Origin of the sequence: Paenibacillus urinalis (assembly GCF_028747985.1) — a bacterium.
In the GTDB taxonomy this organism is placed as follows: Bacteria; Bacillota; Bacilli; order Paenibacillales; family Paenibacillaceae; genus Paenibacillus; species Paenibacillus urinalis.
In genome coordinates this window covers 1,840,929-1,898,599 of the sequence record NZ_CP118108.1, presented here as the reverse complement: position 1 = coordinate 1,898,599, position 57,671 = coordinate 1,840,929, and the positions used below count along the sequence as shown (strand labels likewise).

Sequence of the window (57,671 nt, the reverse complement as noted above, 5' to 3'; positions counted from 1 at the left end):
GTGTTCCTCTTCATCATACCATGATAGGCCGAAAAGGTGTCGTTCGAATTAGTATTTGAGATAACAATATAACTGAGTTGAGCTTAAATATTTGCTAATGATACTAGGAACTCTTGACATACAATTCAAGAAAACACGTGTTTATGTATAGATCAATGTTAATTTTAATAACATGTAATGAAAAATTTATTCCCATTGCAATTATAAAAGAACACCCATACATTGACAAGAGTATTTTTAAAAGACGATAACCACCGGAATCCCGTGTTGCTCTCGTTGTTCACTGGAAAAGCGTCACGTTTGACTGTATGGTTCTAGATCATGTATCATGTTTATGTAGAGTTATCATGTATCATGTTTATGTAGAGTTATATGGAAAGGTGAGTGTTTTGGGATGGGGATATGAAGCTGTATCGAATCGGTGAATTGTCAAAGGCTGCCGGTGTCAGCGAACGTACAATTGACTACTATACGAAGCTTGGATTAATTACTCCAGAGCAGCGTACTCAGAAAAATTATAGATTATATAATAGTGAAACCTTAAACCGAATTGAACGTATTATCCAGATGAAACTAGAGAAGTATAGTCTCGAAGAGATCAAGACTTCTTTAGATAAGTGGAGTAACGTTTCGGCTAATGAACAAGTAACCAGCAAGCTTACCAGCTTGGAGATTCATGTAGAGCAGCTTGAACGTGAGATGAACGAGCTCAAGCCTCTTCTCGAGGAAATGAAGCCCGCTCAGCAGCGTAAAGTCGTCACTGCTCTTCTTACCAAGAGTGCTGCTTGCATGGAAGCACTAAAAATTATGCTTGAGAGCTCCATGATGTAATTTCATCTTAATAGAAGTATGGGGGTATGGTGTGTATGATGTTTGTATTGCTGATCTTAGCCATCATACTGTCGGTTTGGGCGCAATTCCGCGTTCAAGGGACATTTAAGAAATGGGCTAAAGTAGATAATTCAACCGGTTTGACAGGTTATGATGTAGCCAGACACATGCTGGATACGAACGGTTTGCATGATGTTCCGATTGAACCCGTAAGAGGAGCCTTATCAGATCACTATGATCCAATTCATCGTGTAGTCCGGTTATCTGAGCCAGTATATTATGAGAGAAGCATATCGGCTGTAGCTGTTGCATCTCACGAGGTAGGACACGCAATTCAGCACAAAGAACATTATCCGATGCTGGTCCTTCGTCACCGGATATTCCCGATCGTTAATTTTGCATCCGGTATTGCTCCTTTCCTTCTATTGGCAGGCTTTATCTTCAACGCATTCAACTTGATTGGTCTAGGTATTATATTCTTCTCCGTAACTGTAGCCTTCCAGCTCGTTACTCTGCCAGTCGAATTTAATGCTAGTAACCGGGCTCGGCGCATTATTGTCGAAGAAGGTTATGTACGAAGCGAAGAAGAACGCGGTGTAGGTAAAGTGCTTAACTCCGCAGCTCTCACTTATGTAGCAGCTGCACTGATTTCGTTACTCGAACTCATTCGCTACATCGGTATTTTTACGAGCAATCGCGAATAGAAACGCACAAAGAACCCCGGTCAATTATTTGACCGGGGTTTTGCTGTTGTCTAGACCAAAATAGTCGAGCAAGAACGTTCGAAATGACTGCGCTACTAGCGGAAGCTTCTCATCGCTACGATGAATGAGCCCAATCGTTCGAGTCACTGTTGGACTCTTGATACGAACTCTGGCAGGCTGAAGCGGGTTTGTCTGAAACAAAGCCATCTCCGGCAGCACGCTTACGCCCATTCCCGCCGCGACAAGCCCCCGAATGGTATCGGTCTCTTCACCTTCAAACGCGATTCGAGGTGTAAATCCTGCCTCCAGACACGCATGCCATACGATAGGCCTTAATGAGTAGCCTTTACTGAACAATATAAACTTATCATCTCTCAGTTGATCTAATGTAATTGATTCTTCTGTAGCGAGAGGATGATTCTGAGGTAAAATGGCAAATAATTCTTCAGTCAGTACGATATCCCCTGCAATTTGATCATGCTTCTCTGGAAACGGGGATACAAAAGCCAGATCAACCTCAGCAGATAATACATCTCTAATTAAAGTCGGGAACATCCCTTGCTTGAATTTAAACTTAACGTTAGGATAGCGTTTACGGAACTCTGAAACGATCGTCGGAATCAGATGAATACCCAGGCTGTGCGGGAACCCGATTCGAATCTCGCCTTTTTCCGGATCAAGAAACTCATGAACCTCTCCAACAGCTCGATCCAGGTCTTTCAGAATACCCTCAACTCTTTTGCAAAACAATTGCCCCACAGGGGTTAGCTGTAGATTACGCCCCTTCTGCATGAACAAGTCGATTCCGAGTTCTTCCTCTAGATGATGAATTTGTCTGCTCACTGCGGATTGTGCCACATGCAATTCCTCCGCAGCCTGCGTTACATGCTCTTTCTGCGCAACTTTTAAAAAGTATTGCAACTGTCTAAGTTCCACTCGTTCAATCGCTCCAATCTGCTTAAAACAATCCCAAGTCATTCCATGGAAAGCAGTTCATGTCTTTAATGTATCATGACATCCAGAATGAATCAACGGCGCTTTAACAGTCTGATGATCAGACCATATAGGAAGAAACCGCCGATCAGTCCGCCCAAATGAGCAGCCATATTGATGTTGGCAACACCAAGTGAAAAGATAATACCAAAGCCGAGAATGGTATAAATCGTTTTTCTCGATGCATCATCCATTAGGTTACGTTGAAACAGAACGATATAGAGAAATGCACCGTATACTCCGTAGATGGCTCCTGATGCCCCAATGGACAGGGTGGGATTCGTTAAATTATTATAATAAGCCTGTGAAATGATATTTCCTACCAAACCACTTCCGATATATAGTATTGCATACCGCCAAAAGCCAAGAAGCCGTTCAAGCGGCGGAGCAAATACGAGAAGAGCAAAGCAATTAAACAACAAATGGGAAAAGCCTGAATGAAGGAACATCGAAGCAAATAACCGCCATATCTCTTCATTCCATGGTGGAATATTAGTCAGCGCACCATATTTCATAAGAGTAAGCGCATCATTCGGCCCACCGTCAATTAACAGCACAACATACATAATAATATTCGCTGCAAGTAGTATTGAAGTTATTGGGTAATATCGCAAATACCCTTTCCAGTTCTCATATCGTAAAAAAATCATGGCCTCATCCTTCCATTGTCCTGTGTTGGACATGAGCTTCCTATAAAGATTATAATAGATAGTGTCCAAGATCACCAATCTCAAGGAGGTACATAATAGATGACTCAAGAACGTACAGGTGTAGCAGCTTTTAAAGGCAATCCGATTACACTGATCGGCCCGGAACTTAAGGCTGGTGACCCAGCGCCGGATTTCACTTTAAATCTAAATCTGCTTGAAGAAGCACATTTGTCAGACTATGCAGGCAAGATCAAACTAATCAGCGTAGTCCCTTCTCTTGACACAGGGGTCTGCGATACACAGACTCGTCGTTTTAACGAAGCGGCGGCTGATCTAGGCGACAATGTTGTCGTTCTAACGATTAGTGCTGATCTTCCATTTGCTCAAGCGCGCTGGTGTGGTGCAGCAGGCGTCGATAAGGTCATTACCTTATCTGACTATAAGTCTAAGTCTTTCGGCCAGGCTTATGGCGTACTGATCAAAGAATTCCAGCTCGACATGCGCTCCATATTTGTCATTGATGCAAACGACAAAATAACTTATGTGGAATATTTGTCCGAAATGTCAGAGCACCCTAATTACGAAGCAGCCATTGCAGCGGTTAAAGAACTGCTCTAATTAACGCAGCGGAACTGGATAGCTCAACACAATACATGCAAAAAGCGAGAAAAAGGCGTGCCTTTGTCTCGCTTTTTTGGGTCTTATTCGCCTACAACCTTGTGTTTGCCGATCTTCTTATCTATGATATCGAACAACTGAAGAATAATGCGGTAATTGGACCCCAGATCACCCATCGAACCTCTTGAAGCTGAATAAATATCAATGGCGCTTCGAACAGGTGTGACCTGAATAATGGACACGGTAATATCTAGCGTACGTCCAAACGATGTTCGCTTCTCCATAGTAATCTCCCCAACTGAGGGCACTTCATGAAGAACTTTAAATCCAGGAACCTTCTTCATCAGCGATGATATTTCTTCCCATGCCTTATCCTTAGACAAATTATAATAGCGTGTCTTCATTTTTGGATCCTTGGCGCGGTCACTTGTTCCTTCCATACTGCGAACAATGCCGACTAGTGTTCTTTTGAGTGACAAGACCCTTCCTCCTTTGTATGTAGCCGTACCTATAATCTCTCTTTAGTGTATCATTGTTAACTCCTTAGCAAAAGACATAATCTACCTCTCCCGCTCGGAGACACGTCACTACTTATAACAACAAAAAAGACATCCCCAAATGTACCCTTATGTAGAGTACGTGTGAGATGTCTCTAAAATTCATCCAAAAAGGATACCCGCTAATGCCGTCCGATTATATTGTCTTCTGAACCTGCTGTAGCAGGTGGGTGACCGCAGAAATGGTTATGAAGTCCCCATGTCATATAGACAGGGCAGGTCAGCTGCATTTCGTATTGATCTCCCGAGACATAGTCATTGGTTCAAAACAACGAATAACCGAAACGAACATCGCAGGATGTAGAAACATTATATCGCTATTCTACAAAAAAGTAAATGTATGATCAGCAATTGCTAAAATTCTTGCTAAGGATAAAATCATTTATCCTTCTAAGCAGCTCAGCTATAAACAAGTCTTTGCAATGCTGTTTATTTTGTATTGTCCTGTGGCCTGGAGTCCGTCTCTAACGAATCACTCTCCTGTGACTCGCCTTCTTCCTCACGGCTGGCCTGCAGCTTCTCAGCCTGCTCCTGCATCTTAGTGAACGTAGCATAGAAGTTAAAGAAGGCAAACCATGCGATCAGGCTTCCAATAAAGAAAAAGAACAATGCAGGGTACTGCATGCCGATGTAGCATAATAGTCCGGCACCGAGCAGTGATGAAAACACACGGAACGGCCGAATCAATGTAATCAGTACGGCATTTTTAATGATCATTCCAATGGACATATGATAATGTACTACCATCGAGAAAAAGTTGAACATCGACACACATAGCAGAAGCAGCAGAATCAGCATAATTATTCCGATTAACTGGAGGTTCTGGAATTGGGTCATATAAACCGTATAATCCAAATACATAATGACCACCAGCAGTGTATAGAAAACACCGCCGATCATGCTTTGCTTGTAGTTTTCCTTATATCCTGTAAAAAATGTTCTCATAATTGGTACATCTGTATCACCCATGACCCATTTACGAACTACATTAAACAGCGCAGATGTTGCAGGGAAAAATGTAAACGGTGCCACAATACCCAATGCCCAGTTCATTTGAATGGATTCATTCGTCATTCCTTGACCCATAACAAGAACCTTAATCACCAAAAAGAAGAAAAATGGCGAGGCACACAGTACCCACAATAGGTTCGATGCTGCGAATCTTGTTATCCACTCCGTCAGGCGATATATACCACCCATAGCTCCTTTAAATTCCAAAACACGTCTCCTCCTTAACACATACGCGAGGCTCATTCTCTCGCCTGCATGCATCATCTTAGGTGATAATCTCTCGCTAATTCACATTAACTTAACCTACCTATAACTATACAGCATAACCGTACGCAAAAGCTAGACCAACGCGGAAATCTCGGCTTAAATACACTTCTATTAACAGAAGATCAAGATAACAGCCTATTTTGATAATTCATGGGCAGTCGTCTAATCAATCGGTACAGTTCTACCATAGGATATTGCGTAGTCGATGAGCCACTTCACTTTATAAAGGAGGTGACTGCAATGTCCTATGGATACGGATGCGGAGGTCAGGTTGGTGGTGTTTCTACTGGCTGTGGATACGATGGCTGGTTCTCTCTTGGAACAATTCTCGTATTGTTCATTCTGCTTGTCATCATTTCCAAAACTTTCTTCTGCTAATAATCACAAATAGAAAAAAAGACGAAGCATAAGATGCTTCGTCTTGTCTCTCTATTAATTATTGAAACGAGCTGTCGTCACGACGGGTTGAGGGTCTGCGATTCTCGTTATTGTTGTTGTACGGACGGGATTTGCGATCGCGATCGCGGTCACGGTTGTATCCACCGCTTCCGCCGTCTCTTCCGCCATCTCTACGATTACCGTATCCGCCTTTATTGCCGCTTCCGCTTCCGCTTCCGCCTCTGTTGTATCCACCGCCGCTACGGTTACCATAGCCGCCAGAAGGCTTACGTCCACTGGAACGAACATCTGGCTTACGGCGTTTAGCACGAATTGGATCCTCAGGAGTCAACTCAATGGCTGCATCCTTCTTGTCGCCTGTCAGCAGTTTCAGCGCTGCGGACAAGAGCTGTACGGAATCATATTGCTCCAATAGCTGAATAGCGATACCTTTGTATTCGTTAAGCTCTCCGTCTTGTACAATTTCCAGAAGGCGTTCAGCAGTTACACGTTGCTTCCCTTCAATCGCTTCAGCAAGTGTAGGAAGCGGTTTGCGTGGAATACGATGACGTGTTACACGCTCGATGAAATGCAGGTGGTCAATCTCACGTGGTGTTACAAAGGACCACGCCGCACCTTCTTTACCTGCACGACCTGTACGGCCGATACGGTGTACATAGCTTTCCGGATCCTGCGGAAGGTCAAAGTTAACAACATGAGTCACACCAGATACGTCTAGACCACGTGCTGCAACATCCGTTGCAACGAGTACATCAATACTTCCATCACGGAATTTACGCATTACGGTATCACGCTGATTCTGAGACAGGTCACCATGAAGTCCATCCGCAGAGTAACCACGTTTTTGCAGTGCTTCGGACAATTCATCAACACGGCGTTTCGTACGACCGAATACGATCGCAAGCTCAGGAGATTCCATATCCAGCAAACGGCTGAGTGCATCAAATTTCTGACGTTCAGGTACTTCGATATAAGCTTGATCAATAAGCGGTGCACTTACTTGCTTCGGAATAACAGATACGTGTTCTGGATTGTGCAAAAATTGTTGAGCTAGCTTCTGAATGTTAGGAGGCATCGTTGCAGAGAACAGCATCGTTTGACGATCATCTGGAACTTGCTTCAAGATCGACTGAATGTCTTCCATGAAGCCCATATCCAGCATTTCATCTGCTTCATCAAGCACGACAGTTTGTACATCTTCAAGTTTGATGGTTTTGCGGTTGATATGGTCAAGAAGTCGACCAGGTGTACCGATAATAATTTGAGGCTTCTTCTTCAATGCACGAATCTGACGAACGATATCTTGACCGCCGTATATAGGAAGTGTACGGATACCTTTGAAGCGGGATAGCTTCTCAATCTCTTCTGCCACTTGGATGGCAAGCTCACGAGTTGGCGCCATGATCAGCGCGCGGATCTTCTCATCCGTTTTGGAAATTTTGCTGATAAGCGGGATACCAAAGGCTGCAGTTTTACCTGTACCTGTTTGGGCTTGACCAATCAAGTCGCTGCCAGTGAGTGCAACGGGAATGGATTTGGCTTGAATTGGCGTTGCTTCTTCAAATCCGAGCTCGGTAATTGCCTGCAGAACCTTAGATTCTAGATTAAATTCTGAGAAAGTTGTCAAATTTATTCAAACTCCTTCTATTATGGTGGACATTATCCACTTCATTTCTCTGTATTCTTAAGTAGCGTTAATATATAGGCTGTCCCATCATGCACGATAAAAATGGGATGGCATGATCTCACAATTTCACTATAGAGAGAATAGATTCTCTCCCGAATCGTCTAAACTACATATGATGTTTATTGAAACTTACTGAAAACAAAACATGCTTTTTTCGAAAAAAGGCGATCTACTCAAGAACATCCACAAAATATTATATCACAAAACAATTTACAATTACCAGTAATCAATATAGTATGATACTTCTGAGGTGAAATTGGTGCTAAAATTAACTACAAAATCGCTAATCGTATTTCTAGGCGGCGCTATTATTGCAGCAGGATTCAACCTGTTTCTGCTGCCACATGAGCTGCTTAGCGGAGGAATATCAGGTATATCCATGCTCATCGGATATTTTACTCCGCTTAACTTTAATGTCATGTATTTCGTATTCAACATTCCACTGCTCATTGCAGGGTGGTTCTTGCTGGGCCGCAGATTTATCAGCTTCAGCATTATAAACGTTATTGCTACGACCTGGATGCTGAATGTTCTGCCCGTGACTGCAATTGCTCATGACCAGCTGACTTCTGCTGTGTTCGGAGGTGTACTTATCGGCGCTGGAACAGGACTTGCATTTCGTGCCGGCGGCTCTTCCGGCGGTCTTGATATCGTCGCGTCCATAATTACGAGGTTTCGTGATTTTCCGGTGGGAGCCGTCATTGCCGTCATGAACGGAATGATTATTCTGCTCGCCGGTTATTTGAACAACGACTGGAATATCGCGCTGATCTCGGTGCTCTCCATCTACATTACCGGTAAGGTGCTTGATTTGATTCATATTGGACATGTGAAGGTTACCCTATTTATCGTTACCAATGAGACAAATAAAATGCTTGAACAATTGTTACCAAGACAAAGAGGTGTCACCAAGATTAAGACCCAGGGTGCATTTACGGATCATGAAAAAGACATGCTCATGACGGTTACTACCAAATACGAGCTCGATGAGGTGAAGCAGATCATAAGAGCTACTGATCCCAAGGCTTTTGTCAACATCGTGGAAACGGTAGGAATAATGGGCTCGTTCAGAAGAAATTAGATCATTTGTCAAGTATAATTCTAATTATTTTTGTGATATAATAATGGTGCGTCGTTCCTATTAAGTGCAAGCCTTCTCATGAGGACCTTTTTTATCCGGGTATTTCACAGGCAACTGGCTTTTCCGAGGCAATGAATGATTCTTCTCGAATGATTCTTAGTTAGGGAAAGGGTGATTAATGTGGAAATGGAAAGGGTAAAACTGTCAGAAATCGTCATGAAATGGTATCCGGAAATGCTTCCGACCCTGCGGCAGAACGAACTGAATTCATTCATTGTGCTAAGGGACGGTTTCGGATTACTCGAAGCAGAGGATGCAATGGAAATTATTCAATACAGCATCTGCGAGCATCAAGACGACTCCTATCTTCAATAATCTTTTTAAGTAAAACCACCGCTTCTTCGGCTGCCATCGCTGCCGGGGGAGCGGTTTTTTAATGCTCACCCTCTACCCTTCATAAATAAATCTGTTCAAATCAATCGTTATGTTTTAAAATATTTTTTTGTGCCATCAGTAAAATATAATTCATCGCTTGGAGATCAGCATATGAATCAGACACTTAACAACGCTCAAAAGTGGAAACAATTCTTCGTCATATTGCTTCCGATACTTATCACCCAAATTTCTTTATCAGCCATGACGTTCTTTGACACGAACATGTCCGGACATTTTAGCCCTGTGGATCTGGCCGGCGTAGCCATTGGAAGCAGTCTGTGGATCCCTATTCAAACAGGCCTCAGCGGTATATTAATGGGTATCACCCCGATTGTCTCCCAGCTTGTTGGGAGTGGGGAGAAAAATAAAGTCCGGTACAATGTCATACAAGCGCTGTATCTTGCCGGAGTCCTCGGAATCGTGGTCATTGCCGCTGGCATGATTCTACTGAATCCCATTCTTCAGTTCATGAACTTGGAGCAAAGGGTCGAGGAGGTGGCCTTCTACTATCTGTCTGCCATGGCCTTCGGTATCGTTCCCTTATTCGGGTACTCGGTACTCCGTAATTACATGGATGCTTTGGGACAAACTCGAATTACAATGATGATTACCCTAATCTCCTTACCCGTTAACATTTTGCTAAACTATTTGCTCATCTTTGGAAATTTAGGTCTTCCTCAGTTGGGAGGGATTGGTGCGGGTATTGCCTCGGCAGTCACGTATTGGTTTATTTTTATCATTGCTATCTTTTTTGTCCATCGGGTTGAGCCGTTTGCTCAATATGGCATCTTTCGTGAACGACACAAGATTTCAATTCAAAAGTGGAAAGAATTAACGCAGATTGGAGTACCCATTGGGTTTGCCATCTTTTTTGAAACTTCAATCTTCTCTGCTGTTACACTGCTTATGAGCAGATTTGATACGAATACGATCGCGGCGCATCAGGCTGCCTTGAATTTCGCCTCAACCTTATATATGCTCCCCCTGAGCATCAGCATGGCTTTAACGATACTTGTCGGATATGAAGTCGGGGCACAGCGGGCAAAGGATGCGAGAACATACAGCAATATCGGAATCGGATCAGCTGTATTACTCTCACTCATTACAGCGGTCATTCTAATCGTATTTGGCGAACAAGTGGCTGGGATTTATTCTACCGATCGAACTGTCATTGAACTAATACAGCATTTTCTCGTTTATGCCATCTTCTTTCAAATATCGGATGCCGTGGCGACGCCGGTGCAAGGCGCTTTACGTGGATATAAGGATGTTAATCCTGCATTTTTTATAACACTAGTCGCTTACTGGCTGATCGGACTGCCTGTCGGATATTTGACCGCTACCTATACAGAATTAGGCCCTTACGGTTACTGGATCGGATTAATCACAGGTCTCGCGGTAGGTGCTGCAGCTCTCATGTGGAGACTGATCGCTGTTCAGCGTAAGTTCAGCACACCGTCGAATCATTAAATTTGAATTTTATATCAAAAAAAGCTGACTCGTTGATACCTGTGGAGGTAGTTCGAATCAGCTTTTTTATTGATGTGTTATTGAGAAAGACGAATCGCTAGCTCATACATATCCATATCAATAGAGCTCTTCGTATTGACAACAAGGTCAATATCCGTAAGCGTCAATTGATTATTAATAATACCACAAGCTTTGTCCGATTCTCCCTCAATCAGCTTGCGTACAGCAAAGTCACCTAATTTGCTTGCAAGGTTGCGGTCAAACGGCGTCGGCGTACCACCGCGCTGAATGTGTCCAAGCACCGTAACACGCGGCTCGTAAGATGGGCAGCGAGCCATAATCTCTTTGGCCACATCCTCACCCTTACCCACACCCTCAGCAACGATAATGATACTGTGGCGCTTGCCGTGCTCAAAATTCGATTGCATACGCTGAGCAACCTCATCCATATCGAATGGAACTTCAGGTACTAGGATGGTTTCCGCACCCGAAGCAAGTCCTGCATGCAGCGCAATATCACCGCAATGACGTCCCATAACCTCAACAATGGAGGAGCGTTCATGAGAAGTCATCGTATCACGCAGCTTGTTCACTGCATCTACTACAACGCTGACGGCTGTATCGAAACCAATCGTGTAGTCAGTAAACGAGATATCATTGTCGATCGTACCTGGCAGCCCCATTGTTTTGATACCCAGCTTACTCAGCTTGTTAGCACCTTGATAAGAGCCGTCACCACCGATTACTACGAGACCGTCAATACCGCGCGAGCGCAAAACATCCGCACCCTTCTGCTGCCCTTCAAGCGTCATAAACTCCTTGCAGCGAGCGGATTGAAGAACGGTTCCCCCACGCTGGATGATATCCCCTACACTGCGCAGATCCATCGGGAAAATGTCATTGTTCAGCAGGCCCTGATAACCACGCTGGACACCAAAAACCTCCAAACCGAAATACAGACCGCTGCGAACAACAGCACGAACGGCCGCGTTCATCCCTTGCGAGTCTCCTCCACTTGTCAATACTGCGATTCTTTTGACTGCTGTCATTGATGACTTCCTCCTCTTAATTCTCAATACATATGTTTACGAATCCATTTGGAATTGGCTAGAAAAAAGCGCCTTGTGACAGGGCTGTTCTTCAGCAATCTTTTGGATACGGAACGAACTTCCTGCTGCTCACTGACTTTAGGATCAGATAAGTACAGGGCCAGCAGCCCTTCTATGATCATTCGATGAAAAGAACTTGCAGGGATAACTGAAACATCCTCCTGCGCCTTATCCACGATATAGGCAAAACGCTCCATCATCTCATTCTCACTTTCGTAATAATTACAAAAGTTCAAATCACCGCCCTGCCTGTCTTCTTCCTGATCAATCAAATAATCCAGCATGATGTGCAGTCCCGTCACATGCGGAAAATAAGAAGCATGTATGGAGGAAGCTCCATCATCATCAAGATGCGGGTCTGAAGCAGCAAGGAATAGCATGAATACTCCCAGTGTGGAACCCGTAGCTGCTGCGAATTCATTCCAGTTCAGCTCAGGTGTGCGGTGCTTGTGAAGCTCCCACCATTCAAGCAGCGCTTTCTCGCGAAGCTCGGGATGAATGTGCTTGTACACCTGCAGATCGACATACAGACCGGCTAGGTCCGTTACATACGATTGTGCCTGATCGTAGCCTGGCAGCTTCTTTATGCAGGATTGGCAGGTAAGTACCAGGCTATGCAAATATCCTTCATCTTCCTGTTCCTCACGCAGAGCGTAATAGTTCGACAGCTCTGCTTGAGGATTCACTGCATCAAGCATTGATTTATGTAACAGCCTGAAGTCTCCTTCATCCATGGAAGTGCTCCGATCACATAAGTTGTCCAGGTAGTCACTAATCGTCTGATAAGAAACAATAAGAGGAATGAGCACATTCCGCATCGGCAAGTTAACAGCTGCATAAATGGAGCCGCCCTCACAGTGGAACTGTTTGCTTGCTATGCTGGCAAGCGCCTGGGTTCTAAGCTCCTGGTCAGGAATTTGTTCTGCTCTCGTCTTTATTAGTTTAAGCTCTTTTCTTGCTTCAGGCAGTATATATTTATACACCCGATTCATCAATCCGATGGGCCCCCGTGGAACATTGCGATTATGTTGTTTTTGTTTAATCAAATAACGGTGCCTCCACTATGTTATCTACATATTCATACCTGTTCAAACCACTATTATTATAATATGACATGTGAATTTGTACAAATAAACGATAGGAAAAAGTCCATATTACCATATAAAGCGAATACATTTTTTAGAAACAATAGGTCTCAAAATCCATACCACTCCCTAAGCTATATATGAAAGCGTATAACTTATTCATCAGGAACTCGGCAAAATAAGGTTGTTGCGGTGACTATTTATGATATAATTTCCATATTTCAATGTAAAAAGGAGTTTACACCTCATGTCATCTGATGAACCTCTGTCGTGGAGAAGACTGCTCACTTTCTTCATCCCTCTAGGCATATCTGCCTCTCTTGTGACCATCTCTCATGTCATTATTAACAGCACACTAGCGAGATCCGACCAAGCCGAGGTCGTCATCGCAAGTTATGCACTGGCAGGAAGCCTGCTCGCAGTTACCGAACGGCCCTCTACCCTATTGCGCCAAACATGCTCTGCTCTGGTCAGGGACCGGCTTTCTTTTCAAGCCCTCATTTATGTGACCAAAATCTTTCTTGCAGCTGTGCTGCTGCTCGGCGGAGCCATCGTATACACCCCTATTGGGACATCGATCTTTAAGTACTTGTTCGGTGTGGATGAAACTTTGCTTAAACCGGTTATCCAGGTCTATCAAATTCTTATGTTTGTCAGCATCTTCTCTGTCATACGCAATATCTATCAGGGCGTTATTATTACAAACAACAAGACCAAATGGCTGACGATCGGAATGATAATTCGGCTGGCTGGCATGTATTCATTATCTCTGTACTTTATATGGAGTGATTCCGTAACCAGCGGTACGGTGGGTGCGATTATTTTTGCAGCAGGTATGCTTATCGAAGCCGCAGTCAGCTATCTGGAAGGACGTAAAATAGTACAGCACATGCCGGAACAAATAGAAGAGCATCACATCAAGACGAAGGGGCAGGTATTCTACTTCTATAAGCCGCTGCTCTTATCCAGTCTTGTCGCTATGTTTATAGGCCCTATCATCAATATCATGCTTGGAAAAACCGAAGGCATTGCTCTAGCTATCTCCTCATTCGCTATTGCGGGGAGCATCATGCAGCTCATGCTGAGCTTCTTCACCTATATTCATCAGATCGTACTGAATTTCTACACTGAATATCCTAAGAAAGTAAATCAGTTTGCCCTTACCATGGGATTCATTCCGTTTCTCTTAACATTGACGGTAGCTTACACCCCTCTGGGTCCTTGGTTTCTTGAACATGCAATGAATGTTCACGGAGAACTGCTTGAGGAGAGCTTGCGTACTTTGCAGGCCTTTATTTTGTTCACTCTCATTACACCATTCCTCGATTACAGTAATGGACTCATCCTCCTGCGGGGACAAACCAAGACCATGTTCCGCTCCCAGACAGCCAATGCCATCTGCACAACCATTGTGCTCGTTATCCTCGTCCTTGCTTCTCCAGGATTAAACGGAGTTATAGGCGCTGTCGCTCAATCTACCGGCCTGCTTGCAGAGCTGCTGATCGTATGGATGGTTATACGCAAAACGAATCGCGAGCCCAGCTTACAATCAAAGTCATCATCGAACAAATCCATAGATGCTTAATCACATAGATGTGAAGATTGTGTGAATAAAATCACAGAAATCACCAAAAAAGCACAGTCCCCCAAGTGGGGAACTGTGCTCTCAATTTTCGCTTTCATACAAACTTGTATAAGAAATCCGGTAACCGGAACAATTTCTTACAGTTTGATTACGTTAGCTGCTTGAGGACCACGGTTGCCTTCAGTGATTTCGAATTCTACCGCTTGACCTTCTTCCAAAGTTTTGAAACCGTCACCTTGGATTGCTGAGAAGTGAACGAATACATCGTCTCCGCCTTCTACTTGAATGAAGCCATAACCTTTTTCTGCGTTAAACCATTTAACTGTACCTTTCAAATGAACAACCTCCTAAAAATGCCGCCATCTATGGCGAATATCTACATTATACTTTATTGATTTTTACTTTGCAATTAAACTTTTTCGGTTTCCGTAAAATAATTTGCTTTGGCATCAAGGGTAAGGTATCATTTTACCAAAACCGCAAATTGGAGAAATGCACATGATTAAAAAACATCAAATATACAAAAAAGACAAGTGGAATATGATGACTGTAGAGGTTCAGGGACGTTATCTCGTTCTTCGTGAAATCTCAGATCAATGGGGCGAGGAGACTCATACCTTTATGAGCAGACCCGCACTTATGCAATGGGCTGAGAACCGTTTTCCGAAGGAGAACTATAAAGATAATGAAGAAGAATGGACCGAGATTATGAAAGCCTTCAAAGAGGTGTAACTATAAATGAATGTTGGCATGAGCTATGTCATTTTTATTGTTGCCGCCTTCTTGCTGGGCTTTGTCATTATCACGAAGAGAGACAGCATACCCGATAAGCTGCGACGACCGCTTGCCATCGCGGCCCTGATCATGGTCGTGCTCGCTTTTATCCTGATTCTATACAGCATGGTATCACTCGGGAGCTAAAGATCTGAACCTTAGAATTTCAGTATTAGCCATATACTAATGCTCCCTTTCAAATATTTCAGTATAATGTCGGTCATACTAAGCGTTAGTGCCTTAATTATAAGGAGGATACGCTCTAGTGAATGCGAGAAGAACCATCTCCATTGCTGTCATTGCTGCATGCATCCTGTCTCAGACCGCTTCAGCATATGCACAGACTGACCGACCTGAACTGTCGTTATCGTATAATCATCAAAGGAGGATGAATATGAGTAAAGTGTTAAAACGCAGTGAAGTACCTGTAGAGAACCAGTGGAAACTAAGTGATATTTTCGAGAGTCAAGCTGCCTGGGACAAGGAATATGAAGAAGTCAAAACGCTGGCTCAGCAGGCTGGTGAATATCAAGGTAAGCTGGACAACGAGAACAGCATAAAGTCCTGCTTTGAGCTGGAGGATGACATTTCACTTAAGACTGAGCGCTTGTACGTTTACGCTCATATGCATCATGATGAAGATACAGCCGATCCTACATACCAATCCCTTCTGCAAAAAGCAAAAAAATTAAGCGTTGGGGTCAGTGAGTCCCTATCGTTTGTCGTGCCGGAAATTCTGGCATTGCCTGAGGATAAGCTAGACGCGCTCATTGCCAGTCCAACGCTCAAGCCATTTAAATTCACACTCGTGGAAATGAAACGTGAGAAGGCGCATGTTCTCTCCAAGACAGAGGAAGCACTGCTTGCCCAAGTCGGCAATCTGTCTCAGGCACCGCAAACGATCTTTGGTATGCTGAACAATGCAGATATGAAATTTCCGAAGATCAAGGATGAGAACGGCAACGAAGTGGATCTCACTCACGGCAGCTACATTCAGTTTCTAGAGAGCCCGAATCGGGAAGTCCGGGAGCGTGCATTCAAGGCTGTGTACAACACCTACGCCAAGAACAAGAATACGATTGCCGCTACACTGAATGCGAATGTAAACAAAAACATTTTCTATTCCACAGTACGCAAATACCCTTCCGTCATGGAAATGTCTCTCTATGGGGACAACATTCCGAAGGAAGTGTATACGAACCTGATCGATACCATTCATGAAAGTCTGCCTTTGCTGCATCGTTATATGAATTTGCGCAAAAAGCTGCTGGGTACCGACGATCTCCATATGTATGATCTGTTCGCACCACTGGTAGAGGAATACAAGATGGACATCACATATGATGAAGCCAAGAAGACAGTTAAAGAAAGTCTAAAGCCGCTTGGTGAAGAGTACTTGACTGCGCTTCAGGAAGGCTATGACAATGGCTGGATCGACGTGTACGAGAATGAGAACAAGCGTACAGGTGCATATAGCTGGGGCGCTTACGGCACTCACCCTTACGTGCTGCTGAACCATAAGGATAATCTGAACAGCATGTTCACACTGACACATGAGATGGGTCATGCGCTCCACTCGTATTTCTCAGACAAAGCTCTGAAATACAGAGATGCACAATACACGATCTTCCTTGCAGAGGTCGCTTCTACAACAAACGAGGCCTTGCTCATGGATTATCTGCTTAACAAATCAACAGACCCCAAAGAGAAGCTGTATCTGCTGACCTATTATGCGGATCAATTCCGCACTACGGTGTTCCGCCAAACGATGTTTGCGGAATTTGAGAAGATCATTCATGAGCGGGCAGAACAAGGGGAATCTCTGACTCCTCAGCTGCTGTCTGAAATATACTATGATCTGAACAAAAAGTACCATGGTGAAGGAATGGTTGTGGATCAGGATATTGAGATGGAATGGGCTCGTATTCCTCACTTCTATACCAGCTTCTATGTTTATAAATACGCAACCGGCTTCTCGGCAGCGACCAGCTTTGCGAAGCAGATCCTCGAAGAAGGCGAGCCGGCTGTTGATCGCTATCTTGGCTTCCTGAAGAGCGGCGGCAGTGACTATTCGATCAATATTCTGGAGAAGGCCGGGGTGGATATGTCCTCTCCAGAGCCGATCCGTGAAGCTATGGCTGTGTTCGAAGATGTTATATCGCAAATGGAGCAGCTTACTAAATAAAGCTTCAATTTCAATGATCCCTTGCCAATATCGGCAAGGGATTTGATTATGTAAACATGAAGGAGAGATCTCGGACGATGACGATTCAAATAAATGAGCAATACTCAATGGACTTGTTAAAAAAGCTGCTGGAGACACCTAGTCCAAGCGGCTATACTCACCACATCATGGAGCTAATTGAAGCCGAAGCCAAAAGTCTTGATGCCGCTTATGAACGGAATGCCAAGGGAGGACTCATCATCTCCATGCCAGGCGAAGATAACAGTCGTACCATTGCGCTAAGTGCACATGTAGACACGCTAGGCGCCATGGTCCGCTCGGTCACAAATCACGGCACATTGAAGCTGACTTCAATTGGAGGCTTCATGATGCAATCCATCGAGAATGAATACTGCCAGATCCATACTCGCAGTGGCAAGGTATACACCGGTACGATTATGTCTACACAGCCCTCCGTACACGTGTACAGTGGAGCAAGAGATTTCAAACGTGAAGAGAGCGTAATGGAAGTTCGGATCGATGAGCGGGTCGAGAACAAACAGGATGTTCTTGGGCTCGGTATTGCAGTAGGTGATTTCATCTCGTTTAATCCTCGTGCAGAATTCACTACCAGCGGTTATATCAAATCCCGGCATCTCGATGATAAAGCCAGCATCGCAGCCTTGTTCGCCCTTCTGGAATCGGCACAGCGTGACGGCTGGAAGCCAAGGCATCAGGTCAAGCTGCTGATCAGTAACTACGAAGAAGTCGGACATGGAACGGCTTATATCCCTTCGGATATCGATGAGATGATCGCGGTTGACATGGGTGCCATGGGTGACGATCTAAGCTGTAAGGAGACCGATGTATCCATCTGTGCGAAGGACTCCTCCGGTCCTTATGATTATGAAATGACAACTCGTCTGATCGAGCTGGCTAAGAGTGCCGACATCCCATATGCAGTGGATATTTATCCTCACTATGGTTCCGATGCGTCTGCTGCACTGCGCGGAGGCAACAATATTCGAGCAGCTCTCGTTGGTCCAGGAGTACATGCTTCCCATGCGATGGAGAGAACACACAAACAGGCTGTTCTCAATACGGCCCGATTGCTTGGAGCCTACATTACCAGCTAATTTCGTTAGACCAGCACCTATAGATTGATTTGTAAAAATAAAAGGACTCGCCGATAGACCTGTCTTGGGTCTATAACGGCGAGTCCTTCTTCATATAACTAAACGGCTCATCACCAGCAGCTGCCTTCTATTCAGCCTCTTCTACAAAGCTTCTTCGCTCCTGCTGTAACTTATCAAGCTCAAGCTTAAGACTGTCTCTTGTGGACGATAGAGACGACAGGACACGTTCAACCTCCGCCACACCACGGCCAACCTGCTCTTTACCTTCATTAATTTTATTTTGTACCAGCCAATCCGTGAAGAAGCCATCCAGAAAATAATCAGCAAAGCTCAGCATACCGTCAATCTTTAACTGACCTTGAATGGATAGATCTACATCTCTCAGCTCTTCCTGAAACTCACGCAAATGATATTGTGCAGAATGCACATGAGATTCAGCATCATCCACACGACTATGCTTAATATAAGTCGAGATTGCTCCCCCGCCGAGCATATCATAGGTTCCCCAATTTCCTGCGGAACGCAGTGCTTCCTCAGCCTCATGAAGACTATGCAGCACTCTATGTCCTGCCCTCTCTGCTTCATCAACCTCTTTGATCTGGCCCTTCAGCTTAGCTTCGTGCTCTAGCGAGGTTAGAATGAATGGAGAGGAATCCAGCAGGGTATCCTGCTTCTCTCTCATTAGCTGCTCATATTCCCGCTCCCAGTTCTGCCATTCTGACAATGCGGCCAGCTCTTCGTCTACGCCTTTCATTTGCTGACGAATGTCGTTCAAGGCATGAACCGCTTCGTCATACAGACCTTTGCTCTCAAGAAGCTCAGCCTCTTCCTTTTCCAGCCTTTGCTCTTTTTTACCAACGATGCTGTAGAATACAGAAGCAATGGAAGTGCGTGTCAGCGCATCCACATCCTTTTGTTCTTCAGCCAGATGCGTTTTGCGTTCTGCCACCAGCTCTTCTTTTTGCTGCTCAAGTTCTCTCAAATGGTCAAGCCTGGAGTTCCATTTAGACAAGAGCCTTCCCTTTTCCTTCAGAAATGCCAGTCGCTCATTCACTTCCTGATACATAGACTCCTCCTGTTCAATATCCGTCGTTTACTTCTTGCTAAGCTCAATTTGCTCCGCAAGCTCATTAAGATAAGTCCAGCGTTCCATCAAGTATTCAAGATGCTCCTCTGTTTCGGCCTGCTCTTTCATAAGCTCCTGAAGCCTGGAAGCATCACTGAATGCTTCCTCCATCTGTGTAGTAATCCTCTCAAGCTTACTTTCAGTCTCCTCAATTTGGCTGTCAATGAGTTCATATTCACGCTGTTCCTTGAAGCTGAATTTCAGCTTCACTTTAGGAGGCTCTGGTGCAGCTGACGAAGAAGAATCGGGCTTCACTATCTCTTCCTTTTTGCCAATCGGCTTTTGCTGAATTTGTACGTTTTTAGACAGCCACTCGGCATATTCTGAATAGTTCCCTACATGCACGCGCACCTGACCTTCTCCTTCGAAAGCAAGCACTTTGTCTACTGTCCTGTCTAGGAAATAGCGGTCATGGGATACCACAAATACGACGCCTGGAAAATCATCCAGATATCCCTCAAGAACACTTAGTGTTTGGATATCCAGATCATTCGTCGGCTCATCCAAGAGCAGAACGTTAGGCGCAGACATTAACACACGGAGCAGATACAGCCGGCGCTTCTCCCCTCCGGATAATCTTGAAATGTAAGTCCACTGAGCTGCAGGAGGGAATAGAAACCGTTCCAGCATCTGTGCAGCAGTAATCGTCTCCCCTTCCCCGGTTCGGATCACTTCTGCTTCCTCTTTGATGTATTCGATGACCCTCAGATTCTCATCCATCTCCTGATGTTCTTGTGTGAAATAGCCCAGCTTGACGGTAGGCCCAACGATGATCTCACCTGCATCCGGCTGAATTCCACCTGCAATCATATTCAAGAGCGTAGATTTACCGGTTCCGTTCGGTCCCACAATGCCAACACGGTCCCCCGGCACCGCAATATAGCTAAGGTTATCTACGAGTTTTTTGTGCTCTGTACGCTTGGTCAAGCCTTCAATTTCTAGAATTTTCTTGCCGAGCCGGGTTGATGCTACAGACATCTCCAGATGACCTGAACGCTGTACACCCTCTTGATCTTTTAACTGTTCAAACCGGTCGATTCTTGCCTTCTGCTTCGTCGTTCTTGCCTTCGCTCCTCTGCGGATCCATGCCAGCTCATTCCGCAGTAAATTCTGGCGCTTCTGCTCGGAAGCCGCTTCTCTGTCTTCACGCTCTGCTTTGAGCTCAAGAAATCGGGTATAATTTGCTTCATAACGAAACAAACGGCCATAATCCAGCTCCAGCATGACATTGGCCACACGATCCAGGAAGTAACGGTCATGCGTAATCATGAGCAGTGCACCGCGGCGCTTCTGCAAGTACTGCTCGAGCCATACCACTGAATCATTATCAATATGGTTCGTAGGCTCATCCAGAATAAGCAGATCTGAAGGATGGATAAGTGCCGCTGCCAGAGCTACTCTTTTGCGCTGTCCACCAGATAATGAGTCCATTCTCGCATCATACTGCGTAATCCCCAGCTTGGACAGAATGGTCTTCGCCTCACTCTCAAGCTGCCAAGCATCATAGGCTTCCATTTGCTCACTCTGCTTCGTAAGCCGCTGAAGAAGAGCTTCATCGCTTGGCTTGAGCGCGAGCAGCTCCATCGTTTCCATATAATCACGAACGGCCTGCATTTGAGGTGTATCCCCTTGAAACACCTGCTGCAGCACCGTCATGTCTGGATCAAACTCAGGGTTTTGCGCAAGCATTTGAACCCTTACTTGATTACCGATCGCAATATTTCCTTCATCCGGCTGTTCAAGACCCGCAATAACGCGAAGAAAGGTTGATTTACCTGTGCCATTAACGCCTACAATTCCGATCTTGTCCTGATCACTCATTCCGAAGGATGCATCCTTGAAGAGAATTTTCTCTCCATAGCTTTTAGATATATTCTCAACTGTCATTATATTCATATGTTTATGTCCCTACTCTTTTCTATGGATTGAATCAGTCTCATACTACCTATTGATTCGATTATATACAAATTACAACTTGAGCCTGAGGGAACTTATAGTAATAACAATCCCAGCAGGATGGCGATGCCGCCACCGATGAGTGAGCTGAACAGATTAACCAGATCATTACTCATCCAATGAAGTCCCTTGCCCCGTACTGTATTCTGTCCGCAATGATGATGAACTTCCACATCCTTGCCACAGACAGTACAGTGATACATGCGCTGAATGGTCGCTCCCATCAGAGAATCGGCATACGCTCCAATGAAGCCGGATATCGCTCCAATGATTGCAAATGCGATAAATGCAGTCAATGCACCCTCAGCTTCAGAGCTTAATTCCAGAAACAGATAAGCAAATCCGCCAATCATTAAGGCTCCAGCAGCTGCAGCTGCATTCCCCGTTACGGTGACACCACCCGATGACCCCGGAGGAATGACCTTCCATGTTCTTACTGAACGAGGGGGCTTGGAGCTTAAGCTGCCAATCTCCGTTGCCCAGGTATCTGCAGTAACGGTCGCCATAATGCCGATGAAGGCATATATCCAAACCGGATGGGGAAATATGGCGTGCAGCAGAACCAGCACCATACCAAGCCCGCCGTTCGCAAGCACTTGACCTGCATCCCGATTTCCTGTCTTAGCATACGATTGCTCGAGCTCCTGCTTCTCCCGCTTCTTGTACTTGGATAGTACCGTGGACGTTATGAAGAAGAGAAGCAGCGTTCCAAACCACATGAGATCGCCTGCCCCATAATACACGGCACCCATTATAACCGCAGCTATGCTGCCTGATAAAGTGAGCGACTTCTTGTAATATGCAGCACCGGCGATAAGGAATGCACACAGCGTTCCAATAATCCAATCCATCTGCCGTCTCCTGATTCTATAGTTATTTTAAATATAGTATAACATGTGCAGCCAGACAAAAAAGACACGTCATATACAATCCCTTAGTAGGAATAGATAAGCGTGTCCATAACTTTTCACAAGGATAACACAATTAATTGTTAAATCGTTCGATAACGTGCATTAATAACGGACGATTACAGCTCCCTTAGCTTCATTTGCCCAGGTCAATTCCAGTCGATCTCCTGGCTCAACAGGACCGACACCAGCCGGAGTTCCTGTAAATATAATATCTCCCGGCCCTAATCCATAATGCTCGGATACATAATCCACTATGTTTTGAATGGTAAATATCATGTCGCGAATGTTTCCGCGCTGCACTTCTTTCCCATTCTTATTCAGTGTAAATTCGGAATCGGATAAAGACTGAAGAGATTGAAGAGATTCAAATTCGGATATGGGAGCTGAATTTTTAAATCCCTTTGCCGCTGTCCATGGATGACCTTTTTGTTTGATCACAGACTGTACATCACGCAGTGTAAAGTCAATTCCAAAAGCATACGCATCGATGACTTCATCAACATTCATACCAGGAGTATGGTCTGCCCCGATTCTCACGACCAGCTCTGCCTCATAATGGATCTCTCCGCGGCCCTCCGGAAGTGTAAGCTCTTGACCTTCCATCAGAACTACCGCATGAGAGGGCTTCATAAATATCATAGGTTCATCAGGTACTGCATTCCCTAGTTCTTCAGCGTGCAGGCGATAGTTGCGGCCAACACAATAGACATTTCTGATCTGTGAGTTCATCTTCATCGTAATCCTTTCGCACTAATGTCTAATTTAAGCTTTAAACCATTTCATTGCTTTTTTTGCAAAAGCCTTTTGCCATAAATCCGGATTGTTCGTACACATCATAATGTCCTGATCTATTGCTGCCAAGTTACGCATAATTCTGGATGAATCTACGGTCCATGCCATGACATCAATTCCTTTTTTTCTCATGTCATTCATGAGCTGCTTATTCACATGTGGATATCCTATAGAGAGCAGATCGCATCTAAGCTCACTAAGCTGACGTACTAGATCCGGCGGATATGCGTTAATGATGAGTCCTGTTCGAGCAAACCGATGAATTAACTTTACTTTAACAAGGGATCTGCGGTCAAATGAAGTTATCACGTAATCCTCTTCATTCCATCTGCCAAACAGTTCTCTGAGCACGGCTGCAGGCAAGTGAGGATACATATCCCCTGTCGTCTTGAGCTCAATGTTCAGCTTGACCTTCCCCCTTGTCTGCTCCAGCACTTCAGCCAGGGTTGGAATTCGTTCACCCGCGTATTTCTTTGACTTCCAGCTGCCTGCATCTAGCTGTTTAAGCTCGTGCAAGGTCATGTCCTTCACAAACCCTTTGCCATTTGTCGTTCGCTCTAGCCGATAATCATGGATGACAACAGGATAGCCGTCCCGGGATAGCTGAACATCCAGCTCAATCCATTGGACCTGCGGCTGCTCCATTGCAAGCCCAAAGGCAGCCATCGTATTCTCCGGAGCAAGTGAGGAATAACCACGGTGTGCTACACAAGGATTGTTCATCTCCATCTCCTTACACCAATAATTTAATCTGCTGCCGATATGGAGCCATCTGCTCCTACCTTCACGTCAAACGATCTGAGCTCCAGCTCTTTCATAAGAGCAGCCCCTTCCTTATTCTCCATAGGGACCGGCTGCCCCAGCTCGGCATGATAAGGAATAGCCTTCATCGTGCAGTCTCCATTCTTCTGGCAGCTCGCCTGGAATACGGCAGTTCTCCACGTTTCCTCATTTGTGGATCTTGAGAAAATGAAATTGCCTGTACTGTAAGCAATCCATTTCCCCTTATAGGATTCCAGTCCCTGCAATACGTGAGGGTGTCCGCCAATGACCAGGTCTGCACCTGCATCAACAAATTCACGTCCCAGCTGTGTTTGGAGATCGTTTGCCATCGTCTGACGTTCCTCGCCCCAATGAGACATGACAACGACGAGGTCAGCCTCTTTTCTCGCTTGCCCAATCGCCTTAACAGCATCTGTACTATCATATGCATCTGCAACGCCCGGTTTTCCTGATTCAGCTCGCCAGCTTGCTTCAGGAATAACTCTAGTGAAGCCGAGCAATGCAATCCGCATTCCCTTGATCTCATAATAGACCGGGGCATAAGCATTCTTGCGATCCAAGCCAGCACCAACATATTTTATTTGATAATCCCTTAAATACTGGAGCGTATCCTCAAGTCCTGCCTGCCCTTGATCCAATATATGATTGTTCGCGAGATTAACGATGTCCACTCCCGCTTCCGTCATCGCTTCAAGCGCTTTTGGCGAGGATTTGTACACATAGGATTTGCCAAGTGCGGCCTCTCCCCCTGTCGTCACCGGTGTTTCCAGATTGATAAACGTAAGATCGTCGTTCTGAAAAAGAGTGCCTAGATGACGGTATGGATAATCAAAGCCTTCTCTCTCAAGCAATTCCTCGACCTTGCCCGAGAACTGCACATCACCCGCAAAGCTCATAACGACCCGCTCTCCATCCGCAGGTTCAGCGGACTTATCGGCAGAATTACCTTCGCCATTCTTCGGGTCTGGTTGCTCTTCAGCTTCCTCGGAGGCGGAAGAAGTCGTATCCTCTGAAGCTTGGTTCGGATTCTGATCTTCATCTTCCGTTGATGAAGGGTTCGAGTTATCCTCTTCGGATTCAGATGAGTCCCTCTCTCTGTTGTAAACCTCTGCTGTATTCCCTGTCTCATTCGACTCCTGCTCATCCTGGTTCTCTTCACTACTGGATAAGGATACGTCCGGAGCTTCTGCAGGACCTGTCAGACCCCCTACTGAATTAAAATATATGATAATACCTGCGATACATAAAATAAGGACAACGTTCAATGTAACCCACATTTTGCTTCTTCTGCGCTGTTTCTCTTTTTTCGCAGCCGAATGCTTCTCTGATCTTGACGGCAGCATACTCTCTCCTTCTACTTATTCCTGTTCTTAATGACTCAAATAATTCTAATAAAATCCAAATCTATTATACCAGCAAAAGGATATTTCTTGAATCCGGCTTTATACTCAGGCTGACAATAGATCAGCAATAAAAAAAGAGCCTGCATCCGGAGTGGATGCAAGCTCTCAAATCTAGCAGACCTTTTATATAAGCTCCCTACAGCATTATCTAAGAACTCAGTTTATGCCTTGCCAGGACTTAATGACACAGTCGCTCAGTGTCTCCATATACAATGGATCATTGTTAAGTGAATCGATCCGCATTAGACGCATATCGAGCTCCTTGGCGATCGCTTTCGCTTCAATATCCAGGTCGTATAGTACTTCAAGATGATCGGATACAAAACCGACCGGTGCCACCAGAACATCCTCAACCTGTTCCTTGCTCAGCACCTGCAGGGTATCGAGAATATCTGGTCCCAGCCATGGGGTAGCCGTCTGACCAGCACTCTGCCATGTAAACTGCCAGTTCTCTATGCCTGCCTGGTTCGCAACTGCCTTGGAGGTTTCCAGCAGCTGATCCGGGTAAGGATCTCCCATCTCTATGATCTTCTCCGGCAAGCTGTGTGCACTGAACAGAACACGAACTGAATCGCGCTTCGCACCCGCTTCTTCAAATTGATCGAGCTTAGCACTAACGCGTACAGACAATGCTTCAATCAGCTTCGGATGCAGATGATAGGATTCAACAAAGCTCATCTCAATCCCATGCTCTTCTGCCTTCGCTTGGGCTCTTTTGATATAGGATCCGATGCTCATCATGGAGTAGTGAGGGGCAAGAACGATACCAACCGCTCTTTTAATGCCGTCCTTAGCCATTGCATCCACTCCATCTTCAATGAACGGACTTGCATGCTTTAGACCTTGATAACAACGGAATTCTACCCCAGAGGCTCGCTCATCCTGTGCTAACGTCTTCTCAAGGGATTCCACCTGACTGTTCGTATGCTCGCGGAGAGGGAAGACCCCGCCGACGATAGCTTCATATCGTTCCGTAAGTTCACGAAGCTGCTCCTCAGATGGCTTATTTCCTCTTCTAATATGTGTATAATACGCCTCTATATCTTCCATGCTTTGTGGTGTGCCATACGACATGACAAGCACGCCTACTTGGTTGCTCATAGTAATTCCCACCTTGTCTCTGTATGTTTATAAGTGTGCATTCTGAACCTTCAGCGCTTCAGCTGAATATTCATGCACATAATCTGTCAGCTCCTTGAGCTTGTCAATAGAAGCCTCGGGAAATAGACCATGCCCTAGATTAAATATGTATCCAGGCTGCTGAATTCCTTCGTCAATAATACTTTTTGCATACTTCTTAATGACTTCAATAGGTGCTGTAAGTACGTATGGATCGAGATTCCCTTGAACAGCGAACTTATTCCCCAGTCTTCTTCGACCTTCATTAATGGACACTCTCCAATCCAAGCCCACTACATTCGCCTTGATGTCTGAAAGTGTAGGAAGCAGCTCGCCCGAGCTGACGCCTGGAAAATAAATTTTCGGAACGTCCAGATCAGATAATTCGTCGAAGATACGCGTAATGATTGGCAGCACGTAAATTTGGAAATCAGCTGGAGATAAGGCCCCCACCCAGCTGTCAAATACCTGAAATGCTTTACCGCCATTCTGAATCTGATGCCTTACATAAGTAATAACCATATCACCGAGCTTATCCATCAATTGAAACCAGACTGCTGGTTCGCTGTACATCATTTCTTTGGTTCGAATGTACCCCTTTGAAGGGCGGCCTTCGATCAGATAGCTGGCAATGGTAAATGGCGCGCCGGCAAAGGTGATGAGAGGAACCTTAAGCTCTTTATCCAGAATACGTATCGTCTCCATAATGTGCGACAAATCCTGCTCAACATGAATTGGACGAAGCTTCTCTACATCTGCTGAAGAACGGATCGGGTTGTGAATAACAGGACCTACATCCTTCACAATATCAAAATCAATCCCGATGGAAGCGACCGGATTCATAATATCTGAATATAGAATCGCCGCGTCTACACCCAATTTACGTACAGGCATGAGGGTGACTTCGGCAGCAAGCTCCGGCTGCTTGCAAATCTCAAGTAAAGTGTACTTCTCTTTGACCTTGCGGTATTCGGGATCGTAACGCCCTGCTTGTCTCATATACCATACGGGGAGCTGATCTACAGGCTGCTTATACCCTGCTCTAATAAACCTATCGTTATATGCCATTTCTTGGCCTCCAATAATGTCGTTTCTATAATTTCCATTATGCCCTTTTTAAAACCAGCTAACAAGTAAGCGAAATCGAACATCCATTGACAATTAGATGAAGGTTCCCTTAAGCAAATGAATGCAATCTGAAGAACCGATAAAGCAATGATTCATCAAGTTCCGCACAGAAATGACTCTTCCTGTAGTGTGTTATACTAAAATAATGGCAACAATTGAACCGTACGTTAGCGGCAGAAAGGAAGTGACCCTCATCAATTGAAATCATGGAAAATTAACCTTATCGTGCTATGGTTCGGACAATTTCTAGTCAATGCCGGCATGACAATGGTTACTCCCTTTCTATCATTATACCTTGCCCAGGATTTGGGAGTAACCGGTGAGCGTGAGATCGGACTGTGGGCGGGATTTATCTTTGCAGCCAATTTTGTTACCTCCTTTATATTTCAGCCCCTATGGGGTAAGCTTGCTGACAAATACGGCCGTAAAATCATGCTGCTGCGCTCAGGCTTTGGCATGGCCATTGTTATTACCCTCATGGGATTTGCACAAAACCCATGGCATTTGCTGTTTCTTAGATTACTGAACGGAACAATCTCAGGCTTTAATCCGGCAGCCGTCGCACTGATTTCGGGAACGACACCGAAAGACCGAATGGGATTTGCCATGGGAACTGTTCAATCAGGTCAGGTTGCTGGAACCATTCTGGGACCTTTAATCGGAGGCATATTAGCTGACCTCGTGGGCTTTAGACCTATTTTCTATATCACAGGCATTCTGATCTTCTCTGCTTCACTTCTGGCACTGTTTCTTGTCAGAGAGAACTTTGACCGTGAAGAGGCTGCACAATTGCCAGCACAGACGGTAATGGGAGGACTGCACGAGCTGACCAAAACACCTCAGCTGCCAGCGCTGTTCGCCGTCACCTTCTTGCTGCAGTTCGCTATGATCAGTCCCATGTCTTTGCTTCCGCTATATGTACTTCACCTGCATGGGACGGTAGAGAATCTCGCCTTCTTTGCCGGGATGGTGAGCGCTGTTGCAGGCATATCCAATATGATTGCCTCACCCCTCCTCGGGAAGCTGAGTGACAAGATCGGTTCGCATCGTATACTCACCTTTGCCCTGATCGGAGCAGCCTTGACCCTGATACCTCAAGCTTTTGTACAAAATGTCGGTCAGCTGATCGTGATTCGTTTCTTAATGGGCATATTTATGGGCGGCCTTCTGCCAAGTGTGAATTCCTTGATTCGTTCCTATACACCGGACGGGATGGAGAGCCGTGCCTTTGGGTTCAACAGCAGCACTCTGGCGTTAGGAAATATGATTGGTGCTGTAGCGGGCGGCTTCTTATCCGGCTTTATAGGCATTGAAGGCTTGTTTATAATTTCAGGCGCGCTTCTGTTGATCAATGTGATATGGGTGCATATGAAGCTGTATTCACGGAAAAAGTCAGCTGCATAGCAAGTGGAGCACCTCAACAAAGCTTCCGTTTCATCAAAGAAAAGACATTCTACCTGCAAGTTATCAGGTTGGAATGTCTTTCTTTATGTTTATAATCGCATTCCGGTACTAATAGATGTGAATATAAATGACATAAATATCGCAGATATCAATGGATCGCAACTTAAAATCATTCGATATGGAATTCATATTCATTCAATTTTCTTATGTTTTAGCATAATAACTCCATTATACGATAAATAACTTTTGTTTTCTTCGATTTTCAACATTTGTCATTTTATCTAACGTAAATATAGAATACTCCTCAAGACTACATACCAAAATTTACATTGGAGGAGTGTAACGGAATGAAATCTAACAACAGAATCAGCAAACATTTTGCCCTTTGGAGTACAGCCGCATTGACCGCCTTAACCTTGTCTCTATCCCCCATCGCATCTACTGCCAGCGCGGCTACCGTTGTCGTGCAAGGAACAACCTCTCCTGTACAGTCCACAGCACCGATCCGTAATACGACAATTCCGCCTCTTACTGAGACTGCCAAAACCTCCGAATTACCCAATGTTCTTGTGATTGGCACAGGCGGTACGATTGCAGGACAATCCACAGATGAGACCAGCTTTACCAGCTACAGAGCAGGCTCTCTGGCGATTGGTGACATGGTGGGCTCCCTTCCTAACCTGGACAAGCTTGCTGAAGTGAACACGCTGCAATTCGGCAATTCAGGCTCCTCTGCCTATACCATACCCGACCTATACGACCTGTCGATGTCGGTAGATAAAGCGCTTGAAACTTATGACAGTGTCGTTGTTACTACAGGCACAGATACTATGGAGGAGATTGCTTACTTCCTGGATCTAACGGTCCAAAGCGATAAACCCGTTATTATTACAGGTTCTATGCGTCCTTGGACAGTCATCGGCTCTGATGCGCAAGCCAATCTGTTCAATGCGATTAAGCTCGCTGCAAGTGGACGCACAACTTCCTTCGGGACGGTATTGATGCTCAATGATACGCTGCATTCTGCAAGAGGTGTAACCAAAACGAACGCTTATCGTACCGACACTTTTGAGACCCCGGTGCTGGGCGCTCTCGGATACATAGATGGAGATAACATCCGTATCTATCGTGCTCCTGCCCGGGCAATGAAGCCGGAAGGTACAGCGAAGCCTGTCTTCGACCTTTCCAAAATCTCGAAAGAAAAGCTGGCCGATACTAAAGTTGAGATCGCGATCTCTTATCAACAAGCAGGAGCTGGTGCGATCAGCGGGTTCGTAGCGAACGGAGCAAAGGGTATTGTCACCTCCGGAACAGGTGCAGGCGGAATTTCCAGTGCGATGAGTGCTGAGAGAAGAACAGCCATTGAGGAAGGCGTTGTATTCGTAACCACGACTCGTACCGGTTCAGGAAGTGTCTATAGCGGCGGCGAGGGTATCATATCGGGAGATAATCTGAGCCCGCAGCATGCTCGCATTCTGCTGCTTCTCTCCTTGGCATTCACAGATGACTTCGATACAATTAAAGGCTGGTTTGAAACCTACGGAAAATCCGAAGTATAATCGGCATCAGCCTGACTCTTATCTGTTATACATGAACGAACACCCTCGACAATAAGCATTCGAGGGTGTTCGTTGTTTATTTAACATATGCAATAGCAAGTCCGTCATAAGCCGGGATCAATGTACTGATTAATCGATCGTCAGAAGCCATCAGCTCATTAAATCTTCTGACCGCCTGGACCGAAGGACCATTCTTCTCATGATTTAAAGTTCTTCCGCGCAGGAAGCAATTATCTCCAATAATAAGCGCACCTGGATTCGACAATTCGATTGCATATTCCAGGTATACAGCATAATTCAGCTTATCAGCGTCGATAAAAAAGAAGTCAAATTTCTTCCCTTCCTCCTTCATACGCGCCAAGCTGTCTGCTGCCGGTCCTATTCGATATTCCACTCGATCGCCGAAGCCCGCTTTGCTCAAATGCTCATAAGCCAGAGCGGCATATTCTTCTTTAATTTCAAGTGAGGTTAATTGCCCTGTCTCCCCTAATCCTCTGCTTAAACAAATCCCGCTGTAACCTCCCAATGCACCGATCTCCAAAATCTGTTCTGCTCGCGAGGTCCGCACAAGCATTGTGAGCAGCCGTCCATATGCCGCTGCGACCGATACTTCAGGCATACCACGCTCTTTAATGGCTTCAAGCACTTCCTTCAGCATTTCATCTTCTTCATATAATTTAGAGACATAATCATCTGGTGTAATCATCATCGGATATGGAATCCCCCTTAAATAACTTTCCTTCTTCATTTAATTAATTTATAATAAATGTTTGTTTAATTAAGCTGAGAACGGCGCGTACCTTATTGTACTGGTACAAGCCTTGGCAAGCAAGGCTTGCTTAAAATATATTGGGGCATCCTATTCGTAATTGATCTCAAAAAAAGAATGTCACCAAGGATGGAGCTGAAGCATTTCAATGCAACCTTTGCAATTAATCGCAACGACACCGATGGGACTAGAAGCTGTCGTATCTAGAGAATTAAAACTGCTCGGTTATGAGGATATAACTGTAGAGAACGGAAGAGTTACCTTTGCGGCCGATTTCAAAGATATTGCCCGGTGTAACCTATGGCTTAGAAGTGCCGACCGCATACTTGTGAAGATGGGTGAGTTCAAGGCTACCACCTTCGACGAATTGTTCGAAGGAACCAAAGCCCTTCCATGGCAGGAGTGGATCCCTCAAAACGGCGAGTTCCCCGTTGAGGGCAGATCTCATAAATCTCAGCTAAGCAGCGTACCTGCATCTCAAGGTATTGTCAAAAAAGCAATCGTTGAGAAGCTGAAGCAAACCTATCATACCGAATGGTTTCCAGAGAACGGCGCCCGCTTCGTCATTGAAGTTAATCTTCATAACGATATCGCGCTTCTGACCCTGGATACAAGCGGAGCAGGTCTTCACAAGCGGGGCTACCGCAAGCTGGTTACAGAAGCCCCGCTCAAAGAAACCTTGGCTGCTGCTCTCATTCAGCTCAGCCGCTGGGGCCCGCACCGTCCCTTCTACGATCCATTCTGCGGGTCAGGAACATTGCTTGTTGAAGCGGCGATGATAGGCTGGAATATCGCTCCTGGACTTCGCCGTTCGTTTAATAGCGAGCATTGGCCGCTCGTATCCAAGGAATTGTGGGATGAAGCCCGCGAAGAAGCTTTTGATTCAGTTAAAGATGACATCCCTCTGCAGATTGCCGGCAGCGATATAGATCCGAGTGCAATTGAGGTAGCACAAGCTGCGGTCAAGAGTGCAGGATTTGCCAAAGAAATTAAGCTTGATGTTCTGCCTGTAGCCAAAGTGCGCTTACCCGGAGATTACGGATGTCTTATTACCAACCCTCCATACGGCGAACGGCTAGGAGAACAAGCTGAGGTAGAAAAGCTCATTCGCCAGCTTGGACGAGTGGCCGCCGAGGTACCGACTTGGTCCTTCTTTGCGATTACATCCACCAAATCGTTTGAACGATACTTCAATCAGAAGGCGGATAAACGCAGAAAGCTGTTCAATGGACGTATCGAGACCCAGTACTATCAATTTCTAGGTCCCCTGCCTCCTAAACCAGCTCGAAACTAAAGCATGCTTGAACACAAAAGAGTAAACCTTAAGCCGTTTACTCTTTTTTAGTTCATTAGTTTGCATCTTCCGAATTTCATAAACAACGGAATGGAGAGATATAATGTATCTTGTATCCTGTACGTTCAAAGGAGGAATCATACTTGTCCAAGCTACTTAACACACCTTCGTATCCCTCCTCCCGATCCATAAAGTGGAGGAGTTCACGATATTTGTACTACCTCATATTTGTGATCCTGATGATTCTGAAGCTGGGATACTTCCACAGCCAGCTCAATGCCAGAAATATTGATATGAATTTTCTCGATTATGTAATTACTTTCGGATCTTTGCTGCTCGTCTCGTTCTGGGTGCTGTGGCTCCCGCAGCGCGCAGCAATTATCACTCTAATTGTACTGAATGTGCTCCTCAGCGCACTCATCTATGCCGACCTCGTCTATTATCGGTATTTTCAAGATTTCATCACCATCCCTGTACTGCTGCAGGCTGGTCAATTAAGCTCGCTGGATGACAGTATTTTCTCACTTCTGAGATTTGCAGATCTGTGGTTTTTTGCAGATCTACTGCTGCTTGCCGTATTCTCTGTATGCGTTCTCTTTCTCAATAAACGAACAGTTAGAGCGCGAAGCGCGGATAAAGAATATGCACCTAAGTGGCAGCGATTCCTCAGCGGCACTCTTGCTCTTGTGATCGGTGCAGTACTTACCTTTGGTCCTATTGAATTTTACAATCGCACATGGGCGGTCGGTTTATTTACCGGCAACTGGTGGAACCTCAGCTTATATAATGTAACGGGCTTGCTCGGATTCCATGGCTACGATCTATACCGGTATAATAAGGAGCGGCAGAATAGCCAAGCAGGCTTGACGGATGAGGAAATGAGCGAGGTTAGGCAATTCTTTGATTATAAGCAGCAGGAAGCGCTAAAAGCAGCCTCATCGGACACTTTTGGCCAATATAAAGGTAAGAATGTCATGCTCGTGCAGGTTGAAGCTCTAATGAATTTTGTAATTAACAAAAGCATAAACGGGCGGGAGATCACCCCGCATCTCAATGCATTAATGAAGGACAGCTTATATTTCAAAAATTTCTATCATCAGACCGGTCAGGGACGAACCTCCGATGCTGACCTATCTGCCAACATATCGCTGCATCCCCTGCCGACAGGATCTGTATTCACCCGCTACCCGGATCATACTTATGATTCGCTCCCGTCTGTTCTAGGAGAGCAAGGGTATTACACAGGCGCTTATCATGCTTACGAGAGCAGCTTCTGGAACCGGTATACGATGTACAACCACATGGGATATGACGAATTCATGAGCAAAAATGATTACACGATAGACGAGCCGATCGGCTGGTCGCTGGGAGACAAATCTTTTTTCCGGCAATCGCTTGATCAACTGACTAGCACCAATGAGGAGCCTTTCTATTCCTTTATGATCACACTAACGAACCACCATCCTTATACTCTTCCGGAATCTATACAAGAGCTGGATGTAGGCGAATTTAACGGAACTCTGTTTGGCGACTATCTCCAAGCCGTGCATTATTCCGATGCGGCGATCGGAGAGCTTATTGAACGGCTGAAGAAGGAGGGACTGTGGGAAGATACCCTATTTATGCTCTATGGCGATCATGATAATTCTCTAAAGGAGCGGTCCAGCTATGAGGCCTTCCTCGGCAAAAAAATTAGCGATCTCCAGATGCATCAAATCATGAACCAAGTACCACTACTCCTCCATTTACCTGATGGAAAACGATCTGGAGTATATCTAGAGCCAGCGGGACAAATGGATATCGCCCCAACCCTTCTTCATCTGCTCGGTATCGAGACAGATTCGAAGTATTTTATGGGGAATGATCTGCTGAACAGCCGAAATCGAATGGTTGTACTTCGTACAGGCGCTTTCGCTACAAGAGAGCTGTATTACATCCCTTCAGACGATTACCGCTTTGAACATGGAAGCTGTTATGATGCGGACTCAGAAGAGCGGACAAACGTAAATGCTTGCGAAGCTTCATTTGACGATGCAAAGAAGCAGCTGTCGATATCGGATCGAGTCATTACTTACGACCTGATCGCGAGGCTTCGTGATTCGTCGAAATAAAAGTAGCCGTCATCAACAAAACCCCCGTCTCCTATGAGAACGGGGGTTCATTGGTATGCAGGTCAGTTGTCTTCAGGCTTCTTCGATGCCAGGCTGGCATGGAGTGATGCGAGACGTTCCTTTTCTTCTGAGAGAATTTCCTCTGCAAACTCAGTACCGCTGTAGTTTAGCTGCTGCCGGGCTACCGCCACTGCATTCTCTGCACGCAGCAATCGCTTATTCGCTTGCTCGAGCATATCTGGTGTAGGATGCGACATCGCCTGGGAAACTGCATGATGCAGTTTTTTTACTGAGTTGGAGGCTTGCGCCACCGTCGTATAGGATTGCAGACTGGAATGATCGTGTTTCATATCGAAGCACACTCCTCTCTCAAAGTCCCTGCTACATCTGTTAGCATGGATATTAAGAAAGGTCGTTATGCACAGAACTTAATTTTTAATAAATGGAGCTGCCTTGGTAAGCACTTCTTCCTCTGTCGGTGCACTGATGTAACGTCCATTAACGAATACAAAAGCTCTTTTGCCGCAGGGTCCGCAATAGGATTTGCAGCCTACCTTGATCTCAGCATCTGGGGCCATCTTCTGAAGCTTAGGCACCAAAGACTTTAATTTGACATGCTTACATTTATCACATACTCGAATATCGTTAGCCATGTACTCCCCTTCTCACAAGAAAAACATCATTCGGCTTCTTAACAATTAGTCGTGGAAATGATTCCCTTGCGCAGGATTTGTAATAACAAAACCTTCTTTAGGGAAGTACAGATAATCCACTTTGATGCCGTCCAGCATCGGCTTGCCTGTTTCAAGCACCAGGTCGATTTCTTTGTCTGTAGATACAACCTCATCATTCTCTTTCGGTGTATCAAAATCAATCCCATAGTGTACATGATCACCATGATCGAGTGTGATCAGGACGCGTACATATTTACCTTCGTTCTCAGGGAGTGCAAGCTCACGCTTAAGCACTTTAGCGGCATTACGAGTAATTTTTGCTTTCATTATAATTTCATCTCCTAGTGTCATCTATATAGAAACTGTCAGCAATTTATAAATTGGCTCAATTTCAATACCCTATATTTTAATCAAGAAGCGTGTATTTAGCAATATCTGCTGATTGAATCCATTTCATAATACATCATTTCTATTTGCGGCCTACTACATTCGGATATTTGCGTTCTGCCCTCTGAACGAACCAGTTCATGAGGAACATCGTGACCCCGATATCATCAATCGGGAGGAGAGGCAGCACATCAGGCATAATCCAATATACCGCGGCAGGAACCAAGAAGAGAAGCTTGTCCTGCAATTGAACCTCTGAAGACATGAGAAGAGCAGGCATCCTTTTAAACACATGAGACCAAGACTTTAGCGATAACAGCTTCTTCCATTTCATGATGATCATACTCCTTCCGGGTTATTACTATCATAACATACGTGTAAATTCAGGGGAGGTTTCCATACCTCCCTTATGCAAATTGCTCCAGATTGTGTGCCATATAACTCAGATCTCAGCGAAGAAGCAGGCGGATGGCAGACACCATAAGCCGCTCGACCTCAGCAGCAATTGGAATATATTGATGAACTGGCAGCGGATTAGTCCCGAGTCCGGTTTCAACGGTAAAGCCTGGTCTGCCATACTCCTGAATAAACCAATCTTTATATCCTGCATCACTTTCCGTCAATTTAACCGGAGCATACCCTGTTGCCGCTGCTAGCTGCTGAGCCCATGCCTCACTGAATGCCGGCTCGTAATCACGATAGTTCCAGTATATTTCTTCCCCTTGACTATGCAGTGCGATGATCATGTCGAATTTCTTATCCATCGTCCATTCTGCCAAGGCTCTGGACTCGGGTTCAGTCAGGGGATGTTCTCCTCCATAATCTCTTGGTCCAGGGCAAGTCACAGAACGGCGTTTCGCTTCTTCGTAAAAATGAGCAGGAAATTGGTCGTTAAGATCAATGCCTCGAATGTTCGCCTTCCAGCCCGAGAAGTCAGGATTGCCGCCATTCATTTCGAGGAGTTCTGTAGAGAAGGGATGAGCATTCGCTCCGTTTAGAACCAATTCTATGCCATCAGGATTGAGCATTGGCACCACCCATAAGGTCACTTGTTCAGCCCATCCATCGGATAAGCAGCCCTGCCAATCCTGTTGTTCTTCCAGAGCGGCCATGTAGCTTTTGACAAAATACATCAGACAAGGAACGTTCAGCCACTCATTCGCATGCATACCTGCATTGACGTGCAGCTGAATTGGCCCCTTTCCAATTCTAATGTATGGAATCTTTCTTCCAAGCACACTGCATCCCATCGTCCCCAGCTCACTCATCGGCGTTCTTAGGCTTTTTATGTGATCAAGATCTTGTTCAAGCTCACGATACCCGTATAGATTCATCCCTTATCTCCTCCTATAAACTAAGTGAAGGTCAAGAACCATATTTACGTGCATTATATGCTGCTTATCATCACATTCGTGATAAATCCCTAAGGCGGAATCGAGATGTTGCTGTTAAGTATGTATATAAAAAGACAGCCCTGTCCTTTGAACTCTGCCGTTCAATGTCAAGGCTGTCTTAATCTTCAATCGTTACAATTTGGATACTTGCCATACGACCGGGGTATTACGAATCTGCTCTCCAAGCCAGGATCTCGCAATGCTTTGAAACATAACCGGATCACCCGAGCAAAAAAACTGATGAACAGGCGTTTCATCACCTATGGCGAGCTTCCCCTTGTCATATAAGATCGTGCTCGTTTCTCTGGCAGTCTCATCGGCAGAACTAATTAATTTGACATGAGGACCCATCGCCTGACCAATCGGCTCCATCAAGAACGGATAATGAGTACAGCCTAGAATAAGGGTATCGATTGGTTTGTCTTTCATGCCGTTCAAGGACTCACTAACAGTGGATCTCGTATGCTCGGACCTGAAATCCCCTTGCTCGACCAGCGGGACAAGGGCCGGACAAGCCTGACTCATAACATTGATATATGGAGACAGCTGCTTAAGTGCTGTTGTATACGCTCCGCTGTTGATCGTACCCATCGTACCGATGACTCCAATATTACCTGTTTTGGTAGCTGTTATCGCGGCTCTGGCACCGGGATGAATGACACCGATCACCGGAATATCCACTTTCTGCGATATATGGTCCAGCGCAGCTGCTGTTGCCGTATTACAGGCAATAACGATAACTTTTGGATCAAATTGAATAAGAAAATCTACGATTTGTTCTGTAAATTGTTTTACTTCCTCGGACGAACGGGGTCCGTATGGTGTGCGGGCCGTATCTCCAAAATAAATGACTTTTTCCCGCGGAAGCTGACGCATCACTTCTTTGGCTACAGTCAGCCCCCCAACACCAGAATCTAATATTGCGATAGCTTGTTGCACGAACACACCGCTTCCTTCTTTACATATTTCCATCCCTTTTCCATCCTACCCTATGTTTCGGACGGCAAAAAGGTACCTACATATTACCCGATTTAGTATGGGCGTGTAAACCAAGCTCAGCGCAAAAAGGCCTTTTGCCTCATCCCTATACCTACAGGGAGCGGCAGTCAGGCCTTTGCTACGAATCTTTACGCCTATAATGTATCGTCCTCTGCTGCTTCTTCAGCAGTCTGCTCAGTCTTTGCAGGTTCACTGATCCCAGACACCTTAGCGACCTCGTTCCCTGAACTGATGCCCCGGATATCTTGCAAGAAGCCTTCTGTCGATTCCTTCACTTTGGAAGCGATCCTCACACTCTGCTCGCTGACTTTCTCAGCCAGGTTCTGCCCCTTCTCTGTAACAAGCTTGGCATTCTCCGCAATATCCTCGCGGAGCTCAGCTCCTGATTTGGGGGCAAACAGCAGCGCCGTAATCGATCCAGCAACCGTCCCAATTAAAGTACCCCATAACAAGCTCTTGTTCGTATCTTTCATGCCTGCTCACTCCTTCTCACGCGGGCTGGAAGCACCCGGAGCAGGAGCGTTACGCTGCCATGTGTGCCATACCGTCATGGCTGCATCAACGTATCGGAACATTTGACCCAGGCGCTGTTCATTGTCCTGGTGTGCGCCATCCACATGCTTGTGTGCTGAACGAGACAGCTTGACGCTGATCTCATCCATCGTGCGGCTGATCTGCTGCAGTACCGTACCTAGCGAAGCGATTGACTCAAAGAGAGGGGCTGACTTCTCTAGATATCCCTGCATATCCGATATCGCTTTATTCGTACCTTGAATCATGGCTGAGGTATCTGCAGCGAGTATATCGGTTTTCTCTTCGAGCTGACTGACACTCTGTTTAACCTGCTTCATCAAGCTTCTTGCTTCAATAAGCACCACAACGCCTGCAGCTGCAAGGATAATAAAAGCCCCTGCCATCAGCGCTACACTCCATGCGATCATGTTCCAACCCTCCTGCTAACCGGGCGAAAGCCCATTTTTTAGTTAATGCATTATAAGCAGGAGGAGCCTGACTTGACACAACAAAATTCAATAGTACATAAATCGATCAGATTAGGACGAAATGTTCCCAGCGTAATAGGGTGCACCTGGATCCAGATCTATTACATATCTTAGAGGTGAAACCAGCGATTCCTGATGCTCGCAGCGCCAGCGCTGTTCCCCGGATGAACCCAGCAGCTGACCATCCTGTATCACATCACCCTGATCAAATATATAATAGGCGGCACCGTATAAGGTACGAGCTACGACATCCGGATCCATCCCAGCAAAGTGACATTGAAAATCCGGCACCCCTAATGAGGATAACCCCACCGTATCCATCACCAGCTCACGTCTAGCTTCACTGCCTCCCGCTTGATACAGCCTTACATTCATCGCTCCGTACAGATGATCTCCATTTTCGATCGCTTTGGCATAAGCAGAAGGATTCACCAGTTTGTCACTGCCGTAAAAGTAAACCGCTTCACAAGGTGCCACTTCTAGAATAGCGAGCAACGCCTGCTGGAACAGCTTCAATCGCTCTTTATGCGGCAGGGCCGCCGTAAACATATCATGTATGCGAATCTGATACTGGCACAGGTCTGTAACCTCATTTGCTTCGCTCCAATGCCAGGACTGCTCCACAGCACCCTTGAAGCGGTTCTTGTCCTGAATCTTGGTGACAGGCAGAATGCAGGTCTGTGCAGGAACGGTCCCGTCTTCAAAATTAACCATATGCTCCATATGCATAATGACTAGAAGCTCCTGCTCTTTATCTGCTGCCTCGGCTTGATTCTGAACCTTATTCACTGCGTCCTTGTTGACAGGCCGTTTCATCACTCTTGCTTTTCCGGTCAAACGCTTCATGACCTCCATCAGCTTCTCTTCTTTCAGCTGAGGCATATCCTTGAATAGAAGCTCGGCCATATATACCGGATGAAATCCGGAGTTGTCTTTCTTACGATCTGACATGATCTTTCCTCCAAACCAACTAGGTGAATCCATTACAATTACAAAATTTAATTCAACTAGAATTTTTTAATCTATTAAACCTAGTTCCGTGACGGTTGGAACGGTCCCAGTTCTTTTTCGAGATACAAACGAATTTGATCTGCGAACCGATCCAGCACATCAGGAAGCGTCCGGGTTACCTTATGCAGGCTTGTCCGATCCCATGCATAATAATCCTGTACGAGCGGCTTCCGCAGCGGCACAAGCTCCATAAACAGCTTATAGCTCTCCTCATCAAATGCCCCTGCTTCATGAACAATTTCAATGATGTCTTCGTAGCTGCTCGCATCCCTGAGAATAAATCCATCAATGAGATAACTTCCTACGTCAGTTACAATCTCTAGGGCCAAATGCAGGGAACGCTCCTGAACGAAACCGAGGATAATTCCCCCATCCCAGTTGTCCTGTGCGTGACGGAGCCCAGCTGTAATCTCGGGAATAGCTGACAAGCGCAATTCGATTTGATCTGTATTTACATAGTACAATACGTTCACATCCGTTTCGTCGGTAATCAGTTACGTCTATTTTTTCGTTTCAGCCAAAAGAACATTACCGGGCATGCAATTAAAATGACGATCAGCAAAAACATCGTTTCCATAACATCTTTTAAATCGCCCACCTGCTACTCCCCTTTGTAAGTTAGATTTCGTAATCAACTGCAACAGAAGAATCCTTCACAACACTCATATGCTTAATAATCTCTTGATGAACAGGATGTACCTGATAGGCCTCCAATGCCTCCAAGGAATCAACGACTGCGGTCAGAGAAATATCGAAGGAACGCTCCGATTTCAAGACATCCACTCCGATCTCCAGTGATTTCAGCAGCTCAATTCTGCCATCCATACTGCGTAATATACGAGCCGTCTCCTCAATGCTCGCCTCTGAACGGTCCTTTAATTTGAAAAAAACGATATGTTTAATCATTATAATAGCTCCTTATCCTATGTCATGAGTTAATAGAGTTGATTCCGTTTACAAAAAATATAACATAAACACGAATAAAGTGGTAAATGAATCAATTATCGTTTCTCATGTTTTACCTTGTCCAATATGTTATTCCTGCAAAAAAAGGCCTCTATTGCTCAGGCCCTTGTGATTCTGCATCTTGATTCTCTCTACGTTCCTTCCGCGGTCCAAATTGACTTAATATATCTTCGTCCACCGCGTATTTGACTGCTTCAAGCTCTGCATCTTCAGTATCTGATCCGGTGGTATCTGTCGCTTCATCATCCTCTGCGCGTCTGCGTAATGCCGCTTCCTCATCATCCTCTGCCTGCTTCTTAACCAGCTCTATGATCTCTCTTAATTTTGCGGGAAGAGGAAGCCCGATGCGGCTGTAATTCTCGGTAATGGAGATCAATTCGTTCGCCAGATAAAAGTACATCGCCCCGCGTTTAATGACATCTGTTCCAATCAACTGATCGATCTGGTGTGCAAGTAAAATAACAAGCAGCATCAGACCCTTGCGAGTCAATCCCCAAAATCCAATCTTGCTGTTCAGCCTGCTGCCGGTACGGATTACAGCCGCAACCCCGGTAATATAATCAATAGCCATCGCAATACATAACAGGATAAGCAGCTGTGTCCAACCACCAAACGCAAATGTGAAGAATGCCCCTACAAATCCGAGGAGCATATTGATTAATGCCGGATTCATTCATGCTTCCTCCTCTTCCTTTTCTCTCTATTAATCTATGAAGATTATGGAAGAATGACACGAATATATTTGATTTTTATGAAATCAAATGTTTGTCCAATTTTGAGTCTTAAGGCCTACTTTTAGCCGGTTTTACCCTGTTTTCGTTGGTCTATACTAACTCCACAACCATTTAATAGGAGAAAAACAAGCAGATTCATAGTCCGATTTTCCCTTAACAAGGCTCCTCGTATATGAATATGCTTTCAAAGGTGGTCATGTCGACACTTGAAACGACTGCTTATTTTGTTGTAGTATTTGTTTAAAAAATCGGAGGAAATATGCCTAAACAACAAGAACAACATTCGATCCAGGCGTGGTCTCTGATCAACCGCAAATATCTGGGAAAAGGCGTACGCGTAAAGCGATTCCGCAGGCCGACACGCTGTCAGGTTCGCAACCGTATATTGCTTGCCGTTCTCATGGCAAACGACATCAAATTATCACAGTTAGCTGAAGATTTGTCGATCTCATCAAGAAGTGTCAGCGCATGGGTGTATGAAGGTCGAATTCCTGGAAGCACTAATCTGGATAAAGTATGTCAATTACTCGGTTATCCGCGCCATATTTTGTTTAATGAAGATGTCATTAGAAACAGTCCTGTCATTTGTCAGCCGGAGCCATCCCGATTCATGAAGCGAACGGTTACCCGCTCGCCAGTGAGTAATCGGATCTTGACCGGATTATGCATGGTTCACGACTTGTCCGTCACGGATGTGAGTCACTGGATCGGGGTACACCCGGGAACATTCCGTAAATGGCTTCATCAAGGAACGATGCCTTCTTCGGCTTTCCAGGATCAAGCAGAGCAATTTTTCAAAGTTCCAAAATCGATTCTTTTTGCAGATATCATTTTAAAACAGAATTCATAATATCTCCCTTATGGGTAAGAGAGCACTCCCTGCATGAGCTGACTGCTTCTGCAAGGAATGCTCTTTTTTTGCCTTCTTAGCTTGTTTATACACGTACAGTTTGACCGGCAGCTGCTTCCTTAAGAGACTTCAGCTTCTTCATCACAGAATGCGGGTCATGACCGAAATAATCGTGCAGTCGATTATATTCTGCATAAATTTTTTCATAGACCATAGAATGCTCTGGTATCGGTTTGAAGGTCTCATCTCGAACTCTCGCCATCCTTGCCGCCGCGTCTTCAATACAATCATATCCGCCTGCGTCCGCTCCGGCAGCGACAGCTGCAAACATGGCTGCTCCTAGAGCGGCGGTTTGGGTTGAAGCAGCCACTCTGATCTCACGGCCAATAATATCCGCATAGATTTGCATGAGAAGTTTATTTTTCTGAGGCAGCCCGCCGCAAGCATATACGATATCTACGTTCAAACCACTATGAGAGAATGCATCAATGATCTTACGAGTACCAAAGGCCGTTGCTTCTAGTAATGTTCTGTACAGCTCTTCCGGCTTCGTCTGCAGCGTATAGCCTATGATTAGTCCAGTCAGATTGGCATCAACCAAGGTGGATCGGTTGCCGTTCCACCAATCGAGGGCTAGCAGACCGGTCTCTCCAGGCTTGTATAAGGAGGCTTTATTCTCCAGCCATTCATGCATGGTCAGTCCTTCCTCTTCAGCCTGTTCCTTCACTTCAGAAGGTACGCCATTCTCTACAAACCAAGCAAAGATATCGCCTACAGCCGTCTGACCTGCTTCATAGCCGAAGTATCCAGGTATAATACCATTCTGGACGACACCACATATGCCCTCTACCTCCAGCTCCTCTTCTCCGAGCAGCAGATGGCAGATCGAAGTGCCCATTGTCATCACCAGTTTACCCGGAGTTACAACGCCTACAGCAGGAACTGCCGCATGAGCATCTACATTCCCGACTGCTACAGCAATCCCTTGAGCAAGTCCCATGGCACTCGCCATCTCCCGGGATAATCCGCCGGCGCAGCTCCCCTGGTCAAGAATATCGCCTCGCAGCTTCGTTTCTATCACATGTTCAAGTCTCGGATCAAGAGATTTGAAGAAATCATTGTCCGGATAGCCTTCAGCGTGATGATAGAACGCCTTGTAGCCTGCTGCACACTGGCTGCGCTTCAGCTCACCGCACAGCTGCATGATTACCCAGTCTCCCGCTTCAACAAAACGATCTGTAAGCTCATAAATATCCGGTGCTTCATTTAGGATCTGCCAGACTTTTGCGATCATCCATTCCGACGAAGACTTACCGCCATACCGTTTAAGAAAGACTTCCCCGCGCGCTGCTGCAGTCTCATTAATCCGTTCAGCCTCATTCTGAGCCGCATGGTGCTTCCAGAGCTTGACCCAGCTGTGCGGATGGTTTGCGAGTTCGGGTCTAAGGCAGAGGGGCTGACCTATTGGATCGATCGGCAGCATCGTGCATGCGGTAAAATCAATACCGATTCCGATGACGTCTTCCTTGCCTATACCCGCTGCCTGCACAACGGCTGGCACCGAGGTCATTAGGACCTCCATGTAGTCGGCAGGATGGTGAAGTGCCCAATCCAGCTCCAGTTTGTGACCGCTTACAGGAAGCCTCTCATCAATAACACCGTGACGATATGGAGTAACATGAGCAGCTGCTTCGGATCCGTCAGACAGCTTCACAAGCACCGCCCGTCCAGATTCGGTTCCAAAATCAATACCGATCGTATATTTTTCGCTCATTTGCTCTTCTCCTTCAACTCCTATTTCATTACCCTCTATTATAAATTTGTACGTACAATTTAACTATTTTTAACGTGTCGTTTCTGATATTACAGCCTGTAGCTTCCCGACTATGCCTCGTGCCCTGTCTTTATCTCATTTAAATATTTAAGTCCTGTGTATCTCGCTCTTAAAGTATGCGCAGTCCTCATCGCACGCTCCAGCTGTTCATCGGTGACCCCAAGCTCTTGGATCGTAGATGGACCTCCGGTGCGGCTGAGCCAATCCTGCATTTGCTCTTTCTCAGGCAAATCCTTGTATGCATCAAATGCCTCTTCCTGCCCGCTCTCATAGAGCGCACGGTATACATCTGAGAGCAGGGCTGATGCAACGCCCACCTTCGCTCCATGAAGAATCGCTTTCTTACCCTGCTGCAGGAACTCCATCTCCAGACGATGGGATATATGATGCTCCCCGCCGGAAGCGGGCCGGGAATGATCAATGATCAGCATCGAGATGCCAGAAGCAATCAGTGCTTCCATCAAGATTTTAACACCCTGTTTACTGCCCTCAGCGATCTCATCTACGTGATGAACGCAATCCATCAGCGCTTCCTCCGTCATTCGGTAGGCTAGCGGACAATAAGGCTCGCCTCCAAGATCACGTGATATTTTCCAATCGGCAAGGGATGTAAATTTACCAAGCATATCACCAAAGCCAGCAGCCGTCATCACTTGTGGAGCCTTCGCCAAAACGCTTAAATCTGCAAAGATCGCCTCCGGCGGAATAGCTTGAAACGTCTGTTTCGTACCATCCACAATAAGAGGGGCACCTGCGGAAGTGAATCCATCTACAGACGCTGCTGTAGGAACAGATATAAAAGGCTTGTTCATCTTGAAGCATACAAATCGGACAAGGTCATGAATCGTGCCTGAACCAGCTGCGATGACTGCATCTGTATCCTTCGAGACACCTAACAGTACTTTAACGATAAATGCTTCGTCTGCGACAACCTCACCTCCGGTGTTTCCAAGCAGAAAGAGCTCGTCAGTAATGACTTCCGCTGCTTTTAAATAAGTGATGACTTCATCTCCTGCTGCTTGTTTGGTATGCTCATCAAAAACAACTGTCACTTTTTTATAATTCTGCTTGCTTAGATAAGGAGCCAATTGCGTAAGCGCCCCATCCTCCAGACAAATATGCATGTCTACCATACGGTGCGGATTACCGCATGGACATTGACTTGCTTCCTTATTCCACTCTGCAATACGATCATTCATGCTTATATTCATCATCCAAACCTCCTGTATGTTCTTTTATACTCCTAGTTTCCAATATGTACGTACAAATTGTCAAACAAAAATAAAAGACAGCAAGGATGCTGCCTCTTATTCAGGAACCCCGATTAACTCAGGATTATGGAAGTTCTTCTCGGAATTAGGCGAAAGCCTGAATTTAAATAAAGGTTCTTGTATCTTTGTTTCGACTGAAATTATAGATTGCGACCATTGTAAGTGCAGCAGCAAAACCGATCAAAGTAAGCAAGTTCAAATATAATCCGGACAGCGAATTTCCGTTTTGCAGCTTGTCGACAGTCTCCAGAAGCCAGTATTGCGGCATGAAGCCTGAGAGCTGCCTGAAACGATCTGGCATGATCTCGAGAGGAAAATAACAGCCTGCAATCAGGCAGCTAGGTGTAATAATCAGATTTTGGAGTGCTCCTGCCATTCTGGCCCCTCTTGCAAAAGAAACGATCAGGAGTGCTAAAGCGATGGCAGTCAGGCCGAACAGCAGCAGAATGGCAACAAATTGTATCGCTGGTATTCCCGAATCCATGTGCAGCACTTGTTTCATAAAGAACACGGTTATGATGATCTGGACAAACAACATGATAAAATTAACGATCACATTGGACAAAACGTAGGTTTTGGATGATATAGGTGAGGCCATGATCCGGAAAAATGTTCTGTTTTCTTTCTCTTTTAAGATAAAAGAAGTCAGGTTCACCGAGGAGAACATCATTAGAGCGACGAGGAAGCCCATCGTTTGGTACGTCGCATTCTTAACAGCTGCGCTATCCTCTACCTTAACTGAAGAGAGTTTAAAGCTCTGACTACTGTATTCCTCGTAGAGGGACTCAAATATTTCCTGATCTCCTGCAGCATATTTTGCAATCGCTGCCGCATTGCTGATATAACTGTGAAGCATGGATTTAACATAGGCGGTTACCTCGGCTCCTTTTACAGATATCATTTCGATATGATCCGGGGCGCCGTTCTGCACACTTGCAGCAAAGCCTTGCTTAAAGATCACCGAAGTATCTGAATTTCCCGCTGCAATATCCTTTTTCATGGACTCTTCATCCGTAACAGTAATCTGAACCTTGTTGAGCTGTTCTATGAAAGAGATCGTGTCTTGTGTGATCTTCTGCTCTCCATCCAGATTAACGATGGACACCCGCAGAGGAGCACCGCTGCCTCCGCCATAAATCGCCATACTGATTAATGCCGCTGCTATAGGAAGAATCAACAATATAAAAATGTTCGCTTTTTTTCGAAGCACGCTAATTATGGTTTTTCTCGTCAGCCATAGTAGATCCCTCATTCTATTCTCCTCCTGTCTTATGCATAAATGCTGCGGAAAACATAAGCAGGAGAGCACTGATTCCCACATTTAGAGCGATAACTGGAATGACGGCTGGTGCATTACCTGCAAATATCGCTTGCATGAGTGCATGGTTAGCCCAATAAATAGGGGAGAGCTGAACCACATAGCTAAACATCCCATTATCTGTATGGATCGGGGCATAAGATCCGCCAACAAAAGAGGCAATTTGGATGATAATGATTAGAATGGCATGACTTGCTCCGTCTTTAAACAGATAGCTGCAAGCAAGACCCAGGCTGACCGCGAGAAGAACTTCAGTGAATAACAGTGCCAATACGGCAACATAGCTTGAGCCCCAATCTGCCTGGAAGACAAATTTGCTAAACAACACAACCACAGCAACACATAAAAAGTTTATCAACGTGGATGACAATATTTTGCCAGTGAATATTGCTTTTCTGGAAACGGGCGAAGCATACAAACGAATATGAGTTCGCCGAGACACTTCGCCTCGAATTAAATAACTTGCGGATAATGCACTGTAGAGGGCAATCATCGTAGACATGGTAATTGCATAGTAATCTACGGAGCTGGGCTGCTTATCCGGGATTAATCCGACCTCCTGAATGAAGCTGCCATAGGCGTATTTTGCGTCCATAATTTGGTTCAGCGCCGCTGGATCAGACTTCCCTACTGCTGTGATGAGATTATACTGATCCACAAAAGCGGTAAGCATGCCCTGGACGATATTATTTTCAATGGAATCAGACGGATTACCAAAATACTGTATCCCTTCATTAGTCAGCTCTGCATATGCGGTATACTGATCTACCTGAACCGCCGTCTGTCCATTGATCTCTTCTGTTGCTTCTGTGATCGTCACACCTTCCAGCTCAAGCGCATCCATAAAGCCTAACCAGGAAGCGTCTAGCAGTTCTTCACTAGTATGATCTGTATACATCAAGCTCAAAGAGTCCATTTCGTAATTGCTGGAGAAGGCATTCGTTAATGCACTCCCAAGAATAAGCATGAGAACAATGGGGAAGGCAATCATGAATATAAACGTCTTATAGTCTCTTAACTCTGTCAGCAATTCTTTACGAATGATATGAATAACGCTCATCTTATCCCCCCTAATCCCGCAATTTACGACCTGTTAAGGTTAAGAATACGGTTTCCAGGTTAGGAGCCTGCTCTTCTACTGAGCGAATCTCAACTTCATGGGCCATTAATTGATAAATCAGCTGATTCAGATTGTTCACTTCGGATTTAGACCGGATTTGAATCATTTGATCGTCTGCCGTCACCTCGATCACTCCGTGAATCTGCTGCAAAGACTCGATATCGAGTGGAAGATCCGACTTATATCCGATCCAAATATCCTTTGTGTCTGTAATAGTTGATGTGAGCTGTTCCTTCGTTCCTTCCGCGATGATCTTACCATGATCTACGATCGCGATGCGGGTGCAGATCTCTTCGACCTCCTCCATATAGTGACTCGTGTATATGATTGTACAGCCCATCTGGTTCAGCTTGCGGACAGAATCCAGAATATAGCTTCTGGACTGGGGATCAATGCCCACCGTTGGCTCATCCATAATGATCAGCTTCGGCTGATGAGCTATGGCACAGGCAATATTTAATCTGCGTTTCATTCCGCCCGAGAAATTTTTAGGATAGTGTTTGGCCTTATCCGTGAGTCCGACAAAATTCAGTGCTTCCAAAGACCTCTCTTGCAGATCTTTTCCCCTTAAACCATACAAGCCTCCAAAAAAATGAACATTCTCATATGCGGTCAAATTCTCATAAATGGCTATATCCTGCGGTACGATACCAATATTCATCTTGGCAAACCTGCTGTTTTTAGCAATATTTTTACCGAGCAGACGAATTTCACCTTTGGATGCACGGAGCAGAGAAGAGATCAGATGAATTGTTGTACTCTTTCCCGCACCGTTGGCCCCGAGAAAACCAAATATTTCTCCTTCACGAAGCTTTAAATTCATATGATCTACGGCTACGAAATCCCCAAATTTTTTGGTAAGTCCCTCAATTTCCAGAACGTTCATTGTTCACCACTCCCACTCCCCTGAATCTTGCTTGCTTTTTCTTTCTATATCATAAAGAAAAGGGATGAACCTATAACAGTGCATAAGTTCATCCTTTGATATGAGAAGTTTCATGAAGAACGAAGATGAGAATTCTCCGACGCTTGTCCATGTGGCAGCAGAGTAATCACACGGAAACCATCTGTGCCATCCACGACAACCGTCCCTCCCAGTGCTGCAGCCCTCTCCTCCATTCCGGAGATGCCGAGCCCTTTAACAATCCGGCAAGCGCCGATTCCATTATCTGAAACGACAGCCCGGATCAGCTGATTAAGCACCTGGATTTCAACATGAATCTGATCCGCACTCGCATATTTAATCGTGTTCGTTATGGCCTCCATCATATTTTGCTGTATGATTCGAAAATGCAGAGGCGTGATATGCTCAAGATCACCGCTATGTACAAACGACATATGAATGGCATGCTTCGCACTTACCTCATCGATAAACAGCCGCAGCCGATTTATCCCCATTTCTTCAGGCCTTGGCTTCATATCTTTCAGCGTCACTCTGATTTGTTCAAGCCCTTCTTTTGAAATCCCGATCGCATTGTCCAATAGCTCTGCCGCTTTGACAGGATGACTGACAAGCATGGTTTTGGCTGCCTCCATCTGAATGAGTGCCCCAGCCATCGAATGACCAACCTCATCATGAATGCGCTGTGACAATCTGTTCCTTTCTTCCAGCTTGAACGTATATTCCGATTGCTTAAGAAATTCTTGACTCTCCTGCAAGGAGCGCCTCAGTCTGCCCATATCAGCCTGGATTGACTCGTATTTCTCGAATTGACTGTCCACCACCGTTTTATAGTGCCTGACGGCAGAATAAGCTAGAAATATGAGTGCAGAGGTGACGAAATAGGGAGACAGAATAGAGCTTGGCACTAAACCCATGGTTACTAGAAAGAACAGAACCGGATACACCGAACGCTTTTGCAGAAAAATGGATATCTCATATAAGCTGATCGCCAGGAGCAGCAGAAAAGAAGCATGAATATATACTGCACATCCGACAATCCACCCTATGGATAATACATGAAGGAGGAGTGTAAATTGGTTATTCCTTAGAATAAGCATCATACAGTTAAGAGATATGTATATCAGCACAGAAAAAATGAACCATCCCTGATCTTGATCAGCGCTGAGTACCGTGCCTGAAATATAGACAAGCAGAATCAGCCTGCAGCCGACCATCCAACATTCATAATAATTAAAGCTCTTCATCAGAAACCCGCACTTCGCCGGTTAAATAATATATGGCAATTTGTGTTCGATGGGCAAGTCCCGTCTTGTTCAATATAGAAGTAATATGGTTAGCCACCGTTCCCTCCGATAAGAAAAGCTTCTTGGCGATCCCTTTATTGGACAGCCCTTTTGCAATACAGCCCATGATATCCAATTCGCGGTCTGTGAACAAACTGCGGTCTATATGATCGGTATGGCCCGGGATGGATACAGCTTCAGGGATCGTTTGCTGCTCGGCAGAAGTTGGGTGGCTAGAGCTTAGTAAGCTTGACTTGATCTTATCAAGTACCACTCCTTGCAGCACATGATGATTCCGGTTCACACTCTTAATCGCATCTCGGATTTGCTCTGGATCATTATTCTTGAGGAGATATCCTCTAGCTCCAGCTTGTATCGCCTCAAAGACAAACTCATCATCGTCAAACGTCGTTAATATGAGCGGTCTTGTCTGTGTCAGCTGTACGATCTTTCTTGTGGCTTCGACTCCATTCAGATTCGGCATCCGAATATCAAGCAGGGCGACATCCACTTCATGCTGCTGACAATACTGTACAGCTAGTGCGCCATCCTCGACCGCTGCCACAACATCAAAATCCTCAAAGCTGGACAAAATAATTTTCATTCCTTCGCGAATAAAGGAATTATCATCTGCTATCAATACTTTGATCTTCTTCATACTAAGCCCCTTGTATAACCGTATTTAATCTCACATTCATTATATGCGAATCCTTATTCATAATTAAGAACAACATTTCTATAAAATGGAAGAGTATAGGCCTATCAACTCGACAATGTACAACAAAAACAGGCTTCCGGTATTCCGGAAGCCTGTTTGGATAGGATGCGGTCGAGAGGACTCGAACCTCCACGGGGGTTAGCCCACACGGACCTGAACCGTGCGCGTCTGCCAATTCCGCCACGACCGCATATTTGGCGCGGTTTTACCCGCTTTTCCTGTGCGTAATATTCCGATTGATTCGCAAGGATTTTTCGGACGGCTTACGGTAGGCTTTACGTATGCTTGACGTTAGGCTCACCGTTTGGTGCGTCGTTTTAAATCCGTGCGCGCCTCAACTACGCAAGAAAAAATATAGCACGTATCGACACGCGGTGTCAACGTATAATACAGAGGCGCCTTGTGCGCTTTGCTAACTCGGTATATAATACGAATATATGTTCGCAAAACGGAGATGACCACGAATGGCTACGATACCCGCAAAGATAACCGACGATGAACGGACGCTCGTTAAATATCACGTTATTCTTCCGCTCGTCTTAACGCGGTTATGCGCGAAACGCTTAAGACGCCCGAGCCATACATAGAGAACATCGAACTCGCGATGAATATAGCTACGCACGACATTACGGAGATTAAGCGCCAGTTCCGAAGCCGCGGAATCAAAGTCTACGAATTAACGCGCGATCCTGACGCAATACACGCGAAGTATCAGTGCCGCGGCTATCACGGTCAAATGACGCTAAGATGGGCGTTTATCGCGCCAGAAGCTGCGATACTCATGCGTAAGTATCTCGGCCTCGATATCTCGCGCTTCGAGAACGTGATCATTCCGGAATCTTTGCGCAAAACGCTAACGATACGCGCGCTCTCGCTGTTTAATTTCCGCCAACACTTCCGATATCGGCCGCCCATACAATCGCGCATGATCCCGCGTGAGTTTCGCGTTATCAGCCGTACTATATTGTTTGCCGATCGGTTGGAGCGCGTCACATACGAATGGCGGCGCATACTCGCCCTCTACGAGCCAGCACGCTATAAATTGATATTGCTTCGTTGCCTCAAACGCAGATTGTGGATCGGCGAATGTTTTTGATAGATACGGGAGCAATCGCTTATACGTATCGAGATGGGTATTACGGAACAGGTGCCAATTAACGGACGCGGAGAGTAACGTATCGACGAAGCCCGGATACGCCTGGAACGCGCTGAAATCATGGAACGCAATAATTGGCGCGAGTTTATACTTCGGACCCTCCCGCAGCATCCGTTTTGTAAAGTGTACGAGTCCGCGCGATAAGAATTGATGCGGTTCATTGAGCACGAGGAACGTGCCGGCACCGCGCCCATCCTGCGCTAATTTAATAAGAAACGTTAGCATGACGAGCCAGTAACCGAGTATCTCCTTTAAGCGCTCCGGCATCGGAATACCGTCCGGCATTTTGCAACGTATGATTACGACTTTTCCTTCGCTAATCCAACGGTACAGATCCATCGCTTTATCGGCTGATTGCGCGAACATCGGCTTGAGAAACTCGCTCCCCGTAATTTGACTAATCCGCCGCAAGACCGGCCCGTATATCTGCCCCTGCTTCCCTTCCGTCATCTTATCGAAATCGCGCCACGTATCCATGTCGAATAGGTGCTCGTTTTCGGCGATCATCTCCTTACGGAATTTGCCCGATTGAAACATCGCCTTCATATCCGTAAAGTCACCGCGACACACCTTCGCTGCTGAACGCGTAAAGTCCGCCGTCTGAAATTTATCCTCGTCACCATCCGCGAGTAAGAAATCCGTCAAGTACTCCGCAATCACGTCCGCCGCAACTCGCTCATCGCTAATATTCCGGAATATCGATTGTAGCCCGAAGTAAGGCGCATAACTCGTATCCGCCAGGTTAATATCGATAACGTCGTCCGGCTCTAAGTGATCGCGCACAGCGTTAGCCATGCCGCGCCAGTTACCGGAGCTATCCCGATTCTGCTCGTCGATAAAATCCGGAATGACTGCGCCGATACCGTGCTTGCGTTTAGCCTCTACGATTAGATTAACGATATGCTGATCCTTGCCCATGCGCGGCGACCCGTTAACTACGCGAGGCATGAACAGTTTATCCGGTTGATTCGTCGGAATATGAACGCTAAGAGTCGCACCCCTATCCGTCGCCGTTCCCGCTAATATGCCGCGCTCATTACGGAATGCTGCCGGCAACTCGATTTCAATGCGCCGATTTGACCGTAATTGGTCCGCAAACTCCGCCTGCAGCTCCGCCGTTGGTAATTGCGTTAGCTTGCCGACCTCATCAACGCTCATCATATTCGGATTAAACTCGCGCATATTCCATCCGATTTCGGTACGCCCTCTAACGTTTATCTTAACGGGTTCGAGCCGATTATCGCCCGCCAGCTCACCGTAAGCATTCGCAACTGACCGCGCAAGCATTCCGCGCTTAATCGGATCGGCCGCTGTTACCGTGTACCTTATCGTCGTATTAAACGCGGGCAAATTACGTTTATTTCGCGTCAAATTAGAGAGTTCACCGTTAACCAATAGTTCGGCACGGTCCGGATTCGGAAGCGCTAATTTCACGTTATTTTTACGTGTATTTGCGGCGCTATGGTAGAACGTCCGCTCGATGCCGATAAGTACATCGTCGATTAGCGATTTCGCTTCGTAAAATACGTGCGTGAGAAGGCCGCCGAGTGTACGGAGAGCACGCAACGGATCGAAGCCGGGCCGATACGGGACGCCGCCTCTATCCCACGTTTCCCACGCGTAGTCGGCGAGTTTCTTCCATTTATTCCGCGCGATTGATTCCGTGCGGATAAATACGTTAACTTCGTCACCGGCGCTCAGTTCGTTCGTGACTCCGAGCAAATCGCGAACCGGCGTATGCTGTTCGTTATACCGAAAGTCCAGCGAGAATATATCGTGCCGACGATACTTGAGCGCGTATAGATCCGTATCCATTGCGTCCGGAAACGCAAAGTCATCGACGAGTTCGAGCGTTGATTTGCGCCATTGTTCGTGATTGCGGAACTTAATACGGAAAGCATCGGCGAACTCCGGCGGCATCGCGCAGTAATATTCGATGGACTCCGTTGACAGCCGCGTAAGCCACCAGAAGTCCGGACTCGGTTGCGAGAATAAACGGAGCTTCTTCGTTTCCTTAACGGAGAACAATTCGTATAGTGAACGTTGGAAATTACGCGACGCTGAATTAAGTACGGAAGAGTGCGGAATAATACGGTAGACGACGCGCATACTTAACCCTCCCTTCTATATAAGTACGCGCCAAATCACGCCGACCCAAAACGTCGTGAACAATCGCCCGATCCACGGATTCTTATCGCCGACTAGCGGAGACACCATCATGCCGGCTGCACACGTTACGATACCGAGCGTAATGATTTCCGCTGAGTTAGCGTTAAGGAGTGCGATACCGCTGCGGAACAGTTCGCTGAGCACGGCACCGAAGTCTGACGCGATGTTGCCGAGTGAGTTCGCGATTAGTTCAACGAGTTTACCGGCTACGCTATTCTCAACCGGGTTAGTATCCGCAATCATTCCGTTAATTCTTACGATCATATCGTCCGCCTCCTCATAAGGTCTTAAGCCAATTACGGATATCGACCGCGTGCCGAATGATAATGTAACCGATGCTTCCGCCCATAATAAACTCAAGCGCCTTCGTACGGTTGCCGAACATCCACGTAACTCCGCTAAACGTAATGATGCCAACGCAGAGCCAATCCGCCATATTTAATACGGTGTGAAATACGTTATTCCACGTATCAGCTCCGCCACTTGCTGCGAATACAGTCGCGGGCAATAGCGTTAAATGTACGGTTGAAGCTGCGGCAACTACCGTCTTATAATCGCGCTTATTCTTAGCGACTACATTGCCGGCGGACCACGCGTTCCAATCGAGTACTTCCGTTTTACTCATCGTGTATCAATCCTTTCGATGTCGGTAATAATAACGACAAAACTATCGGGGAGTGAACGTTAATGACTTTTGTAATCGGATTAATCATCGGTGGAACTATCGGCGCGATCGTTAACTGTTTCGTTTAGTCGGGCGTATAACCCGGCTTTTTTATTTACCATTGCCGCGTATAAAACCGTCTTTACATATCCGCTAAAATTGTTCGCACTCTCCGTCATCACCCACGCTAATAATTCGTTTTGATGTGCGTTATCAACGTTAAAGTTAACGCCCTTTCTCACGAACTTACTCATTCACTTCACGCCCTATCCAGTTATTTATTTGCGCACTTATCACAGTATCCCATCGAACTTAAAGTCACTCCGCACTTAACACAATGTGGTCTTGGTTTAATTTCTTTCATTTCGCGCACCTCCCTCGTTGTTTCCTATTACTCCATTGCGGAATTGCGGTGGTGTATTTAACTCCGGCTTAGTCTCCGTCGTTACTTCTTCCGTTTTCCTAGCGCGTGATCTGCGCGAGCGTTGCGAATTAGATGCGCCAGTTACACGCGACTTTAACTCTGCGGAAAGTATTTCGATTGCCGCTGCGAGTTCTTCCGTTACCTCATCCGCGTCAGTAACTTGCTGCGCGTAATCAGCGAGTAGTCCTCCGAGAATTGGTTGCGAAACCTCTCCGGCCATTTTCTTAAGTAGCGTTTTGCTCATCGTCATGTTGCGATCGCCTCCTACGTTTTACGTATGTTTGATGTTATGGCGGACCGCTTGACCAAAATGACCACAGTTTTGAATTAATTTTCATAGAGTTGTCCACACTTGATAGTAAAAGGAGTGGATAAACATGGGATTAGGAAAGCCGCGGAGTAAGCTAGGCGCGTACATTGATAAGCGCGGAATAAAACAGAAGGATCTCGAAGAGTGGACGGGCCTTAGCCGCAATGAAGTCGGAAAGTTATGCGCGGGGAATGGGCGTGAGGTTAATCCGTATCCGAATACGATGGTCAAGGTAATTAGTGCGCTCAGAAAACGTGGACATGACGTGAAAGCTGCGGACTTTTGGACGTTGTAGGCGCCTATAAACGACGAAAAGGGAGCCACCCGTTTCCAGGTCGCTCCCTAGCGCAATCGCGTTAGGCGATCGCTTTACCCCAGCGTATGCAGCCGGGCTTGTATTAAATGCGTGTCCGAATAAATTTAGAAGAATCCGCCTGCAGCGGAAATAATCATAATGACGATGCCTTGTATCTCGCGCTTCTCCAATTTGTACGATAAGAAGCCGAACACGATACCGAGCGCAGCAATAAACGCGGTAAACGGTAAGAACGAGATAAGTGCACAGACCCAGCCGATAAGTGCGAATATAAAACCGCCTGCGTACCCTTTACGCTTGTTAGTCGGTTCGCTCTCTACTTTATTTTTTGTTACGCTTACGTCCTTTTTGACTTCCCAATCCTTTCCGATACCCATCGCTGATCACCGCCCATTTAATGTATACAAATTGTAACATTTACACTATAAAAAGAAAATAGCCCACCTACGATAGTCCTACGTTATTATACGCAAGACTCCGCTGGTGGGCGTCATTATTATTCGGTTTTCACCTTACTGACCGCGCCTTTACCGATATCATACAGTTTACACGCAGCAAGACCCGCCATAATTCCGGTCATCACTCCGTCCGCAACCGTCTCATGCGGAATATACAAAAGCCCCGCAACGAGCCCGAGCGCCATCGATAATAGCGGAATCCATTTCGCGTCAACGTACATCTTCGCAAACTCTCCGATCGCGATAATTACCGCTACAACTACGCCAATTTCGTACATATTAACGTGCCCCTTTCGTCGTAATAGTCGCTGTCTTCGTTTTGGTATCCCACGCGATATCTGCGCTGTAATACTCCGCAACTTCGCGCAAGGGTACGTAGACTGTTCCGTCAATTAATACGCCGTCCTTCGCTTTCTTCGCGTCGATGACTACGTTTGCTTTATCTACGCGCACGTCAGCCGCCTCCTTTAATCCGTAAACTTCAACGATGCCGGCAACGATTGCCTCCGCACATTTGCGGCGGTAAGCATCGGTCTTAAGTAGCGCGGCTTCTTCGCGATTATCCATAAAGCCACATTCAACGAGGATTGCCGGCATCTTCGTTTCGCGTACCATGTGCAAGTCGCCCGTCTTAACTCCGCGATTTCTTCTGCCGGTTCTAGCGATTAATTGCGCCTGTACCGCGTTCGCGAGCTTAACGGATGCGGTTGATTTCGTAGAATATACGAATGTCTCGATTCCCTCCGCAATTCCCCACGTTCCTGCCGCGGCATTTGCGTGAATAGATACGAGAATATCG

At 45.8% G+C, this 57,671-nt stretch carries 60 protein-coding genes, 1 tRNA gene, 1 other RNA gene and 2 pseudogenes (1 of these 64 only partly in view); 19 read left to right on the top strand and 45 right to left on the bottom strand.

Annotated features, from left to right (window positions below; translation table 11 throughout):
- The first annotated feature begins 402 nt into the window (after positions 1-402).
- Both PUW25_RS08805 and PUW25_RS08800 read left to right on the top strand, forming a co-directional pair.
- Positions 403-831: a MerR family transcriptional regulator gene (locus PUW25_RS08805; RefSeq protein ID WP_047909849.1), complete on the top strand. Its 429-nt coding sequence runs from the start codon at positions 403-405 to the stop codon at positions 829-831.
- Between the two features lie 35 nt (positions 832-866).
- Positions 867-1,535, top strand: coding sequence for a zinc metallopeptidase (locus PUW25_RS08800; RefSeq protein ID WP_370510307.1), 669 nt, complete (start codon positions 867-869; stop codon positions 1,533-1,535).
- A gap of 24 nt (positions 1,536-1,559) precedes the next feature.
- On the opposite strand, the gene gltC is transcribed toward PUW25_RS08800, so the two are convergent.
- Both gltC and PUW25_RS08790 read right to left on the bottom strand, forming a co-directional pair.
- Positions 1,560-2,471, bottom strand: coding sequence for a glutamate biosynthesis transcriptional regulator GltC (gene gltC, locus PUW25_RS08795; protein ID WP_047909851.1), 912 nt, complete (start codon positions 2,469-2,471; stop codon positions 1,560-1,562).
- A 92-nt stretch (positions 2,472-2,563) separates the two neighbouring features.
- Entirely contained in the window at positions 2,564-3,178 is a 615-nt protein-coding gene (locus PUW25_RS08790; RefSeq protein ID WP_047910219.1) for a rhomboid family intramembrane serine protease, read from the bottom strand.
- A gap of 99 nt (positions 3,179-3,277) precedes the next feature.
- Between PUW25_RS08790 and tpx the strand changes: the two genes are divergently transcribed.
- Positions 3,278-3,796, top strand: coding sequence for a thiol peroxidase (gene tpx, locus PUW25_RS08785; RefSeq protein ID WP_047909852.1), 519 nt, complete (start codon positions 3,278-3,280; stop codon positions 3,794-3,796).
- 83 nt (positions 3,797-3,879) lie between these two features.
- Here tpx and PUW25_RS08780 read toward each other — a convergent pair whose 3' ends face one another.
- The 3 genes from PUW25_RS08780 to PUW25_RS08770 form a co-directional block, all read right to left on the bottom strand.
- Positions 3,880-4,275: a DUF1499 domain-containing protein gene (locus tag PUW25_RS08780; protein WP_047909853.1), complete on the bottom strand. Its 396-nt coding sequence runs from the start codon at positions 4,273-4,275 to the stop codon at positions 3,880-3,882.
- A gap of 190 nt (positions 4,276-4,465) precedes the next feature.
- Positions 4,466-4,656, bottom strand: a non-coding RNA gene (gene ssrS, locus PUW25_RS08775) — 6S RNA.
- 126 nt (positions 4,657-4,782) lie between these two features.
- Complete coding sequence (locus PUW25_RS08770) at positions 4,783-5,571, bottom strand: YesL family protein (RefSeq protein WP_047909854.1); 789 nt, start codon at positions 5,569-5,571, stop codon at positions 4,783-4,785.
- A gap of 300 nt (positions 5,572-5,871) precedes the next feature.
- On the opposite strand from PUW25_RS08770, the gene PUW25_RS08765 reads away from it, so the two are divergent.
- The gene (locus PUW25_RS08765) at positions 5,872-6,009 is read left to right on the top strand and encodes a hypothetical protein (protein WP_177178626.1); all 138 of its coding nucleotides are present in this window, start codon (positions 5,872-5,874) and stop codon (positions 6,007-6,009) included.
- A gap of 58 nt (positions 6,010-6,067) precedes the next feature.
- Here PUW25_RS08765 and cshA read toward each other — a convergent pair whose 3' ends face one another.
- Positions 6,068-7,657 carry a degradosome RNA helicase CshA gene (gene cshA, locus PUW25_RS08760; RefSeq protein ID WP_047909855.1) on the bottom strand — a complete coding sequence of 530 codons (1,590 nt, stop codon included), beginning with the start codon at positions 7,655-7,657 and terminating at the stop codon, positions 6,068-6,070.
- 319 nt (positions 7,658-7,976) lie between these two features.
- Between cshA and PUW25_RS08755 the strand changes: the two genes are divergently transcribed.
- The 3 genes from PUW25_RS08755 (at position 7,977) to PUW25_RS08745 (ending at position 10,703) form a co-directional block, all read left to right on the top strand.
- Positions 7,977-8,798 (top strand): YitT family protein, encoded by an 822-nt coding sequence (locus PUW25_RS08755; protein ID WP_193745971.1) that lies wholly within the window; start codon positions 7,977-7,979, stop codon positions 8,796-8,798.
- Between the two features lie 186 nt (positions 8,799-8,984).
- Positions 8,985-9,173 (top strand): hypothetical protein, encoded by a 189-nt coding sequence (locus PUW25_RS08750; protein ID WP_170862358.1) that lies wholly within the window; start codon positions 8,985-8,987, stop codon positions 9,171-9,173.
- A gap of 171 nt (positions 9,174-9,344) precedes the next feature.
- Positions 9,345-10,703 carry an MATE family efflux transporter gene (locus PUW25_RS08745; protein ID WP_047909858.1) on the top strand — a complete coding sequence of 453 codons (1,359 nt, stop codon included), beginning with the start codon at positions 9,345-9,347 and terminating at the stop codon, positions 10,701-10,703.
- Positions 10,704-10,780: 77 nt separating this feature from the next.
- Here the strand turns inward: PUW25_RS08745 and pfkA are convergent, their stop codons facing one another.
- Positions 10,781-11,752 (bottom strand): 6-phosphofructokinase, encoded by a 972-nt coding sequence (gene pfkA / locus PUW25_RS08740; protein ID WP_047909859.1) that lies wholly within the window; start codon positions 11,750-11,752, stop codon positions 10,781-10,783.
- Positions 11,753-11,775: 23 nt separating this feature from the next.
- A complete protein-coding gene (locus PUW25_RS08735) occupies positions 11,776-12,804 on the bottom strand; it encodes a tetraprenyl-beta-curcumene synthase family protein (RefSeq protein WP_047910220.1) in 1,029 nt (342 codons plus the stop codon).
- A 340-nt stretch (positions 12,805-13,144) separates the two neighbouring features.
- Here PUW25_RS08735 and PUW25_RS08730 point away from each other — a divergent pair, with 340 nt between their 5' ends.
- Positions 13,145-14,482 (top strand): multi antimicrobial extrusion protein MatE, encoded by a 1,338-nt coding sequence (locus PUW25_RS08730; RefSeq protein WP_047909860.1) that lies wholly within the window; start codon positions 13,145-13,147, stop codon positions 14,480-14,482.
- Positions 14,483-14,619: 137 nt separating this feature from the next.
- On the opposite strand, the gene PUW25_RS08725 is transcribed toward PUW25_RS08730, so the two are convergent.
- Positions 14,620-14,817: a cold shock domain-containing protein gene (locus PUW25_RS08725; RefSeq protein ID WP_047909861.1), complete on the bottom strand. Its 198-nt coding sequence runs from the start codon at positions 14,815-14,817 to the stop codon at positions 14,620-14,622.
- Positions 14,818-14,980: 163 nt separating this feature from the next.
- Between PUW25_RS08725 and PUW25_RS08720 the strand changes: the two genes are divergently transcribed.
- From PUW25_RS08720 to PUW25_RS08705, 4 genes are all read left to right on the top strand, one after another.
- Positions 14,981-15,214 (top strand): hypothetical protein, encoded by a 234-nt coding sequence (locus PUW25_RS08720; RefSeq protein ID WP_047909862.1) that lies wholly within the window; start codon positions 14,981-14,983, stop codon positions 15,212-15,214.
- Positions 15,215-15,220: 6 nt separating this feature from the next.
- The gene (locus tag PUW25_RS08715) at positions 15,221-15,403 is read left to right on the top strand and encodes a hypothetical protein (RefSeq protein ID WP_052511674.1); all 183 of its coding nucleotides are present in this window, start codon (positions 15,221-15,223) and stop codon (positions 15,401-15,403) included.
- Between the two features lie 247 nt (positions 15,404-15,650).
- On the top strand, positions 15,651-17,441 hold the full coding sequence (pepF, locus tag PUW25_RS08710) for an oligoendopeptidase F (protein ID WP_047909863.1): 1,791 nt from the start codon (positions 15,651-15,653) through the stop codon (positions 17,439-17,441).
- A 77-nt stretch (positions 17,442-17,518) separates the two neighbouring features.
- The gene (locus PUW25_RS08705) at positions 17,519-18,556 is read left to right on the top strand and encodes a M42 family metallopeptidase (RefSeq protein WP_047909864.1); all 1,038 of its coding nucleotides are present in this window, start codon (positions 17,519-17,521) and stop codon (positions 18,554-18,556) included.
- A gap of 127 nt (positions 18,557-18,683) precedes the next feature.
- On the opposite strand, the gene PUW25_RS08700 is transcribed toward PUW25_RS08705, so the two are convergent.
- The 8 genes from PUW25_RS08700 to hemE form a co-directional block, all read right to left on the bottom strand.
- On the bottom strand, positions 18,684-19,622 hold the full coding sequence (locus tag PUW25_RS08700; protein WP_047909865.1) for a hypothetical protein: 939 nt from the start codon (positions 19,620-19,622) through the stop codon (positions 18,684-18,686).
- 27 nt (positions 19,623-19,649) lie between these two features.
- Positions 19,650-21,578, bottom strand: a complete 1,929-nt coding sequence (locus PUW25_RS08695) for an ABC-F family ATP-binding cassette domain-containing protein (RefSeq protein WP_047909866.1) — start codon at positions 21,576-21,578, stop codon at positions 19,650-19,652.
- A gap of 95 nt (positions 21,579-21,673) precedes the next feature.
- Positions 21,674-22,489 (bottom strand): DUF92 domain-containing protein, encoded by an 816-nt coding sequence (locus PUW25_RS08690; protein ID WP_047909867.1) that lies wholly within the window; start codon positions 22,487-22,489, stop codon positions 21,674-21,676.
- Positions 22,490-22,651: 162 nt separating this feature from the next.
- On the bottom strand, positions 22,652-23,278 hold the full coding sequence (locus PUW25_RS08685; RefSeq protein ID WP_047909868.1) for a fumarylacetoacetate hydrolase family protein: 627 nt from the start codon (positions 23,276-23,278) through the stop codon (positions 22,652-22,654).
- A gap of 33 nt (positions 23,279-23,311) precedes the next feature.
- Positions 23,312-24,064: a glycerophosphodiester phosphodiesterase gene (locus tag PUW25_RS08680; protein WP_047909869.1), complete on the bottom strand. Its 753-nt coding sequence runs from the start codon at positions 24,062-24,064 to the stop codon at positions 23,312-23,314.
- A 23-nt stretch (positions 24,065-24,087) separates the two neighbouring features.
- A complete protein-coding gene (locus tag PUW25_RS08675; RefSeq protein WP_047909870.1) occupies positions 24,088-25,467 on the bottom strand; it encodes a CapA family protein in 1,380 nt (459 codons plus the stop codon).
- A gap of 216 nt (positions 25,468-25,683) precedes the next feature.
- On the bottom strand, positions 25,684-26,628 hold the full coding sequence (gene hemH / locus PUW25_RS08670; RefSeq protein WP_047909871.1) for a ferrochelatase: 945 nt from the start codon (positions 26,626-26,628) through the stop codon (positions 25,684-25,686).
- A gap of 27 nt (positions 26,629-26,655) precedes the next feature.
- Positions 26,656-27,714: a uroporphyrinogen decarboxylase gene (hemE, locus tag PUW25_RS08665; RefSeq protein ID WP_047909872.1), complete on the bottom strand. Its 1,059-nt coding sequence runs from the start codon at positions 27,712-27,714 to the stop codon at positions 26,656-26,658.
- A gap of 258 nt (positions 27,715-27,972) precedes the next feature.
- Between hemE and PUW25_RS08660 the strand changes: the two genes are divergently transcribed.
- Complete coding sequence (locus tag PUW25_RS08660) at positions 27,973-29,178, top strand: MFS transporter (protein WP_047909873.1); 1,206 nt, start codon at positions 27,973-27,975, stop codon at positions 29,176-29,178.
- 347 nt (positions 29,179-29,525) lie between these two features.
- A complete protein-coding gene (locus PUW25_RS08655) occupies positions 29,526-30,737 on the top strand; it encodes an asparaginase (protein WP_274336920.1) in 1,212 nt (403 codons plus the stop codon).
- Positions 30,738-30,813: 76 nt separating this feature from the next.
- Here the strand turns inward: PUW25_RS08655 and PUW25_RS08650 are convergent, their stop codons facing one another.
- The gene (locus PUW25_RS08650; RefSeq protein WP_047909875.1) at positions 30,814-31,446 is read right to left on the bottom strand and encodes an O-methyltransferase; all 633 of its coding nucleotides are present in this window, start codon (positions 31,444-31,446) and stop codon (positions 30,814-30,816) included.
- A gap of 208 nt (positions 31,447-31,654) precedes the next feature.
- Between PUW25_RS08650 and PUW25_RS08645 the strand changes: the two genes are divergently transcribed.
- Complete coding sequence (locus PUW25_RS08645; RefSeq protein ID WP_047909876.1) at positions 31,655-32,800, top strand: THUMP domain-containing class I SAM-dependent RNA methyltransferase; 1,146 nt, start codon at positions 31,655-31,657, stop codon at positions 32,798-32,800.
- A 212-nt stretch (positions 32,801-33,012) separates the two neighbouring features.
- Positions 33,013-34,911, top strand: a complete 1,899-nt coding sequence (locus PUW25_RS08640; protein WP_238546258.1) for an LTA synthase family protein — start codon at positions 33,013-33,015, stop codon at positions 34,909-34,911.
- 62 nt (positions 34,912-34,973) lie between these two features.
- Here PUW25_RS08640 and PUW25_RS08635 read toward each other — a convergent pair whose 3' ends face one another.
- The 12 genes and pseudogenes from PUW25_RS08635 to PUW25_RS08580 form a co-directional block, all read right to left on the bottom strand.
- Complete coding sequence (locus tag PUW25_RS08635; protein ID WP_047909878.1) at positions 34,974-35,261, bottom strand: hypothetical protein; 288 nt, start codon at positions 35,259-35,261, stop codon at positions 34,974-34,976.
- Positions 35,262-35,339: 78 nt separating this feature from the next.
- Positions 35,340-35,564 (bottom strand): YuzB family protein, encoded by a 225-nt coding sequence (locus tag PUW25_RS08630; RefSeq protein WP_047909879.1) that lies wholly within the window; start codon positions 35,562-35,564, stop codon positions 35,340-35,342.
- Between the two features lie 45 nt (positions 35,565-35,609).
- Complete coding sequence (locus PUW25_RS08625; RefSeq protein ID WP_047909880.1) at positions 35,610-35,912, bottom strand: heme biosynthesis protein HemY; 303 nt, start codon at positions 35,910-35,912, stop codon at positions 35,610-35,612.
- 142 nt (positions 35,913-36,054) lie between these two features.
- Positions 36,055-36,306 (bottom strand): hypothetical protein, encoded by a 252-nt coding sequence (locus PUW25_RS08620; RefSeq protein ID WP_047909881.1) that lies wholly within the window; start codon positions 36,304-36,306, stop codon positions 36,055-36,057.
- A 115-nt stretch (positions 36,307-36,421) separates the two neighbouring features.
- Entirely contained in the window at positions 36,422-37,306 is an 885-nt protein-coding gene (locus PUW25_RS08615; protein ID WP_047909882.1) for a M14 family metallopeptidase, read from the bottom strand.
- 192 nt (positions 37,307-37,498) lie between these two features.
- Positions 37,499-38,305 (bottom strand): glutamate racemase, encoded by an 807-nt coding sequence (gene racE, locus PUW25_RS08610; protein WP_047910222.1) that lies wholly within the window; start codon positions 38,303-38,305, stop codon positions 37,499-37,501.
- 194 nt (positions 38,306-38,499) lie between these two features.
- Positions 38,500-38,838: a YtxH domain-containing protein gene (locus PUW25_RS08605; RefSeq protein WP_047909883.1), complete on the bottom strand. Its 339-nt coding sequence runs from the start codon at positions 38,836-38,838 to the stop codon at positions 38,500-38,502.
- Positions 38,839-38,844: 6 nt separating this feature from the next.
- On the bottom strand, positions 38,845-39,306 hold the full coding sequence (locus PUW25_RS08600; RefSeq protein WP_047909884.1) for a DUF948 domain-containing protein: 462 nt from the start codon (positions 39,304-39,306) through the stop codon (positions 38,845-38,847).
- 111 nt (positions 39,307-39,417) lie between these two features.
- On the bottom strand, positions 39,418-40,317 hold the full coding sequence (locus PUW25_RS08595) for a DUF4261 domain-containing protein (protein WP_047909885.1): 900 nt from the start codon (positions 40,315-40,317) through the stop codon (positions 39,418-39,420).
- An 80-nt stretch (positions 40,318-40,397) separates the two neighbouring features.
- Positions 40,398-40,841, bottom strand: coding sequence for a DUF86 domain-containing protein (locus PUW25_RS08590; RefSeq protein WP_047909886.1), 444 nt, complete (start codon positions 40,839-40,841; stop codon positions 40,398-40,400).
- 154 nt (positions 40,842-40,995) lie between these two features.
- Complete coding sequence (locus PUW25_RS08585) at positions 40,996-41,283, bottom strand: Dabb family protein (RefSeq protein ID WP_047909887.1); 288 nt, start codon at positions 41,281-41,283, stop codon at positions 40,996-40,998.
- Positions 41,284-41,599: 316 nt separating this feature from the next.
- Positions 41,600-42,016 (bottom strand): annotated as a pseudogene (locus PUW25_RS08580) (phage holin family protein); the annotation flags it as partial.
- A 320-nt stretch (positions 42,017-42,336) separates the two neighbouring features.
- Between PUW25_RS08580 and PUW25_RS08575 the strand changes: the two are divergent.
- Positions 42,337-42,927, top strand: coding sequence for a helix-turn-helix domain-containing protein (locus PUW25_RS08575; protein WP_047909888.1), 591 nt, complete (start codon positions 42,337-42,339; stop codon positions 42,925-42,927).
- A gap of 85 nt (positions 42,928-43,012) precedes the next feature.
- Here PUW25_RS08575 and PUW25_RS08570 read toward each other — a convergent pair whose 3' ends face one another.
- The 8 genes from PUW25_RS08570 to PUW25_RS08535 all read right to left on the bottom strand — a co-directional run bounded on the left by PUW25_RS08570 (position 43,013) and on the right by PUW25_RS08535 (position 51,565).
- Positions 43,013-44,701: a ribulokinase gene (locus tag PUW25_RS08570; protein ID WP_274338591.1), complete on the bottom strand. Its 1,689-nt coding sequence runs from the start codon at positions 44,699-44,701 to the stop codon at positions 43,013-43,015.
- 110 nt (positions 44,702-44,811) lie between these two features.
- The gene (locus PUW25_RS08565; protein ID WP_420799979.1) at positions 44,812-45,966 is read right to left on the bottom strand and encodes a sn-glycerol-1-phosphate dehydrogenase; all 1,155 of its coding nucleotides are present in this window, start codon (positions 45,964-45,966) and stop codon (positions 44,812-44,814) included.
- 169 nt (positions 45,967-46,135) lie between these two features.
- Positions 46,136-47,284 carry an ABC transporter permease gene (locus PUW25_RS08560; RefSeq protein ID WP_274336918.1) on the bottom strand — a complete coding sequence of 383 codons (1,149 nt, stop codon included), beginning with the start codon at positions 47,282-47,284 and terminating at the stop codon, positions 46,136-46,138.
- A 1-nt stretch (position 47,285) separates the two neighbouring features.
- Positions 47,286-48,410: an ABC transporter permease gene (locus PUW25_RS08555; protein ID WP_274336917.1), complete on the bottom strand. Its 1,125-nt coding sequence runs from the start codon at positions 48,408-48,410 to the stop codon at positions 47,286-47,288.
- A 10-nt stretch (positions 48,411-48,420) separates the two neighbouring features.
- Entirely contained in the window at positions 48,421-49,356 is a 936-nt protein-coding gene (locus PUW25_RS08550; RefSeq protein WP_274336916.1) for an ABC transporter ATP-binding protein, read from the bottom strand.
- 110 nt (positions 49,357-49,466) lie between these two features.
- A complete protein-coding gene (locus PUW25_RS08545; protein WP_052511678.1) occupies positions 49,467-50,618 on the bottom strand; it encodes a sensor histidine kinase in 1,152 nt (383 codons plus the stop codon).
- Positions 50,605-51,315 (bottom strand): response regulator transcription factor, encoded by a 711-nt coding sequence (locus tag PUW25_RS08540; protein WP_047909893.1) that lies wholly within the window; start codon positions 51,313-51,315, stop codon positions 50,605-50,607. The genes PUW25_RS08545 and PUW25_RS08540 overlap by 14 nt, the downstream gene beginning before the upstream one ends.
- Before the next feature lie 166 nt (positions 51,316-51,481).
- Positions 51,482-51,565 (bottom strand) — tRNA-Leu (locus PUW25_RS08535).
- Between the two features lie 360 nt (positions 51,566-51,925).
- Here PUW25_RS08535 and PUW25_RS27590 point away from each other — a divergent pair.
- Positions 51,926-52,165 (top strand): annotated as a pseudogene (locus PUW25_RS27590) (YhjD family protein); the annotation flags it as partial.
- Between the two features lie 63 nt (positions 52,166-52,228).
- On the opposite strand, the gene PUW25_RS08530 reads toward PUW25_RS27590, so the two are convergent.
- The 4 genes from PUW25_RS08530 to PUW25_RS08515 form a co-directional block, all read right to left on the bottom strand.
- Positions 52,229-54,640, bottom strand: a complete 2,412-nt coding sequence (locus PUW25_RS08530) for a hypothetical protein (RefSeq protein WP_274338590.1) — start codon at positions 54,638-54,640, stop codon at positions 52,229-52,231.
- A 15-nt stretch (positions 54,641-54,655) separates the two neighbouring features.
- Complete coding sequence (locus PUW25_RS08525) at positions 54,656-54,964, bottom strand: hypothetical protein (RefSeq protein WP_274338589.1); 309 nt, start codon at positions 54,962-54,964, stop codon at positions 54,656-54,658.
- 13 nt (positions 54,965-54,977) lie between these two features.
- Positions 54,978-55,325, bottom strand: a complete 348-nt coding sequence (locus tag PUW25_RS08520) for a hypothetical protein (protein ID WP_274338588.1) — start codon at positions 55,323-55,325, stop codon at positions 54,978-54,980.
- Between the two features lie 389 nt (positions 55,326-55,714).
- Complete coding sequence (locus tag PUW25_RS08515; protein ID WP_274338587.1) at positions 55,715-56,038, bottom strand: hypothetical protein; 324 nt, start codon at positions 56,036-56,038, stop codon at positions 55,715-55,717.
- A gap of 127 nt (positions 56,039-56,165) precedes the next feature.
- Here PUW25_RS08515 and PUW25_RS08510 point away from each other — a divergent pair, with 127 nt between their 5' ends.
- A complete protein-coding gene (locus PUW25_RS08510; RefSeq protein WP_274338586.1) occupies positions 56,166-56,393 on the top strand; it encodes a helix-turn-helix domain-containing protein in 228 nt (75 codons plus the stop codon).
- Between the two features lie 125 nt (positions 56,394-56,518).
- Here the strand turns inward: PUW25_RS08510 and PUW25_RS08505 are convergent, their stop codons facing one another.
- The 3 genes from PUW25_RS08505 to PUW25_RS08495 form a co-directional block, all read right to left on the bottom strand.
- Positions 56,519-56,791 carry a hypothetical protein gene (locus PUW25_RS08505; protein ID WP_274338585.1) on the bottom strand — a complete coding sequence of 91 codons (273 nt, stop codon included), beginning with the start codon at positions 56,789-56,791 and terminating at the stop codon, positions 56,519-56,521.
- A gap of 119 nt (positions 56,792-56,910) precedes the next feature.
- Positions 56,911-57,150: a hypothetical protein gene (locus PUW25_RS08500; protein WP_274338584.1), complete on the bottom strand. Its 240-nt coding sequence runs from the start codon at positions 57,148-57,150 to the stop codon at positions 56,911-56,913.
- A 1-nt stretch (position 57,151) separates the two neighbouring features.
- A protein-coding gene (locus PUW25_RS08495) for an N-acetylmuramoyl-L-alanine amidase family protein (protein WP_274338583.1) crosses the window boundary here: on the bottom strand, positions 57,152-57,671 show its 3' portion. It continues 221 nt past the right edge of the window; the window shows 520 of its 741 coding nt (coding positions 222-741); its start codon lies off the right edge, out of view — the gene reads right to left on this strand; its stop codon occupies positions 57,152-57,154.

Coding starts and splice junctions, on each gene's coding strand:
- PUW25_RS08705 (WP_047909864.1), top strand. CDS start 17,519: ATGACGATTCAAATAAATGAGCAATACTCAATGGACTTGTTAAAAAAG.
- pepF (WP_047909863.1), top strand. CDS start 15,651: ATGAGTAAAGTGTTAAAACGCAGTGAAGTACCTGTAGAGAACCAGTGG.
- PUW25_RS08525 (WP_274338589.1), bottom strand. CDS start 54,964: ATGATCGTAAGAATTAACGGAATGATTGCGGATACTAACCCGGTTGAG.
- PUW25_RS08675 (WP_047909870.1), bottom strand. CDS start 25,467: ATGCTGCCGTCAAGATCAGAGAAGCATTCGGCTGCGAAAAAAGAGAAA.
- PUW25_RS08700 (WP_047909865.1), bottom strand. CDS start 19,622: ATGTATCAGGAAGTGAATGAGCGACTGGCATTTCTGAAGGAAAAGGGA.
- PUW25_RS08720 (WP_047909862.1), top strand. CDS start 14,981: ATGATTAAAAAACATCAAATATACAAAAAAGACAAGTGGAATATGATG.
- PUW25_RS08545 (WP_052511678.1), bottom strand. CDS start 50,618: ATGAAGAGCTTTAATTATTATGAATGTTGGATGGTCGGCTGCAGGCTG.
- PUW25_RS08730 (WP_047909860.1), top strand. CDS start 13,145: ATGTCATCTGATGAACCTCTGTCGTGGAGAAGACTGCTCACTTTCTTC.
- PUW25_RS08645 (WP_047909876.1), top strand. CDS start 31,655: ATGCAACCTTTGCAATTAATCGCAACGACACCGATGGGACTAGAAGCT.
- PUW25_RS08585 (WP_047909887.1), bottom strand. CDS start 41,283: ATGATTAAACATATCGTTTTTTTCAAATTAAAGGACCGTTCAGAGGCG.
- hemH (WP_047909871.1), bottom strand. CDS start 26,628: ATGAGCAACCAAGTAGGCGTGCTTGTCATGTCGTATGGCACACCACAA.
- PUW25_RS08510 (WP_274338586.1), top strand. CDS start 56,166: ATGGGATTAGGAAAGCCGCGGAGTAAGCTAGGCGCGTACATTGATAAG.
- PUW25_RS08805 (WP_047909849.1), top strand. CDS start 403: ATGAAGCTGTATCGAATCGGTGAATTGTCAAAGGCTGCCGGTGTCAGC.
- PUW25_RS08800 (WP_370510307.1), top strand. CDS start 867: ATGATGTTTGTATTGCTGATCTTAGCCATCATACTGTCGGTTTGGGCG.
- PUW25_RS08735 (WP_047910220.1), bottom strand. CDS start 12,804: ATGAATCGGGTGTATAAATATATACTGCCTGAAGCAAGAAAAGAGCTT.
- PUW25_RS08500 (WP_274338584.1), bottom strand. CDS start 57,150: ATGTACGAAATTGGCGTAGTTGTAGCGGTAATTATCGCGATCGGAGAG.
- PUW25_RS08550 (WP_274336916.1), bottom strand. CDS start 49,356: ATGAACGTTCTGGAAATTGAGGGACTTACCAAAAAATTTGGGGATTTC.
- PUW25_RS08605 (WP_047909883.1), bottom strand. CDS start 38,838: ATGAAAGATACGAACAAGAGCTTGTTATGGGGTACTTTAATTGGGACG.
- hemE (WP_047909872.1), bottom strand. CDS start 27,714: ATGGCATATAACGATAGGTTTATTAGAGCAGGGTATAAGCAGCCTGTA.
- PUW25_RS08570 (WP_274338591.1), bottom strand. CDS start 44,701: ATGAGCGAAAAATATACGATCGGTATTGATTTTGGAACCGAATCTGGA.
- PUW25_RS08715 (WP_052511674.1), top strand. CDS start 15,221: ATGAATGTTGGCATGAGCTATGTCATTTTTATTGTTGCCGCCTTCTTG.
- PUW25_RS08540 (WP_047909893.1), bottom strand. CDS start 51,315: ATGAAGAAGATCAAAGTATTGATAGCAGATGATAATTCCTTTATTCGC.
- PUW25_RS08595 (WP_047909885.1), bottom strand. CDS start 40,317: ATGTCAGATCGTAAGAAAGACAACTCCGGATTTCATCCGGTATATATG.
- PUW25_RS08620 (WP_047909881.1), bottom strand. CDS start 36,306: ATGAAATGGAAGAAGCTGTTATCGCTAAAGTCTTGGTCTCATGTGTTT.
- PUW25_RS08600 (WP_047909884.1), bottom strand. CDS start 39,306: ATGATCGCATGGAGTGTAGCGCTGATGGCAGGGGCTTTTATTATCCTT.
- PUW25_RS08625 (WP_047909880.1), bottom strand. CDS start 35,912: ATGAAAGCAAAAATTACTCGTAATGCCGCTAAAGTGCTTAAGCGTGAG.
- PUW25_RS08560 (WP_274336918.1), bottom strand. CDS start 47,284: ATGAGGGATCTACTATGGCTGACGAGAAAAACCATAATTAGCGTGCTT.
- PUW25_RS08680 (WP_047909869.1), bottom strand. CDS start 24,064: ATGAACAATCCTTGTGTAGCACACCGTGGTTATTCCTCACTTGCTCCG.
- PUW25_RS08765 (WP_177178626.1), top strand. CDS start 5,872: ATGTCCTATGGATACGGATGCGGAGGTCAGGTTGGTGGTGTTTCTACT.
- PUW25_RS08655 (WP_274336920.1), top strand. CDS start 29,526: ATGAAATCTAACAACAGAATCAGCAAACATTTTGCCCTTTGGAGTACA.
- PUW25_RS08520 (WP_274338588.1), bottom strand. CDS start 55,325: ATGAGTAAAACGGAAGTACTCGATTGGAACGCGTGGTCCGCCGGCAAT.
- PUW25_RS08695 (WP_047909866.1), bottom strand. CDS start 21,578: ATGAATATAATGACAGTTGAGAATATATCTAAAAGCTATGGAGAGAAA.
- pfkA (WP_047909859.1), bottom strand. CDS start 11,752: ATGACAGCAGTCAAAAGAATCGCAGTATTGACAAGTGGAGGAGACTCG.
- PUW25_RS08690 (WP_047909867.1), bottom strand. CDS start 22,489: ATGGATTGGATTATTGGAACGCTGTGTGCATTCCTTATCGCCGGTGCT.
- PUW25_RS08790 (WP_047910219.1), bottom strand. CDS start 3,178: ATGATTTTTTTACGATATGAGAACTGGAAAGGGTATTTGCGATATTAC.
- tpx (WP_047909852.1), top strand. CDS start 3,278: ATGACTCAAGAACGTACAGGTGTAGCAGCTTTTAAAGGCAATCCGATT.
- PUW25_RS08745 (WP_047909858.1), top strand. CDS start 9,345: ATGAATCAGACACTTAACAACGCTCAAAAGTGGAAACAATTCTTCGTC.
- PUW25_RS08650 (WP_047909875.1), bottom strand. CDS start 31,446: ATGATGATTACACCAGATGATTATGTCTCTAAATTATATGAAGAAGAT.
- PUW25_RS08630 (WP_047909879.1), bottom strand. CDS start 35,564: ATGGCTAACGATATTCGAGTATGTGATAAATGTAAGCATGTCAAATTA.
- PUW25_RS08575 (WP_047909888.1), top strand. CDS start 42,337: ATGCCTAAACAACAAGAACAACATTCGATCCAGGCGTGGTCTCTGATC.
- PUW25_RS08530 (WP_274338590.1), bottom strand. CDS start 54,640: ATGCGCGTCGTCTACCGTATTATTCCGCACTCTTCCGTACTTAATTCA.
- PUW25_RS08515 (WP_274338587.1), bottom strand. CDS start 56,038: ATGACGATGAGCAAAACGCTACTTAAGAAAATGGCCGGAGAGGTTTCG.
- PUW25_RS08635 (WP_047909878.1), bottom strand. CDS start 35,261: ATGAAACACGATCATTCCAGTCTGCAATCCTATACGACGGTGGCGCAA.
- PUW25_RS08615 (WP_047909882.1), bottom strand. CDS start 37,306: ATGAATCTATACGGGTATCGTGAGCTTGAACAAGATCTTGATCACATA.
- PUW25_RS08555 (WP_274336917.1), bottom strand. CDS start 48,410: ATGAGCGTTATTCATATCATTCGTAAAGAATTGCTGACAGAGTTAAGA.
- PUW25_RS08685 (WP_047909868.1), bottom strand. CDS start 23,278: ATGAACTCACAGATCAGAAATGTCTATTGTGTTGGCCGCAACTATCGC.
- PUW25_RS08505 (WP_274338585.1), bottom strand. CDS start 56,791: ATGGGTATCGGAAAGGATTGGGAAGTCAAAAAGGACGTAAGCGTAACA.
- PUW25_RS08750 (WP_170862358.1), top strand. CDS start 8,985: ATGGAAAGGGTAAAACTGTCAGAAATCGTCATGAAATGGTATCCGGAA.